Below are 52,605 nucleotides of genomic sequence, written 5' to 3'. Positions count from 1 at the left end.
GGTCGAAGCCGACGTCGAAAGCGAAGCGACGTTGCTGTTGGTGGTCGACAAGCCGGTCGACGTGGAGGTCGACAGAGACGCGACGGAGCTGTTCGCCGAGCTGATGCCCGACGAAGCAGAAGTGGACAGCGAGGTCAGCGAGCTATTGGTGCTGCTGAGACCGCTGGACAGCGAGGCGACGTTGCTGTTGGTGGTGCTGAGGCCGGTGGACAGCGAGCCGATGCCCGTGGAAGTCGACGTGGACAGCGAGGCAGCATTGCTGTTGGTGGTGCTCAGGCCAGTCGACAACGAGCCGATGCCGGTCGACGTCGAAGTCGAGAGCGAAGCGATCGAGCTATTGGCCGAGCTGAGGCCGGTCGAAGCCGACGTCGAAAGCGATGCGACATTGCTGTTGGTGGTCGACAGCCCGGTGGAAAGCGAGTTGACGCCGCTTTGCGCGGTGCTGATGCCCGACGAAGCGGAAGTGGACAGCGAGGTCAGCGAGCTATTCGTCGTGCTCAGGCCGGTCGACAACGAGCCGATGCCGGTCGACGTGGAGGTCGAGAGCGAAGCGATCGAGCTATTCGCGGAGCTGAGGCCGGTCGAAGCCGACGTCGAAAGCGATGCGACATTGCTGTTGGTGGTCGACAGCCCGGTGGAAAGCGAGTTGACGCCGCTCTGCGCGGTGCTGATGCCCGACGAAGCGGAAGTGGACAGCGAGGTCAGCGAGCTATTAGTGCTGCTCAGGCCGCTGGACAGCGAGGCAACGTTGCTATTGGTCGTCGAGAGTCCCGTCGACAGCGAGCCGATGCCGGTCGACGTCGAAGTCGAAAGCGACGCGATCGAGCTGTTGGCCGACGAAAGCCCGCTCGACGCGGAAGTCGACAACGAAGTCAGGCTGCTATTTGTAGACGACAGCCCGGACGACAGCGAGGCGACGTTGCTGTTGGTGGTGCTCAGCCCGCTCGAAAGCGAAGTGATCGAGCTATTGGCCGACGACAAGCCCGTCGACGTCGAAGTCGACAACGAAGCGACGCTGCTGTTCGTCGACGACAGCCCCGTCGACAGCGACGAGATCGAGCTGTTGAACGTCGACATGCTGCTCGACAGCGAGCTGATGCCCGTCGAGGCCGACGTCGACAGCGAATAGAGCTGGCTGCCGTTGATCGCCTGCGAGCTCGTCGCCGTGACGGCGCCCGCCGCGACGCCCGACAGCAGCACGCCGCCCGTCGGGCCCGCGCCCGCGACGTTGCTCATCGTCAGCGTGTTGCCGTTCGTGCCGCCCGTGCGGAAGTAGATGTTGCCGGTGCTGCCGTTCAGGACGACTTGCGTGTCGTCGGCCGACAGGCCGATCCAGTCGGTCGTCGAGCCGGGCGTGACGCCGCCCGCCCACGACCCGATGCCGGTCGTGCAGGGCGACGTCAGCGAGGCGCTCGCGCCGTAGCCGGTATACGTCGGAAGAACGCCGTTGTTGTAGTTCGCGCACATCACCGAGTTCGATTGCGCGAATGCGGCGGGCGATGCGACGAGGCTCAGGCCGAATGCCGCCAGCGCCGCGACGGAGATGCCGCGCAGCCGCGTCCAGATCGGGCGGGCGGAGGCGGTCGCGACGGCGGTCGCGCCGCCGCGACGCCCGTTCGTGTGCTCCGATACCGCAACCCAGCTCCGCGTGGTCTCGCACCAGATGGTTTTGTAGATCTTGTTCATCTCCGCCCTTTTTGCAATCGAACCGACTAAGAAAGTGACCGCACTTTGTTCCGTCTGAAGATCTCGGTCGGTCGACTGGGCGCCGGAGTTTTTCGGCCGCTTTTAAACACGCTTCGATCATCGAACTGTTGTTTGCAGCCGCGATTCTATTTATGTGTTGGTTAGCGGACTGACAAGAACTGTAAAAAGGAATTGAATTTATTGTTAATAATCGTCAATCCGTCTTTTTAATTTGATCGGCCAGTTCGATTCGATTCGCCGGGATTCGTTGAATAAACGTATGACGATTCCGGGGTGAATGGCTCTGGCCTTGATGCGCGGGGCTTAGGGGGGGAAGTGAGAGGCGGCTGCGGATTTTGTCCGGGTTGTAAATTATTTAAATGAAATCGCCGGGCGGCAATCGTCATTTCATTTCAATTTGCTTTCTGATTTATAAATATTGGTTTTCGTTTACGGGTGGCTGGTGGTAATGAATTTTAATATTCGATGCTGGATTTAGAGTTGAGATTCTATTTGGTTTGGGCGCGCGAGGCATTTGTCCGATTTTTAACGGGAAATCCCGAATTGCGTTTTGCCGCCGTGCGCCGGCATCGCGACTGCCGCGCGCGGCGATCTTGCTGCGCGTCTGGTATTTCCCGATAGTGCCGGCACGCGCGGCGCGATGGCGACGAAGCGCGCGACGGTGCCCGCCGCGCGACCGCCGGACGCATGCGACGGCTTTCCGGACAACGGGGCGCCCGGCGAAAGGCGGGCGCACGGCATCGTTCTACGGCGACCGGGCGCGGATCGCGGTTTCGTCGGAACGCGTGCGCGCGCCACCGCGTGCGTCACGGCAAGCGGCGCGAGGGCTGCGCGAGCATCGATGCGCTTGCCGCCCGACCGCCCGACTGTCCGACCGCCCGCCCGACTGTCCGACTGTCCGACTGTCCGACCGCGCCGACCGACTGACCGACTGACCGCGCGTGCCGGCCGCGCTACGCATTCGTCCCGCGCGATGCATTGCGCTTTCGCCGCGACGCGCGGCACGAGCGCGGCTGTCCGTCCGCGGCCGCCAGCGCGGCCAGATCGTCGCGCACCCGGTCGAGCGCCGCCGTCCAATCGCGATACCGGGTTTGCCGATATAGCCGGATCGAGCGATACCACGGGCTGTCGTCGCGATCGATCGACCAGACCCAGTGCGGATTCACGTCGAGCAGCAGCCAGGTCGGCCGCCCGAGCGCGCCCGCGAGGTGCGCAACCGACGTGCAGACGGTCACGACGAGATCCAGATTCGCCAGATAGGCGGCCGTATCGTCGAAGGTCGGCAACCCGGCCGTGTGATCGATTACGTCGAGCCCCGCCGCGCGCATCGTTTCGACGTCGCGCGCGCCGTCGACCTGAAGGCTGTGGAACGCGACGCCGGCGATGTCGCGCCATGCGCGCGCGCAAGCGCTCGGATCGAGCGCGCGCAGCGGGTTGCGCTGGTGCGTCCGGCTGCCGCTCCAGACGAGCCCGACGCGCAGCCGGCCGTCGGCGGGCAGCCGCGCCGCCCATCGCGCGGCGCGCGCCCGATCCGCGAACAGGTAGCCGTGCGCCGACGGAATCGTGTCGGGCCGCACGCCGAGCACGAGCGGCGCGCTGCCGACGGGCAGATGGCGGTCGAACGCCGGCAGCCGGCGCGCGTCGTGCGGCGCGATGCGCATCGGCGCGCCGGCGAAGCTGCGCGCGAGGAGCGTCTCGAGGCCGGCGAAGCATGCGAAGACGACGCGGCCGCCCGCGCGTGCGGCCCGCTCGGCGACGACCGGCGCGAAGCGCGCGAACTGCAGCGCGTCGCCGAATCCCTGCTCGCCCCATAGCATCAATGTCTTGCCCGCAAGCGGCTCGCCCTGCCATTGCAGCTCGGCAGACGGGCGCGGACGATCGCCGAGCTCGCGCGCGCCGCGCCAGCGCGCCTCGTGATTGAGCCAGCCGTTCGCGTAGTCGCCGTGCAGCAATTGCAGCATCGCGAGCGACCATTGCATGACCGGATCGTCGGGCGCGCCTCGGTGCGCCTGCGTCGCCGCGGCGAGCGCGTCCGGCCAGCGCTGCCATTCCTTCAGCGCATTCGCGCGCGCGAGTTGCGCAATTGAGTAGCCCGGGCCGAGCGCGCACGCACGCTCGGCCGCGATCAGCGCGCGGGCCGGCTCGTGCAGCGCGAGCCACGCGTTCGAGCAGTTGCACCATGCCATCTGACTGTCCGGGTCCGCGCGGATCGCGGCTTCGGCCTGCGCGAGCGCATCCCGATGCTTGCCGGTCTGATAACGGAGGGCGGCGAGATTGTTGCGCAGCATCGGGGGCGCGGGATCGAGCGCGTCCGCGCGGCCGTACGCGTCGGCCGCAGCCGCGTATTCGCCCGCGTAGTGATGCGTGAGGCCGAGCAGGAACCACGACCGCGCGTCGGCGGGCGCGCGCTCGCACAGCGCCTGCGCGACCGTGCGGGCGAGCGCGTGTCGGCGAAGCTCGTGCAGCAGCGCGATCCATTCGGGCAGCCCGCTCGTCGCGGCCGGATCGGCGCGATGCGCGGCGTCGAACGCGAGCTGCGCGCGCTCGGGCTGCCCGGCGAGCCGAGCGAGGCGCGCGCGTTCGAGCCACGCGGCCACGCAAGGCGGCGTCGCGGCGAGCGCCGGTTCCAGCGCGATGGCCGCTTCGTCGAAGCGGCCGAGCAGGCGCAGCCAGTGCGCGCGGCATGCGATCGCATCGGCGCAGGCTGGGGCGGCCGCGCGCCACGCGCCGATCGCGTCGGCGGCGGCGATCAGTTCGCCGCGCTGCAATTGCGCTTGGATGTCGGCGAAACGGTTCGGGTCGGCGGGCATGACGTTCGCTCGAAAGGCCGGCGCGGCTCGATTCGCCGCCGATTACGGCGATGGTCGAGGGCCGCGGGCGGCTCAAGGTCCGAACGATATCCGATTTTGGGGCGGCTCGAAGGCGCCGCCGGGCCGGGCGAAAGCCGGCCGCGAGGCGCGCATCGCCCGACGGGCGATGCAAGGATGCGTTCGCGCATCGATCGGCGCGCGCGGCGAGGTCGTCGACCGGGGTGCGGTCGTGCGCGGCGTCGCGCCGCGCGGATCGCGCCGGCTTATTGATCCGCCGGCGGCATGACGTTCGGCGTCGACGCGCAGTCGAACGTGAGGCTCGACGGCTTGCCGCGCCGATCGTCGCCGTGGAAGTCGGCGTCGCGCTCGAGCGTTTGCACGGCGCGCTCGCCGCATACGCGCGCGGCGACCTTCGTGCACGTTTCGAATTTCCCGAACGCGCCGCCGCATGCGACGCGGTAGGCGAGCGGATGGCCGGGCAGGCTCGCCTGCGTCACCGAGTAGGTCGGCCCGCTCGACGCGCTGCATCCCGCGAGCGCGGCGAGCGTCAATCCCATCCATGCGATGTGCTTCATCATCGTGTTTCTCCTGGCTGATGCGCAAACGAAGCGCGGCCGGGCGCGTTCGTCGTTCCGGCCGGGCGCGCCCGATGCCGGGCCGCGGCCGGGGCGGCGTGCGCCGGCCGCGATGCCGGGCGCCGTCCGTTGCCCGTTGCCGCGCCGGCCCGTCGTTACTTCCACTGATAGAGCATGCCCGCGCCGATCACCTTCTGATTGCCGCTGAAGCCGCCGTTCACCGACGCCTTCAGGTTCTCGGTGATCCGCGCCTGCATGCCAACCGCCATCGCCTTCTGGCCGAGGAACGACGCGGTGCCGATCCCCATCGCGAAGTTCGAGTCGCGATCCATGTGCGGAATCGACGCCATCGCCGCGACCGCCGCGATGCCCTGGCGGGCCATCGAGTCGGTCTGCTGCAGTTGCTGTTGCGTCTGGTTCAGTTGCGCGCCCAGATTGTTGATCTGCGTCTGCTGCGTGGACAGCGATTGCGTCAGCGTCGTCGACACCGCATTGAGCTGATTGACGTTGACCGCGTCGGTGCCCTCCGTGCCGGCGGCGACGTTCGTGACCTGACGCTGCTGCGTGTCGCTGCCGACCGACACGACGTTCGAGCGGCCACCGTCGGTCGAGCCCGCGCCGATCGCGACCGAGTTCGAGCCGGCCGTGACGGACGGCGTCGTCGCCTTCGGCGAGCTCATGTCGGCGGCGATGCCCGTGCTCGCGGGCAGCGACCGGATCACGTTGTCCGTGATCGACGTCGACAGCGACGTGAGCTGCGTGTTGATGTTGGTCACGCTCGTCGACAGCGACGCGACGTTGCTGTTGGTCGACGACAGGCCCGTGGACAGCGAGCCGATGCCGGTCGAGGCCGACGTGGAGAGCGACGCGAGGTTGCTGTTGGTCGACGACAGGCCCGTGGACAGCGAGCTGATGCCGGTCGAGGCCGACGTGGAGAGCGACGCGAGGTTGCTGTTGGTCGACGACAAGCCCGTGGACAGCGAGCCGATCGCGGTCGAGGTCGACGTGGAGAGCGACGCGAGATTGCTGTTCGTCGCGTTCAGGCCGGTCGACAGCGACGCGACGTTGCTGTTGGTCGCATAGAGCTGGCTGCCGTTGACGGCGTCGGTGCTGGTCGCGGAGATGCGGCCGGCGGCGACGTTCGTGACCTGACGCTCGGCGCCCGGCGCCCCCACGCTGAACACGCCGACCGGTGCGCTTCCGGCGAAGCCGCCGAACGTGAGGCCGCCGACGGTCGCGGACGCGACGGGCACGGCCGCCGACGTCGTCGCGCCGTTGCCGATCGCGACCGAGTTGTCGATGTTCGCGACGGCGTTCGGTCCGATGGCGACGCTGTTCGCGCCCGTCGCGACGCTGTCCGGATCGGTCGAGTTCGCGTGGAAGTACTTGATGCCGTTCGCGTTGATGCTGTCGATCGCTGCGCCGACGCTGCTGTTCGTCGTGGTCGTGCCGTTGGCGTTGTACGTCGTGTACGACGGCGCGGAGATCGTGCCCGTTGCCGGATCGTACGTCGCGCCGCCGCCGAGCGCGGCCGCGGTGCTGCTGCCGAGGTTGGTCGTGTTCGACGTGATCGAGCTGATGCTCGTCGACAGCGAGCCGATGCCGGTCGAGGTCGACGTGGACAGCGACGTGAGGCTGCTGTTGGTCGACGAGAGGCCGGTGGACAGCGAACCGATGCCGGTCGAGGCGGAGGTCGACAGCGAGGCGATCGAGCTGGTGGCCGAGCTCAGGCCCGTGGAGGTCGACGTGGAGAGCGACGTGAGGCTGCTGTTGGTCGACGAGAGGCCGGTGGACAGCGAACCGATGCCGGTCGAGGCGGAGGTCGACAGCGAGGCGATCGAGCTGGTGGCCGAGCTCAGGCCCGTGGAGGTCGACGTGGAGAGCGACGCGAGGCTGCTGTTGGTCGACGAGAGGCCGGTGGACAGTGAACCGATGCCGGTCGAGGTCGACGTCGACAGCGAGGCGACCGTGCTGTTCGTGCTGCTGAGGCCCGTCGACAGCGAACCGATGCCGCTTTGCGCCGAGCTGAGGCCCGACGACGTCGAGGTCGACAGCGACGCGAGCGAGCTGGTGGTGCTGCTCAGGCCGGTCGACAGCGACGCGACGTTGCTGTTCGTGGTCGACAAGCCGGTGGACAGCGAATCGATGCCGCTCTGTGCGGTACTGATGCCGGACGACGTGGAAGTCGACAGCGAGGCGGTGGAGCTGTTCGCCGAGCTCAGGCCGGTCGATGTCGACGTGGAGAGCGAAGCGACGGTGCTGTCGGTGGTCGAGAGGCCGGTGGACAACGAGCCGATGCCGGTCGACGTGGAGGTCGACAGCGAGGCGATCGAGCTGGTGGCCGAGCTCAAGCCGGTCGACGTCGACGTGGAGAGCGACGCGACGGTGCTGTCGGTGGTCGAGAGACCGGTGGACAGCGAGCCGATGCCGGTCGACGTGGAAGTCGACAGCGAGGCGATCGAGCTATTCGCGGAGCTCAAGCCGGTCGACGTCGACGTGGAGAGCGAAGTGACGGTGCTGTCGGTGGTCGAGAGGCCGGTGGACAGCGAGCCGATACCCGTCGACGTGGAGGTCGACAGCGAAGCGATCGAGCTGTTCGCGGAGCTGAGGCCCGTCGAGGTCGACGTGGAGAGCGAAGTGACGGTGCTATCGGTGGTCGACAGGCCGGTGGACAGCGAGCCGATACCGGTCGACGTGGAGGTCGAGAGCGAAGCGATCGAGCTATTCGCGGAGCTCAAGCCGGTCGACGTCGACGTGGAGAGCGAAGTGACGGTGCTGTCGGTGGTCGAGAGGCCGGTGGACAGCGAGCCGATACCCGTCGACGTGGAGGTCGACAGCGAAGCGATCGAGCTGTTCGCGGAGCTGAGGCCCGTCGAGGTCGACGTGGAGAGCGAAGTGACGGTGCTGTCGGTGGTCGACAGGCCGGTGGACAGCGAGCCGATACCGGTCGACGTGGAGGTCGAGAGCGAAGCGATCGAGCTATTCGCGGAGCTCAAGCCGGTCGACGTCGACGTGGAGAGCGAAGCGACGGTGCTGTCGGTGGTCGAGAGACCGGTGGACAACGAGCCGATACCGGTCGACGTGGAGGTCGACAGCGAGGCGATCGAGCTGTTCGCGGAGCTCAAGCCCGTCGAGGTCGAGGTGGAGAGCGAAGCGACGTTGCTGTCGGTGGTCGAGAGGCCGGTGGACAGCGAACCGATGCCGGTCGACGTGGAGGTCGACAGCGAAGCGATCGAGCTATTCGCGGAGCTCAAGCCGGTCGACGTCGACGTGGAGAGCGACGCGACGGTGCTATCGGTGGTCGACAGACCGGTGGACAGCGAGCCGATACCGGTCGACGTGGAGGTCGACAGCGAAGCGATCGAGCTATTCGCGGAGCTCAGGCCCGTCGACGTCGAAGTCGAGAGCGAAGCGACGTTGCTGTCGGTCGTCGACAACCCCGTCGACAGCGACGCGATCGAGCTCGAAGCCGAATCGAGTTTCGATGCGACGGCGTAGAGCTGGCTGCCGTTGATCGCATCGGTGCTGGTCGCCGTGACCTGGCCGGCGGCGACGTTCGTGATCTGGCGCTCCGCGCCCGGTGCGCCGACGCTCACGACGCCCACCGGCGCGCTGCCGGCGAACGTGCCGAGCGTGGTCGAGCCGACCGTCGCGCTGCTGGTGGGGGTGGCCGCGGCCGTCACCGAATTCGCGCCGAGCGCGACCGAGTTCGCCGTGGCGGCCGTCGCGCCCGTGCCGATCGCGACGGCGTCGGCGCCTGTCGCGACGCTGTCCGGCCCCGTCGAGTTCGCGTGAAAATACTTGATGCCGTTCGCGTTGATGCTGTCGATCGCCGAACCGACGCTGTTGTTCGTCGTGGTCGTGCCGTTGGCGTTGTACGTCGTGTACGACGGCGCGGAGATCGTGCCCGTCGCCGAGTTGTAAGTCGCGCCGCCGCCGAGCGCGGCCGCGGTGCTGTTGCCGAGATTGTTGGTCGTGGTCGTGACCGTCGACAGGCCCGTCGACAGCGAACCGATGCCGGTCGACGTGGAGGTCGACAGCGAGGTCAGCGAGCTGTTGGTGGTGCTCAGGCCGCTGGACAGCGAAGCGACGTTGCTGTTCGTCGTGCTCAGGCCAGTCGACAACGAGCCGATGCCCGTGGAAGTCGACGTGGACAGTGAGGCGACCGTGCTGTTGGTGGTCGACAGTCCGGTGGAAAGGGAGTTGACGCCGCTTTGCGCGGTGCTGATGCCCGACGAGGCGGAAGTCGACAGCGAGGTCAGCGAGCTATTGGTGGTGCTGAGGCCCGTTGACAACGAGCCGATGCCGGTCGACGTGGAGGTCGACAGCGAAGCGACGGAGCTGTTCGCCGAGCTGATACCCGACGAAGCGGAAGTGGACAGCGAGGTCAGTGAGCTGTTGGTGGTGCTGAGGCCGCTGGACAGCGACGCGACGTTGCTGTTCGTCGTGCTCAGGCCAGTCGACAACGAGCCGATGCCGGTCGAAGCCGAGGTCGAAAGCGAAGCGACAGTGCTGTTGGTGGTCGACAGCCCGGTGGAAAGCGAGTTGACGCCGCTTTGCGCGGTGCTGATGCCCGACGAGGCGGAAGTCGACAGCGAGGTCAGCGAGCTGTTCGTGGTGCTGAGGCCGGTGGACAGCGAGCCGATGCCGGTCGACGTGGAGGTCGACAGCGAAGCGATCGAGCTATTGGCCGAGCTGAGGCCGGTCGAAGTCGACGTCGAAAGCGAAGCGACATTGCTGTTGGTGGTCGACAAGCCGGTCGACGCAGAGGTCGAGAGCGAAGCGACGGAGCTATTCGCCGAGCTGATGCCCGACGAGGCGGAAGTGGACAGCGAGGTCAGCGAGCTGTTCGTCGTGCTCAGGCCCGTCGACAACGAGCCAATGCCGGTCGAAGCCGACGTCGAAAGCGAAGCAACATTGCTGTTGGTGGTCGACAAGCCGGTTGACGCAGAGGTCGAAAGCGAAGCGACGGAGCTATTCGCCGAGCTGATGCCCGACGAAGCGGAAGTCGACAGCGAGGTCAGCGAGCTGTTCGTGCTGCTGAGCCCCGTCGACAACGAGCCGATGCCCGTCGACGCCGACGTCGACAGGCTTGCGATGCTGCTCGCCGTCGTGCTCATGCCGGTGCTCAGCTGCGAAACCGTCACCGCGTCCTGCGGCGCGGAGCCGTCGGCGACGTTCGTGATGCGGCGAAGGGCGGTCGCGCTGCCGACCGATACTTCGGACAGCGGCGCCGCGGTACCCGTCAGGTAGCCGGTGCCGGTCGGCGCCGACGCGCCGGTCACGCTGCCCGCGCCGATCGCGACGCTGTTCGTGTACGCGGCCGAGCTGTTGTTGCCGATCGCGACCGAGCCGGTGCCGGCCGCTGTTGCGCCGGTGCCCGCCGCGACCGAGTTGTCGCCCGTCGCGACCGCCTGCGTGCCGAGCGCCGACGCCGCGGAGCCGCTCGCGAGCGCGCCGTTGCCGAGCGCCGATGCGTTGGTATTGGTGGCCGAGGCCAGATTGCCGATGGCGAGCGCCGGGTTCGAGGTGGTGTTGGTCGCGAGCGCGCCGTTACCGATCGCGATGCCGTTGATCGTTGACACCGTCGAGCTCGTGCCCATCGCGATGCCGCCCGTCGCCGCCGCCGTCGTGTTCGCTGACCGGCCGATCGCGATCGAGTTGTTGCCGAGCGCGGCCGACCCGCCCGTGCCGCTGCCGTTGCCGCCGCCGATCGCGATCGCGCTCGTGCCGGACGCCGTCGCGTCGTTGCCGACCGCGGTCGCGCCCGTGTTGAGCGCCTTCGAGCCCGAGCCGATGCCGATCGCGCTGTTGCCCGTCGCGGTCGACGCCTGGCCGAAAGCCTGAGAGTAGTTGCCCGAGGCTGTCGCGTTCGCGCCGATCGCGATCGCGGTCGAACCCGATGCGGTCGTGGTGCTGCCGGCGCCGCCGCCGATCGCGATCGCCTGAGCGCCCGTCGCGCAAACCGACAGGCTGCAGCTGGTCGTCGATACACCGCCGACCGCGTATTGCGCTTGCGCGGCGTCGATGCCGCCGCCCGCGACCAGCACGGCGGCGACGATCGCTTTCGCGACGGCCGACTTGTTCGGCTTGCCTCGGGCGGACGAGATTTCCGAAGCGGCGACCCACGCGCCAAGCGCTTCATTCCAGATTGAGCGATACGAGCGATTCATACGAAAGTAGCCTCCGAGGGCTGGCGCAACACGGCAGAGTGATTCGTCTGACCAGGGAGTCCGTGCTCGCGCTATTTGAGTTTGGTGGCCGGAGTCTATTTGATCGGCGTATTTACAACTTAAAAGGATTGCAAAGTTAGGTTTGAAAATAGTTAAAGAACGTTTGATGCGCGTGCGCCTTGGGTGGTCGGTTTGCGTCGATTGAAAAAGTAATACGAATGTGTATGGCGCTTGGGGCGATGCTCGCCTTGTCCAGATGGGGCAAGGGATGCCCGGGATCGATGGTTCGAAATGCGCTGCCGGGGGCGAGCGTAAAGATACGGCGGTCTCGCGCAAAACGTTTGCGCCTGACATTTGTCTTTCTATTTGTAATGATGTTTTAAATATGTCTTTGGGGTCGGCGTTTTGAATCTGGTTAATTGATTAATTAAATTGTCTATTCTGGAAATCATTGTTGATTTAATTCGGCCTCGTATCCCGATATTCAATGAAGTTCGTTTGTCCGTTGGTGCGCCGGATCGTGCGCTGTCACGTCGGGCGGGCGTCTGCGGGGTGTAGGGGGCGAGGCGATCAATTGCTCGTCTTGTGCACAAATTGTCCGAGAAATGTCGGCGATGCTTCCAAGTCTCTTGCTCACAATTACGCGTCGCCGGTGTAATTGCCGGGCATCGTTACCTGTCTGATACGCTTTGTCACAATGCTTTCGTATTGCTTGTGCACCCGCGGATTGTCGAGCAGCTAGCGATAGATGCGAAAAACGGCTCGTAATCGAGCAAGAACGTGGACGAATGCCGAACGCTTGCGCGCAACGCTGCGACGCCGCCTGCCGCTTCCGGTGCGGTATTTTTTGCCGAGCGTGACGTGGGGCGCGGCGGTTTTTAATCGTGTGATCAGGCGTTCGTAATGTATCGTTTTCGCGACGATCGACCGTGGCGTGCGCGGCATTCGCTCGCACGCTCGGCGGCGGACGACAGGTGCGCGGCGCACGCCGACGAAGCCGGAGTAACGGAAAGCGCAGGCGCGCGAACGCCGATCGATCGGCGTGCTCCGTCGACGGGGCATGGCAGGGCGGCGTCGCGCTCGCCCATGGCGCTGCGAGCCGCGTGGCGACGCCGCCCGCAAACGAGGGCTATTTCTTGATGAAGCGCAGCGCGAGGCGCGCGAGCCGCGGCACGATCATCGGCCGCAGCAGCCGCTTGTCGTAGCCCGCCATGCGCCGTTCGTTCTCGGCGAGACACAGCGCGATCAACTCGCGCGGGTTCAGCGCGTCGCCGACCGTCGTCGCCGTGTTGGCCGGAAAGTTCGCGTCCCGCGCGACGCCGTCGGCGTCGATGCCGCGCGCAATGCCGATGCGTTCCCAGATCAGGAGCGCCCACACCGCCGCGACTCGCGCGAAGAGCCACGGCCTGCGCCACCACGGCATGTTGCGCCCGTACCATGCGAACCAGTTCACGAAGAACAGGATGTGCCGGCCTTCTTCCTGAATCACCGGCTCGAACGTCTCGACGAGCGCTTCCGGAAAATAGCCCGAGCGCTGCGCGGAGCGGAACAGCCCGAACGCGAAGAAGCTGTCGATGCACTCGCTGAAGCCCGTGACCATCCACGCCCATTCGGCGTCCTTCGGCGCCGGATACGCGGGCTCGGGCGCAAGCCGGATGCCGTACGCCTCGACGAGCTTCGACAGCACGGCCTTGTGGCGCGCTTCCTCGGCCGCGTCCATGTCGAGCGCCTGGCGCAGCAGCGGATCGCGCACGGTCGACGCGAACGTCGCGACGCGAATCGACGCGCGACCTTCGGTCTGCACGGCGATGTCCCAGATGGGCAGCGACGTCAGGCGCTGAAGTTCTTCGGGGCTGAGGGGCGGCCAGCCGATGACGGCCGGCTTGTACGGGTTGTGGGTATCGAGCAGCATCCGGCAGAACATCTGCTTGTGCGTGTCGGAACCGATCTGCACCGGGCCGCGACTCTCATGGACCCAGTTGCGCATAGCGTGATCCGCCGCCGCTTGCTCTTGTCGCAGCGTGTCAGACATGGCCTGATTGGTATCGTGATTTCGGGAGCTGACGATTCTTACATAGCTCGACGAATCACGTATTTTGGCGGCCGGCCCCGCAAGCGCCGAGGGCGCGGGCGGGCACGCCGGCCGGGGCCCGCGCCGGCGTCAACAGTGCGAATCGACCCAGAGGCGTCCCCAGCGGAACGCATAGGCGAGCGCGTGCTCTTCGTCGAAGAAGAAATCGATGGCGTCGAACGAGTAGGCGCGCGCGGGCGCGGGGCCGGCCTTCTCGATCGTGAGGTTCGCGGCGAACAGGCCGTTCGGCAAGCGCGCCGCGGCGGGCGCAACCTCATAACCCTTGTAGCGGATCGAACGATTCATGGCTTTCGCGAAGGGATGGAACGTGCGTGCAGCGTAAGCAATCGCCTCGCGCGCGTGAACCAATCTTTAAACGTAAGCAAATCACTCGGCGCGGGCGAATGGTCATGACCCAGGCATCTTCGTCGCATATGCGGCGCGCGACGGGGGGGCGCCGCACGCCGTGTCGCGAGCATGGACGGCCCCGCGTTCGACCGTGCGACAAACCCGGGCGATCGAGCGGGGAGGCGACGAGGCGATGCGTTGCCCGATGGCGGGGCGGCTTGCGCTCGCGATCGGGCAGTGAATGAGCGGGACCGACGATGAAGGAGACGAATCGGCGCGGCGACGTGCAGGCGCCGCGAGCGATCGACGGACGGACGAAGCGCTCGCCGCGCTGCGCCGCGTATGCGTTCAGCTCGTCGCGGCTTCCAGCGCCGGCGCAAGCGCGCCGCCGCCGGCGACGCGGGTCGCCGCGCGGTGCAATGCGAACGCGAGCGCGAATTCGGCGGCTTGCGCGCCGACGGTTTCGAGCTGCGCCGCGACCTTCGTGTCGGAGCAACTGTCGGCCGTTTCGAAGCGTGTCTCGAGCGTGTTGACCGCGGCGCCGAACGGCGTCGGCCAGCCGCGCAGCGCGTGGACGATCGCGCGCAGCGACGTCAGCACCGTGCCCGCCGCCTGCCAGCCATAGGCGGTGACGATGCAGCCGACCGCGCGCCCGTCGAGATAGGGACGCTCGTCGGCGCGCAGTTCCTCGAGCGTGTCGAGCGCATTCTTCACGAGGCCGGACACGCCGCCGTGGTAGCCGGGCGTCGCGATGACGATCGCATCGGCCGCGCGCACCGCGTCGATCAGCTCGTGCTGCGCGTCGGTGAGCGCGCGCCGCTCGGGCGCGTAGTGCGGCAGCGTGTGCAGGAACGGGCCGTCGAACAGGCGGGTGCGGGCGCCCGCGGCCTGCGCGCCGCGCAGCGCGAAGCCGAGCGCGCGCTCGGTCGACGAGGCCGCGCGGGTCGTGCCGCCGATGCCGACGATGAACGGCCGGCGATGTTGGTCGAATGCGGTCAAAGTGCGCTCCATGAGGGTGCGGCGCCTGGCTGAATCAGGCGGAGAGTTGCATGTTAGCGACCCAATCGGCGCCCGGGAAACGACTTTTCGTTCTATCGATATGCCCGGCGGCCGCCGGGCCGGCGTCGCGCGCGGCGCAATTGGATAGCAGAAATGCTTGGTTGGGATGCAGCGGACGGGCCGATATGATCGCTTCCGTCTCCTCCATGAAATCTTCTCTGACATGGGTTGGCCCCGCCGGTGGGAATGTCGGCGGGGCTTTTTTTCGTGTCCGCGCGCGGCGGATGCGGTGGCGGGTGCGCGCCCGGGCGAGCGGCGCGATGCCGTTGCCCGATTGTCGCCGCGTTCGAATCCGTTGCAGTGCTGCGGCGTGCCGCGCGCCTCGGATCGACGGCGAAGAGGGCGCTGCGGGCCGGTTCGTGTGATATCGCGCCATCTTATGGCCATGGCGCAAATCAAGAATCGCGATTGGATCGATATCCGCCGAGCGACGATCAGGCGAAACGCGCCGCGATTCAGGGGGGCGCTCGTGCGGCGCCTAGCCCGTTTCGCCTCGTCCATCGAGGATAGGCATCCAGGAGCGACATCGTATGGCCCGCGCGCTTCTTGTCGGGCACGACCGGCAACCGCGTATCCAACGAGGCCGTCGTGCAGGGCCTCGCCGCCGCCGACGTGTGGCCGCACCTCAACGACACGTCGGCGTGGCCGGGCTGTTACGAGGACGTATCCGACATACGCTTTCACGACGGCTTGGGTCCGACGCCGCGGCTCGGCGCGCGATTCAGGTTCATGACGTTCGGCTTCTCCGTCGAGGCGGGGGCGAGTACGAGCCCCCGCCCTCGGCCGGCCGGCGCGGATCGCATGGCACGGTCGGGGCGACGGTGCGAGCGACACGGCGCTCGACGTGCATCGCGCGTGGCTCTTCGAGGATTTGCCGGGCGGCCGCGTGCGCATCCTCACGCAGGAGACGCAGATCGGCCAGCCGGCGCGGGAGCTCGCCGCGACGAAGCCGAATTCGATGGTGAACGCGGGTCGGGCGTGGATCGACGGGCTCGCGGCGACGGCCGCGGCCGTCGCCGCGAAGGTTCGCGCGTAGCGTTGATGTTGCGCGCCGGGGTGTGTGCGCGGTTCGACGCGGTCGAGCGCGCCGCGTGCGGAGCGGCGACGCATCGCGCGCAGGCACGCGGTTCACGTCATGGAATGATCGGTTGCGTTGCGTTGCCTTGCAATTGCGGGCGAAGGCGAAGGTTGCGATGTCGACGCATACACGATGCGTCGACAAAGGGCTGCATAGTCGACAATGCCGACGCCGACGCCGACGCCGACGCCGACGCCGACGCCGACGCCGACGCCGACACCGACACCGACACCGACGCCGACACCGACACCGACACCGACACCGACACCGACACCGACACCGACACCGACACAAACGTACATGTGAATGCACATGCACATCGGACACGAGCATCGCACATCGCACATCGCACCGACGCGGACACGCTCGCATACGCCCATGCCCATTCACGTCCACGCACTCATGCAAACGGAAATGCCGACGCACTATACATGCATGCACATGCAAATGCGGCAAGGCACGCGCATGCATCCCGCCGCGTTGCAACGGCAAAGTCCAAACCAAAGCCGCTAGCCCACGCGCTTCCTCCGCGCGGCCGGCTTGCCCTTCGCGCCGCATGTCTGGAGCAGCCGCGCGTGCGCCGGATCGCGAAGGGCGCGTTCGTGCCGGACGGCGACCTTGTCGAATCCGGGAATCGCGAGCGGCGGGGCGCAGCATTGCGTCGATCTCGCCGAGCACGCGCGCGCTTGACGGAGCCCGCGAGCTCGAGCGCGCGCAGCGTCGGCACGACGCACGCGTTGCATGCGCACGAAGCGGGGCGCGGAACTTTCTAGGAGCCGGGTCGCCATGCCGCTCACCGCCGGCTGCGTCAGCGCGAACCGGGCGGCCGCGCGCGTCACGTTGCGTTCGTCGAGCGGCGCATCGAACGCCTTCAGCAGGTTGAAGTCGAGCATTCTGATATCGATCGCGATCGTCGACCGGAGTTGGCGGGCGGAGCGCGGCTCATGTCTCGATGGCGTCGCCGGCTCGAGCGCGCGACGGGCGAATCAACGGCGAACAGCGATGAACCGACACGAATCAGTCTGCGGAATTGCGCCGGGCGCGGATGCCCGCCGCATCGCCGCGCGCGCGGCGGAAAACGACAAATGCGCGGCGGCGAAAGCCCGCCCGGATGGGCCGCGGCGCTCGTTCGAGCCCCGATTGCGCATCGCGCAAATGCGCGTCGCGGCCCACGCGCGCGGCATGGGCCCGCGCGGCCGCGCGGGCCGCCCGCCGGGGCCGCGCCGCGCGCTGCGGCGCATCATCCGGATTGGCGGCCGCTTTCGTCCGCGCGCCGAAACGCTCGCTCGCATCACTTGTACAAACGTGTCGCATTTGCGCAAGCGTTTGTCGTAATTCGTCGGCTGCACGGGGTTTTTTCTGGCAACCATGTAGGCACGCTGTGACGGCGTATTTCCCCGCTCAACGAGGAGACGTTGCAATGGATGCCCCGAAGGTCGTAGTCGAAGGTCTGTGCAAGGTGTTTGGAAGCAATCCGCGGCAAGCGCTCGACATGCTCGCCGCGGGCGCGACGAAGGATGAAGTGTTCGCGCGCACGGGCCAGGTGGTCGGCGTGCACAACGTGTCGTTCGACGTGCGGGAAGGCGAGATTTTCGTGTTGATGGGCCTGTCCGGCTCCGGCAAGTCGACGCTGATCCGGCTCGTCAACCGGCTCGTCGAGCCGAGCGCCGGCAAGGTGATGATCGACGGGCGCGACGTCGCCGCGGTGCGCCGCGCGGAGCTGACCGCGCTGCGCCGCACGGACATGAGCATGGTGTTCCAGTCGTTCGCGCTGATGCCGCAGCGCACGGTGCTGTCGAACGCCGCGTTCGGGCTCGAAGTCGCCGGCATGAGCCGCAAGGACCGCGAGCGGCGCGCGATGGACGTGCTCGAGCAGGTGGGCCTCGCGCAGTTCGCGCACAAGCTGCCCGCCGAGCTTTCGGGCGGCATGCAGCAGCGCGTCGGCCTCGCGCGCGCGCTCGCCGTCAACCCGTCGCTGATGATCATGGACGAGGCATTCTCCGCGCTCGATCCGCTCAAGCGCAAGGAAATGCAGAACGTGCTGCTGCAGCTTCAGAAGGAGCAGCGCCGCACGATCATGTTCGTGTCGCACGATCTCGAGGAGGCGCTGCGCATCGGCAGCCGCATCGCGATCATGGAAGGCGGCCGGCTCGTGCAGGTCGGCACGCCGCAGGAGATCATCGCGAACCCCGCCGACGACTACGTGCGCGCGTTCTTCGAAGGCATCGACACGAGCCGCTACCTGACGGCGGGCGACCTGATGCTGACGGGCGCGGTGCCGCTCGTGTCGAAGCTCGATGCGACGCATGTCGCCGCGTCGCTGAACGGCAGCGCCGAATACGCGTTCGTGCTCGACGAGGCGCGCAAGATTCGCGGCTTCGTCACGCGCGACGCGCTGAACGGCGCGACGCCGAACGTGCGCCAGGTCGAAAGCATCCGGCGCGACGCGACGCTCGAGCACGTCGTCGAGCGCGTCGTCGCGCATTCGCACGCGCTGCCCGTCGTCGACGACGACGGCCGCTACTGCGGCTCGGTCGATCGGGCCGTGCTCCTGAAAGCCATTACGCGTTCGCGAGGTTCCCATGTCTGAACTCATTCCGCTCGGCAGCTGGGTCGACCAGACGGTTCACTATCTGCTCGACCACGACGCGAAGACGTTCGACGCGATCGGCCGCGCAATCGAAGGGCTCGCCGCGCTCGTCGAGCACGGGCTGCAGGCCGTGCCGATGTGGCTGATGATGGCGATCTTCATCGGCGTGGGGCTCTGGCGCGTCGGCTGGCGCTTCGCGATCTTCACCGCGGCGTCGCTGCTCCTGATCTTCGCGACGGGCTTCTGGGACCAGACGGTCGTCACGCTCGGGCTCACGCTGTCGTCGACGATCGTGAGCCTCGTGCTCGGCATTCCGCTCGGCATCTGGGCCGCGAAGAGCAAGTGGGTCGCCGCGATCGTGCGGCCGATCCTCGACCTGATGCAGACGATGCCCGCGTTCGTCTATCTGATTCCGGCCGCGATGCTGTTCGGCCTCGGCCGCGTGCCGGGCATCCTGTCGACGGTGATCTTCGCGATGCCGCCCGCGGTGCGCCTGACGAGCCTCGGCATCCGCCACGTGAACCGCGAGATCGTCGAGGCGGGGCAGGCGTTCGGATGCACGCCGTGGCAGCTGCTCTACAAGGTGCAGTTTCCGAACGCGTTGCCGTCGATCATGCAGGGCGTGAACCAGACGATCATGATGGCGCTGTCGATGGTGATCATCGCGTCGATGGTCGGCGCGGGCGGCCTCGGCAACGACGTGCTCGCGAGCATCCAGCGCCTCGACATCGGCCTCGGCTTCGAAAGCGGCCTGTCGGTCGTGCTGCTCGCGATCATTCTCGATCGCATCACCGAGAGCTTCGGCCGCGCGCCGGGCACGGCGAAGGCGCCGCTTTTCTCGGGCCTGCGGCAATGGCTCGGTCCGCGTTCGCGCTCGCCGGTCGCGCAGGCCTGACGCGTCCCGCACTCCCTCGCCTCTTCGTTTCGCCGATCCGGTCGTCTCCGGCGGGCCGTCCGCCGCCGGAGCGGCTTCGTGCAATCCGTTCGCTGGAGAACGATGTGACGTCCGCCGCCGCTGCCGCACCCGCCGACTGCGCCGAGCCGGTTTCCTCGGTCGCGCATTTCGGGTTCCTGACGTTGCCGAATTTCTCGATGATCGCGTTCACGAGCGCGGTCGAAGTGCTGCGCATGGCGAACTACGTCGCGCGCGCCGACCACTACCGCTGGTCGATCTTCTCGCTCGACGGCGCGCCCGTGCGCGCGAGCAACGGGATCGCGGTGCGGCCGACACAGCCGCTCGACCTCGACGATCCGCCCGACGCGATGATCGTCTGCGGCGGCATCCGGATTCGCGAGGCGGTCGATGAGCCGGTGCGCGGCGCGCTCGCGGCGCTCGCCGCGCGCGGCGTGCCGCTCGGCGGCATCTGCACGGGCGCGTACGCGCTGATGGCGTGCGGGCTGCTCGACGGCTACCGGTGCGCGGTGCATTGGGAGAACCTGTCGGCGCTGTATGCGGAGTTTCCGCAGGTGCGCTTCGCCGACGAGCTGTTCGTCGTCGATCGCGACCGCCTGACCTGCACCGGCGGCACCGCGCCGCTCGACCTGATGCTGAACCTCGTCGGCGCGCGGCTCGGGCCGCCGCTCGCCGCGCAGGTCTCCGAGCAGTTCATTCTCGAGCGCATTCGCGGCGCGACCGATCCGCAGCCGATTCCGGTCGACGCGCGCGTCGGCTTCTCACGCGCGGAGCTGATCGAAGTCGTGCGGCTGATGGAGGCGAACATCGAGGAGCCGCTGTCGCTCGAGGAGCTCGCGCGGCTCGTGCGGCTGTCGCAGCGCCATGTGCAACGGATGTTCAAGGTCTATCTGAACGTGTCGCCGACACATTACTACCTGACGCTGCGCCTGAAGCGCGCGCGCGATCTGCTGCGCACCACCGACGCGTCGATCGCGCGCGTGACGACGATCTGCGGCTTTCATTCGCCGTGCCATTTCAGCAAGGCGTACCGCGCGCAGTTCGGCCATGCGCCGAGCCACGAGCGGCGCGTGCCGGCGCGCTGAGCGCATCGAACGAAACGCGCGGCCGCCGGGATCGCGGCGCGCGTTCAAGCCACGAATCGATCCCATGTTGACGACATCTTTGTAGATGAGGAGAAGCACGATGAAGCGAAATCTGATCGCGGCGGCCTGCGGGCTCGCCATCGCGGCCGCGCCGCTCGCGAGCGCCCGGGCGGGCGATCCGCCGACCTGCAAGGCCGTGCGCTTTGCGGACGTCGGCTGGACCGACATCGCCGCGACGACGGGGCTCGCGTCGACGATGCTCGCCGGGCTCGGTTATGCGCCGACGAAGACGATCGCGTCGGTGCCGATCACGTTCGCCGGGATCAAGAGCAAGCAGATCGACGTGTTTCTCGGCTACTGGTCGCCGACGATGGACCCGATGATTGCGCCGTTCACGAAGGCAGGCACGATCAAGGTGCTCGCCGCGCCGAACCTGACGGGCGCGAAGTACACGCTCGCGGTGCCCGACTACGTGTACCAGGGCGGCCTGAAGTCGTTCGCCGACATCCAGAAGTACGCGGACAAGCTGAACGGCAAGATCTACGGGATCGAGCCCGGCAACGACGGCAACGCGCTCATCAAGAAGATGGTCGACGGCAACCAGTTCGGCCTCGGCAAGTTCAAGCTCGTCGAGTCGAGCGAGGCGGGGATGCTCGTCGAAGTGAACCGCGCGATCCGCGACAAGCAGTGGATCGTGTTCCTCGGCTGGGAGCCGCATCCGATGAACGTGCAGATGAAGATCGATTACCTGAGCGGCGGCGACGACGTGTTCGGCCCGAATTACGGCGAAGCGAAGGTGCTGACCGCGACGCCGCCCGATTACGCGGCGCGCTGCCCGAACGTCGCGAAGTTCGTGTCGAATCTGCAGTTCACGACGTCGATCGAGAATCACGTGATGCTGCCGATCATGAACAAGGAAGAGCCGAACAAGGCGGCGGCCGAATGGCTGAAGGCGAACCCGCAGTCGCTCGACAAGTGGCTCGCCGGCGTGACGACGTTCGACGGCAAGCCGGGCCTGCCCGCCGTCAAGCATTACCTCGGCATCCAGTAACGCCGGGTTCGCCGCGCGAGGCGGGCACAGCCCCGCGTCGCGCGGCCGTCGGCCGCTTGGTCGTCGGCGCGCGTCGCCGAAGCGGGCGGTCGCCTTCCTTCCCCTGAAACCTTCCGGCCATCGGCGCCCGTCGCGCGCCGTGCTCCCCGGACGCCTCCAAAAAGCAGAAAGCTGAAAGTTTTCTTAGAGCCCGTTTGGAAATGCAAATTTCCGCCCTCGTAGCCACGCTGATGTAGCGCGCTGCTTTGCAAGTAGCCCGTCGGCAAGGAGTGCAGGCGTGGACCAGATGAGCTGGAATTCGCCATTTCATCAATTTTCAAACGGGCTCTTGGAATTTCCCGCATACGCTGTAACGGGGGCAAAAGAAATGCGCCGGGCCGTTCTGTTCATCTTCGTCGCGTGCGCGGCGTTCACGCATCGACGCGGAAAGGTGCGTCACGGGTTCTTCCGCCAACTGCCCGATCACTCGACGTTTACCGCTCCGCTCAATTGTTTCGCTTACGCGTTCTCCACCGTGCCGAATACGCCGTATTCGACGAGTCGCATTTTCCGGAGTTCGCGATCCTCAGGCGCGAGTGGAACACGTTCCGCGACGAGGCGCTCGCGTTGCGCGACGACAGCCGGATCAAGGCGTCGGGCGAGTACGACGACATCGGCTTCAATTCGTTCTTCCGCAAGGGCTGGAAGCGGTTCTGCCTGAAGTGGTACGACCGTCCGCATCCGTCGGCGCTCGCGCATCGTCCGCGCTCGCTCGCGATCCTGTCGAAGATTCCGTCGGTAAAGGCGGCGATGCTCGCGCAGCTGCCGCCGGGGGGCAAGCTCGGGCTGCATCGCGATCCGTACGCCGGGTCGCTGCGCGATCACCTCGGGCTCGCGACGCCGAACGACGCCGAACGACGACGAATGCGCGATCGTCGTCGACGGCGATCCGTACGCGTGGCGCGACGGCGAGGCGGTGATGTTCGACGAAACCTATCTGCATTGGGCCGAGAGCCGCACCGATCAGGACCGCATCATTCTGTTCCGCGACATCGAGCGGCCGATGCGATACCGCTGGGCGCAGGCGGTGAACGGCGCGATCGGCGGCGCTCGGATGCGCGCGGCGGCGTCGCCGAACGAAACGGGTGACCGCACGGGAGGCCTGAACCGGCTGTTCCGCTATCTATACGCGATCCGGCGCGTCGGCAAGCGGATGAAGGCGTGGAATCGCACCGCCTATTACGTCGTCAAGTGGGCGCTGTTCGGCCGGCTACTCGTCGCGATACCGTGGCGGTGAGCGTTCGCTCGCGCGCGCCGTTTCGCTTCCGGCGTCGCCGGCGCGGCGTTGGCTGCCGGATCAGAAGAAATCGAGCGCGCCGAACACCTTGTTCGCCTTTCGCTTCGCGTCGCTCGCCAGGTTGCTGTCCTCGACCGCCTGCTTCGCGACCTGCGTGCCGACGTTCTTGACGACGCTCAACACCGCCGACACCGGATTGAAGCGGCCCTTCGTGACGATGTCGACGACCGCCCTGCCGATGCCCTTGAACACCGCGACGATATATTTGCCGGCCTGCTCGAAGCCCCATTGGAGATTGTCCTTGTTGGTGCCGTCGAGCCGTACGTGCGTGTCGCTCGTCTGGTCGAGCTGGTGACCGGTTTCGCGCAGATGCTGCCAGCCGCCGCCCACGACGTCCTGCAGCAGGCCCGCTTCGGTGCCGTGCCGCGCGTCGCCGTCCTTCGTGAACCCGTCGATCTTGCCGTCGCCGACGACGTCGTTCGGCCGCTCGCCGCCTTCGCGGTTCTTCGCGCTCTTCACGTACGTGAGCAGCGCCGCGGCCTTGTATGCCTGATCGGGATCGTTGTACATGTCGCCGCCGACGAACTGGTTCAGCTTGTCGCGGATGCCGCTCTGGTTGCCGAGGTGCTTGAGGAGCGGATTGTCGTCGATGATCCGCTGCGCGGTGCGGTTGTCGCCGGGCGGGCGTTTCGTCTGCGCGTCCGGCATTTGCGCCGCAAAGCGCGCCATCGACGGATCGGGCGATGCGACGCAGCGCGCGGGCGGCGCATCGTTCGGCGCATCGTTCGGCGATTCGACGAGCGACAGCGGGGCGTCGGCATCGGCCGCAGACGTCATCGCGAACCGCAGCGGCGGCTGCGACGAATGCGGCGTTCGCTGCGAATCGGGCCCGCCGCATTCGCGGATCGCTTGTCGAACCAGTCGTTTCAATTGTTGCCGGACATTGGCGTCGATGTCGGCGTCGATCGAGGACGGCAACCGCTCGTCGCCGAACGAGGCTGCAAGGTTCGTGGCGAGCGGGGCGCCGACGATGTTGCCGGGAATTCGGATCATGGGCGTGCGGGTGGAGGCGGCCGACAGCGGCCGATGCCCGCAATCTTATGAGCGGGGCGGCGCGCCGCACGCGCGCGGCGCGAAGGGCGAGCGCGGAAAGCGAAGCGTTGTGTGGCGAAGCGGTGCGGCGCGCGTTGTCGCGATTCCCGAGATTTCCGAGATTCCCGAGATTCCCGAGATTCCCGAGATTCCCGAGATTCCCGAGATTCCCGTGATTCCCGTGATTGCCGCGTGCGCGGCGCGCGGCTGGCCGTGGGGCGACGCGAGCGGCGCGGCCGGCGCAAGCCCGCCGTCGGCGTGAGCGGGCCCTAGACCGGAATCGCGCCGCCGCGCAGCCGGATCGCGACGCGCACGATCCGGATCAGCGCGCCCGACAGCAGCGCGAGCGCGGTCGGCAGGTCGCGGCGGCGGATGTCGAGCAGCAGCACGATCCGCACGTCGTCGCTCTCGTTCCAGACTTCGTGCTCGAACGTGTCGTCCCATAGCAGGAACTGGCCGTCGTCGAGGCGGTAGTCGCGGCCGTCGATCTTCAGGACGGCGGCGGGCGCGCCGTCAGCGCGCCTGGGCATCGACAGCACCAGATAGCCGCGCAGGATGCCGCGAAACGGCCCGCGGTGCGGCGGGATGTGCTTGCCCGGCGCGAGAAACGAGAACGACGCGGACAGCACGTCGGGCGACGCCGCGACGATCGACGCGAGCGTCGGGCAGCGCCCGAGGTTCTGCGGGAAGCGCACGCCGTATGCCTGCATGATGAACATGCGCCAGTCGCGCGCGTCGTTCGCGGAGATCGCCGCCTGCTCGCGCATGATCTCGTGGAAGCGCGGAATCCGGCTCAGGTCGCGCGACACCGCGAGCGCTTCGTCGCGGATCGCGCGCCACGCGCCCGTGAAGCGCGCGGCGTCCGGAAACAGCGCGGCCGCGTCCAGCTCGGCGCCGCAATGGATTCGTCGATCGTAGAGGTCGCGCAGCTTGCGCGCGCCGAAATCGTAGATGGCAGCCATATCCAGGCGTTCGTCGGGCAGACGCGTCGGGCGCGGCCGGCCGGTCGGTCGTCCGGCGGCGCGCCGCGTGAAATCAAGGACCGGGTTCTTATAACGATAGTCGCAAACGCGGCGCGTTGCGCGTTCGCCGGCCGCCGCGCCGCGTTTCGTCGGGTTTCGTCGCGTTTCATTTCGTTTCATCACGCCCCGGTGGTGGTCCGCGTCGGTCGCCCGAGTAGCGTAGCGCCCCGCGTGCGAGGCGCGCATGCGTTTGTCGCGTGGAAGCGAACGATCGGCGAAACGTAAGCGGGTTCGCGGCGGCGCGGAGAAAGGGAACGCCGGCCGAGCGCGGCGCGCGGCTGGTGGCGACGTGTCGGGGCAGGCGGGGGAGGCGCGTCGGGCGTATCCGCGCGGTGCGGGCGGCCGCACCGCGCGGCGCGGCGGGCGAATCGCACGCTCGAATCGTCGGCTTGAATCGTCGGCTCGAATCGCGGGCTCAAATCGCAGACTCAAATCCCAAGCCCGAATCCCAAGCCCGAATGGAACCGATTCGGCGCGCCCGCCCGCCGCGCAGCGCGGGCGGCGCGGTTTAGCGCCGATCGTCGTCGACGTAGTTGCGGATCACGTCGACGAAGCTCGCATCGCCCTTCAGGCCGAGCGCTTCGGCGCGCGACGTGTCCCATCGCCCCGGCCAGCTGCCGACGATCTTCACGACGCGCTCGTCCTCGGCGCGGCGGATCAGCTTCACCGCGTCGATGCCGGCGACTTCGCGCAGCGCGTCGATCATTTCGTCAACCGTCACCGAGATTCCCGGCAGGTTGATCACGCGCCGGTTGCCGAGCTTCGCGCCGTCGAGCTCGCAGCCGGCGACGAGCGCGTCGATCGCGCGGCGCGGCGACAGCAGCCAAAGCCGCGTGCCGCCCGGCACCGGGCACACCGCTTCCTCGCCGTTCAGCGGCTCGCGAATGATCCCGCTCGCGAACGACGAGGCCGCCGCGTTCGGCCGGCCCGGCCGCACGCTGATCGTCGGCAGCCGCAGCACGCGGCCGTCGACGAAGCCGCGGCGCGTATAGTCCGACAGCAGCAGCTCGGCGATCGCCTTCTGCACGCCGTACGACGACTGCGGATCGAGCGCGGTGTCGTCCTCGACGAGCTCGGGCAGCGCGCCGCCGTACACCGCGACCGAACTCGTGAACACGATGCGCGGCCGGTGCCCGCGCGCGCGGCACACGTCGAGCAACAGGCGCGACGCGTCGAGGTTGATGCGCATCCCGAGGTCGAAATCGGCTTCCGCCTGGCCGCTGACGATCGCGGCGAGATGGAAGATCGCGTGCGTGCGCGCGTCGATCGCGGCGTCGAGCACGGCGCGCTCGCCGATGTCGCCGACGATCGCGCTCACGCGCGGATCGCCGAAGTCGCCGCCCTTGACGACGTCGAGCAGCACGAGCTCGTCGATCCGCCGCGGCGCGCCGTCCGGGCCGGCCAGTTCGCCGCGCGCGAGCAGCTGTTTCGCGAGACGCTGGCCGAGAAAGCCGGCGCCGCCAGTGATCAGAACCTTCATCGCAATGTGCCTCGTGAGAATGCGGGATTACAGGTAGGGTGCGAGCCAGCCGAGGCCCTCGGACGTGCCGGCCCTCGGCCGATACTCGCAGCCGATCCAGCCGTCGTAGCCGAGCGCGTCGATCAGCTGGAACAGATACGGATAGTGGATTTCGCCGACGTCGGGCTCGTGCCGCTCGGGCACGCCGGCGATCTGGATGTGGCCGATGCCCGCGATGTCGCGCGTCAATTTCGTCGCCAGATCGCCTTCGACGATCTGGCAGTGATAGCAGTCGAACTGCACCTTCAGGTTTGGCGCGCCGACTTCGCGGCAGATCGCCTGCGCGTCGTCCTGGCGGTTCAGGAAGAAGCCCGGCATGTCGCGCGGGTTGATCGGCTCGATGACGATCGTCGCGTTCTGCGCGCGCGCCGCTTCGGCCGCGTGCGCGAGATTGCGCAGGTACGTGTCGCGGTGCTTCGCGCGATCCTGCTCCGGTGCGATCAGGCCCGCCATCACGTGGATCTTGTCGTTGCCGATCACGCGCGCGTAGCCGAGCGCGGTGTCGATCGCGCGCTTGAACTCGTCCTCGCGGCCCGGCAGCGACGCGATGCCGCGCTCGCCCGCCGCCCAGTCGCCGGGCGGCGCGTTGAAGAGCGCCTGCACGAGGCCGTTCGCGTCGAGGCGCGATTTCAGCTCGGCGGCGGGGAAGTCGTACGGAAACAGGTACTCGACCGCCTTGAAGCCGTCGCGTGCCGCGGCGGCGAAGCGCTCGAGGAACGCGTGCTCGTTGTACATCATCGTGAGGTTGGCGGCGAAGCGTGGCATGGCGTCGGTTCCAGGTCCGGAGGTTGAAAGGCGGGCGGCACGGCGCGCATTCCGGCGTGCGCCGCGCCGCCGACGATCGATTATCGGTTGACGAGCTTCGCCGGCGTGAGCCACACGGCGATCGCGCCGATCACGAGCATCGCGGCGAGCACGTACATGCCGGCGGACGTGCTGCTCGTCGCGTCCTTCAGATAGCCGATCAGATAGGGGCTCGCGAAGCCGGCGAGGTTGCCGATCGAGTTGATGATCGCGATGCCGGCCGCGGCGCCCGTGCCCGCGAGGAACGCGGTCGGCAGCGACCAGAAGAGCGGCGCGCAGGTGAGCACGCCGCCCGCGGCGATCGACAGGAACAGGATCGACACGGTGGTGTTGTGCGAGTACGCGGCGGCCACCGAGAAGCCGGCGGTGCCCATCAGCGCGGGCACGATCAGGTGCCAGCGGCGCTCGCGGCGCTTGTCCGCGCTGTGGCCGAAGAGATTCATCGCGACGATCGCGAACGCGAACGGAATCGCGCTCAGCAGGCCGATCTGCAGCGTATCGGTGATGCCCGTCGATTTGACGAGCGTCGGCATCCAGAACGTGAGCCCGTACTGGCCGGTGACGAACGTGAAATAGATCAGCGACATCCACCACATGCGCGGATCGCGCAGCACGCTCGCGAGCGAGTGCGCGTGCTTGTCGCGCTCGTGCGGCTGCGCGTCGATCGCGTCGGTCAGCAGCTTTTTCTCGCGCTCGGTGAGCCACTTCGCGCCGCGGATGCTGTTGTCGAGATAGAGGATCGTCGCGATGCCGATCGCGATCGCGGGCACCGCCTCGATCACGAACATCCATTGCCAGCCCTGAAAGCCCGAGCCGCCGTGGAAGCGCTCCATGATCCAGCCGGACAGCGGATTGCCGAAGATGCCCGACACCGGAATCGCCGACATGAACACCGCGATGATCTTCGCGCGGCGGTGCGTCGGGAACCAGTACGTGAGGTACAGGATCACGCCCGGATAGAAGCCCGCTTCCGCGAGGCCGAGCAGGAAGCGCAGCACGTAGAACTGCGTCGGCGTCTTCACGAACGCGAAGAGCGCGGACAGCAGGCCCCAGGTGATCATGATCCGCGCGATCCAGATGCGCGCGCCGATCCGGTGCATCAGCATGTTGCTCGGGAGCTCGAACAGGAAATAGCCGAGAAAGAAGATGCCCGCGCCGAGGCCGAACACGGTCTCGCTGAACGCGAGATCCTGCGACATCTGCAGCTTCGCGAAGCCGACGTTCACGCGGTCCAGGTACGCGACCACGTAGCAGAGCATCAGGAACGGCACGATGCGCCAGAACACTTTCTTGTAGGTCAGATCGAGCTCGGCCTGTCCGGCCGCCTCGAGCGGCCGGGCCGCGGCTGCTTGGCTGGGAATCATTTCCGCTGTCTCCATGAGTTGTCGACGCCGGCCGCGTGCGCGGCCGGTGCGTTTTGTCGTGTGCTGGTGGATGGGCCCGCGCACACGGCGGGCTGAACTGCGTTACCAGCGCGCGCCGAACGCATCGCGCAGTTCGGCGAGCGCGGCGTCGTCGAGCGGCTCGGGTTTCGGATGCGTCATCAGCCACAGGCGCGCGGTTTCCTCGAGCTCCTCGAGCGCGTACGACGCGTGCGCGACCGACGGCCCCCAGACGACCGGGCCGAGCCGCTCGAGCAGCACGCCGCGCACGCGATCGGCGAGCGCCGCGACTTCGGCGGCCACCGCGGGGTCGCCCGGCCGGCGATAACGAATGAGCGGAACGTGGCCGACCTTCATCACGTAGTACGGCGTGATCGGCGGCAGCACGTCGGCCTCGCTCCAGACGCCCGTGAGCGTGAGCGCGACGAGGTGCGTCGAATGCGTGTGGACGATGCCGCGCGCTTGCGCGTTGCGCGCGTAGATGCCGCGATGCAGCGCGAGCGTCTTCGACGGCTTGCCGCCCGACACCGCGTGGCCCGCGAGATCGACCTTCGCGATGCCGGCGGGGTCGAGCCGGCCGAGGCACGCGTCGGTCGGCGTGATCAGCCAGCCGTCGTCGAGCTTCGCGCTGATGTTGCCCGCGCTGCCGACCGCATGGCCGCGCGCGTAGAGGCTCGCGCCGATCTCGCAGATCTCGTCGCGCAGCTTCGCTTCGGCGGTGCTCATGCCGTGCCCTCCAGCGCGCGCAGCGCCTTGTCGAAGAAATCGGTCGCGCCGAAGTTGCCGGATTTGAGCGCGAGGCCGAGCGGCTCGGCGTCGAGCGTCGCGCGGGGGCCTGCTCCGGTCGTCCCACGGGGGCCTGCTCCGGTCGTCGCGGTGGCGGGCACGCCGGGATCGATCTGCGCGCCGATCTGCAGCGCCTTCACGTCGAGCGCCTGCACGACCGCGCCGGACGTTTCGCCGCCCGCGACGACGAACTTGCGCACGCCCATCTCGCGCAGCCCGCGCGCGATCGCGGCGAGCGTCGCCTCGACGAGATGGCCGGCCGCCTCGACGCCGAGCGCCTGTTGCACCCGTTTCACTTCGTCGGGCGAGGCGCTCGCGTAGATCAGCACGGGCTGCGGCAGATGCGCGCGCGCGAACGCGAGCGCCTGCTCGACGACGGGCTCGCCGCGCGCGGCCGCGAGCGGATCGATCCGGAACGCCGGACGCTCGGCGCGCCACGCGGCGACTTGCGCGTTGGTCGCCTTCGACGCGCTGCCGGCGAGCACCGCCGATGCGCCGTCGATCCTCGGCAGCGCGGCCGCGTCGCGGCGCTCGGGCAAGAGCCCGCCGAGCCGGAAGTTCGCGGGCAGGCCGAGCGCGACGCCCGAGCCGCCCGTGACGAGGGGCAGGTCCGCGCACGCTTCGCCGAGCACGTGCAGATCGCGGTCGGTCAGCGCGTCTGCGATCGCAATCCGCACGCCGTCGCGGCGCAGCGCGTCGATCGTCTCGCGCACGGCGCACGCGCCGAGCGCGATCGCGTCGCGGCGGATCAGGCCGACCTTCGATGCCGTCTGCCGCTGCAGCACGCGCACGAGGTTCGCGTCCTTCATCGGCGTGAGCGGATGGTTTTCCATCCCGGATTCGTTGAGCAGCGCATCGCCGACGAACAGATGGCCGCGATAGACCGTGCGGCCGTTCTCCGGAAACGCGGGGCACGCGATCGTGAACGCGCGCTCGCCGCCGAGCGCGTCGAGCAGCGCATCGGCGACGGGGCCGATGTTGCCCGCGTCGGTCGAATCGAACGTCGAGCAGTATTTGAAGAAGAACTGGCGGCAGCCCTGCGCGCGCAGCCAGTCGAGCGCGGCGAGCGATTGCGCGACCGCGTCGGCGGCGCAGAGCGTGCGCGATTTCAGCGCGACGACGATCGCATCGGCTTGCACGGGCGCGCCGTCGGCCGGCACGCCGATCGTCTGCACGGTGCGCATGCCGCTCTTGACGAGCATGTTCGCGAGATCGGTCGCGCCGGTGAAATCGTCGGCGATGCAGCCGAGCAGGGGGCGAGAGGCGTGATCGGTGTTCATGGCGACGGGAGGCTCCGGAGAATCAGCCGCGCGCCGGCAGCGTGATGCCGGGGAACGTCTTGATGACGGCCGAGTCGTCCTCGCCGCCGTGGCCCGCGCTCGACGCGCTCAGGAACATCTGGTGCGCGGCGGCCGACAGCGGCAGCGGGAATTTGGCGCGGCGCGCGGTGTCGAGCACGAGGCCGAGATCCTTCACGAAGATGTCGACGGCCGACAGCGGCGTGTAGTCGCCGTTCAGGATGTGCGGCACGCGGTTCTCGAACATCCACGAATTGCCGGCGCTGTGCGTGATCACGTCGTAGAGCGCGTCGGGATCGACGCCTTCGCGCAGGCCGAGCGCCATCGCCTCGGCCGCCGCCGCGATGTGCACGCCCGCGAGCAGCTGATTGATGATCTTTACCTTCGAGCCCGCGCCGTGCGCGCCGCCGAGCCGGTAGACCTTGCCCGCGATCGCGGCGAGCACGTCGTCGCACGTTTCGTACGCGGCGGCGGGGCCCGACGTCATCATCGTCATTTCGCCCGCCGCCGCGCGCGCGGCGCCGCCCGATACGGGCGCATCGAGCATCAGCACGCCCGCCGCCGCGAGCCGCGCGCCGAGCTCGGCCGCGAACTCAGGCGCGACCGTCGCGCTCGAGATCACGACGCCGCCGGGCTGCATCGCGGCCGCCGCGCCGTGCTCGCCGAACAGCACGGCGTCGGTTTGCTCCGCGTTGACGACGAGCGTGATCACGACGTCGCACCGCGCGCCGAGCTCGGCGGGCGTCGCGCAGCGCAAGCCGCCTTCGGCGGCGAACGCGGCGAGCACGTTCTCGCGCACGTCGCACGCATGCACCCGAAAGCCCGCGCGCAACAGCGAGCGCGCGACACCCAGGCCCATCGCGCCCAGTCCGATGACTCCAACATTCCGTGACATGGTCAAACTTCTTCCTGATTCGATTAGATTCGTTCGTGGGCGCTCCGCGCGCGCCGTGCGGCCGCTCGCGAAGCGCGGCTCAGCAAATGCCGGCTTGCTCGAGACGGCGAGCCGCGTTGTACATGTGCGCGCGGGCCGCGTTGCGGGCCGCGGACGGATCGCGCGCGCGGATCGCGTCGGCGATCGCCGCGTGCTCCTCGCGCACCTGCCGCGAGAAGTCCTCGCGGGTGGCCTCGTTGCCGCGCGTGACCTTCACGCCCGCTTCGAGGTACTGATTCAGGAAGCTCAGCGTCTTCAGGAAGTACGGATTGCCGGTGACGCTCGCGATCGTCCGGTGGAACGCGACGTCCTCCGCGACGCCGTCGCGGCCTTCGGCGACCGCATCGTCGATCTTCGCGAGCGCGGCGTCGATGTCGTCCATGTCCTCGTCGGTGCGGCAGAGCGCGGCTTCGGCGGCGACCTCGGCCTCGATCGCGCGACGCACCGCGAGCAGATGCGGCAGCGAGCTCGCCTCGACCGCCTCCGCGTAATCGATCCGCAGCGGGCGGATCGCCGCGTGCCGCGCGATGTAGACGCCGCTGCCCTGACGCGGCTCGACGACGCCCTCGTTCTTCAGACGCGAGATCGCCTCGCGAATCACCGTGCGGCTCACGCCGAATTCCTGCGCGAGCACGGCTTCGGTCGGCAGCTTGCCGGTGCCGGCGAAGCTGCCGATCTCGATCTGCTTCAGAAGCTGCTGGGCGACCGTGTCGCTCATCGCCCGGGTCGGAATTTTCTCGAACATGGCGTTCATTTTGTAAGGTGATGTGGTCATCATACAACTTTGATTTGACGTGGGCATTCGGGATAACCCTTGGGAGATGGGTTTTGGCGAAACCGCGCCGGGGCGACCAGAATAGAAGTTTTCCGCTGCCCGGAACCCGCCGCCCGCCGGCGGCGCGGCGCTTCCGGGCGCTCCACGCGAGGCCGACCGCATGACGCCGCCGATCAAGCTGGTCCTGTTCGATATGGAGGGCGTATTGTCGGACTACGACCGCGCCGCACGCACCGCGCGCCTGGCCGACCTGACGGGGCGGCCGCCCGACGCGGTGCGCCATGCGATCTGGGAGTCGGGGCTCGAAGCGCGCGCCGACGCGGGGCTCATCGGCGTCGACCGATACCTGAGCGAGCTGGCCGAGCTGCTCGGCGCGCCGGTGAGCCGCGACGACTGGCTGATCGCGCGCAAGGCGTCGATCACGCCGAACCTGGACGTCGTCGCGCTCGCCGAGCGCGTCGCGCAGCGCAGCCGGATCGCGGTGCTGACGAACAACTGCCGGCTCGTGACCGATTACATCGATTATCTGAATCCGCCCGTTGCGCGCGTGTTCGGCGCGGACGTCTATCCGTCGGCGACGTTCGGCGCGGCGAAGCCGGATGCGCAGGCTTATCTGGGATGCGTCGGATGGCTCGGCGCGACGGCGCAAGAGACGCTGTTCATCGACGATGCGGATTCGAACGTCGAGGGCGCGGTGAAGGCGGGGTTGCTGGGATGCAAGTTCGTGAGCGCCCAGGCGCTGGCGGACGAACTGGAGCGGCGGCGGTTGATCTAGGTGCGGCGCGGCCGGCGGGCGCGGTCTGGGCGAGTCGAATCGAATCGTGCTTTCGCTTGCGTTCGAGATCGCGCCCGTGCTTGGCTTGGCTTGGCTTGGCTTGGCGCTCGCGCTTCATTGCGTTGCGTCGCGCGGTGCCCTGGTTGCGATTGTTTTACTCACATCAAACTTGTCCCCATTGGAGCGAGCTCAATCATGCCGAACACCCCTCCGGAATTGCTGAAAGCCGCCGATATCGAAGCGATGGACGTAGTGCGTTCGGTCCATACGCTGAACGAGAACGCGGTGCGCTTGAAGAAGCCGCTGAGCGACAAGACCGGGATCACGCAGTTCGGGTTTCTGATCATCACGATCATGCCGGGGCACGAATCGTCCGAGTACCACCGGCATCTTTACGAAGAGGAGTGCGTGTACATCCTGTCCGGGTACGGCGAGGCGACGATCGGCGAACGGACGTTTCCGGTTGGGCCGGGCGATTTTCTGGGGTTCGCGCAGCGCGGGCCGGCGCATGTGCTGAAGAACTCGGGGGATGTGCCCCTCGTATTCATCGCGGCGGGGCAGCGGTTGGAGCAGGATGTCTGTGATTATCCGCGGTTGGGGAAGCGGTTGTTTGTGGCGGGGGAGGTGGAGGGGTATGTGGAGTTGGAGGGCGACGGTGCGGCGTGAATTCGACGGAGGCTACGTACGGCAACGGCGGATTTTGGGCGCTTTGGGAATTGGCATGCCGTTGTCGCGTCGATTGATTGGCGGTTGCGATTGATTCCTTGGCATCTGGCTGTCATGGGGGGCTATCCGCCATTTTCCGGCTCCGGCGGCATTCGGCCGGCAGCGGAGGTAGTGTCCCCAGTTCCCGGTGCGCGGCGCGGGCGTCTAAAGCCTTCGCCACGGCAATCTGGGCAGTTTGCCTCGATCTCGAATGCCGCCTATAATTGAGCGCGTACTCACTCTTGTTCGATTCGAACCACGATGGCGCGCCCTCTGAGCCCGGAAAAACGCAATGCCCTTTTGTTGTCGGCGACGCAGGCGGTTGCCGACCAAGGCGTGCTGGCGAGCACGGCGAGCATCGCCCGCGGCGCGGGAGTCGCGGAAGGAACGCTGTTCACCTACTTCGAGAACAAGGAAGTCCTGTTCCAGGAACTGTACCTGCACCTCAAAAACGAGCTGGCCGATTATGTCATGCCAGACTATCCGGATAACGCGAGCTACCGGCTTCGCATGGAACACATCTTCCAGCGTTACGTGGGCTGGGGGCTGGCCAATGCGGCCGGGCGCCTTGCGCTTTCGAAGCTGTCGGCTTCGGGAGTGCTGCAGGAAGGAACGCGGGCACGAGGCATGGAGCCGTTCCTGGCCGTGTCCCGGATGATGGAGGACGCGGTGCAGAACGGCGTGCTTGCCGATGCGCCGATTGCGTTTCTTTACGCCGTGATCGAGCGCATTGCCGACATCACGATCGAGTACGTCGACAGGGAACCCGAGGGTGCCGAACGTCATCGGCAACTGGGGTTTCGTGCCGCGTGGCGAGCTGTCACGGAGTAATTTTTTTACATTTTAAGTGAGCGCGTACGCGCTCAATGTTGGAGGGGGCAATCATCATGCGCAGTCAGAAGTGGTTCATTACCGGAGCATCCGGCGGGCTCGGTTTGGCCCTCACCGAAAAAGTGCTCGCCGACGGGCATCGTGTGGTTGCCGCGGTGCGACGAGTCGCAGCGCTGCAGGCGCTGAAGGAAGCCTGGCCCGATGCGCTCGAAGTGGAGTCGGTCGACGTGACCCGTCCTGAGCAGGTGCAGGCCGTCGCGGCGCGCCATCCCGATGTCGATGTGGTCGTCAACAACGCGGGTGGCGCCGTCATCGGCGCAATGGAGGAAATGACCGAAGCCGACATCGAGCAGCAGATCGCGCTCAATCTGCTCGCGCCCATCCACATCACGCGCGCCTTCCTCGGCGCGATGCGCGCGCGAAAGCACGGCACGTTCGTCCATGTCACCAGTGTCGGAGGACGCGCCGCCTTCCCGAGCGGCTCGCTCTATCACGCTGCGAAATACGGCCTCGAGGGCTTTGCGGAAGCGGTGAGCCAGGAAGTGGCCGAATTCGGCATCAAGACCCTCATCGTCGAACCGGGCTCCATCAAGACGGGCTTCGTGGCCAACATTCGCTGGACCGACGAACTCGCCTGCTACAAGGACGGCGTGGTCGGCAAGCTGCGCCAGCAGATCAAGGCGGTCGGCGATGAATACGCATCGGGCGATCCCGTGAAAATGGCCGGCGCCATCTATGCGATCAGCCAGTTGCCGGAGCCGCCGCTGCGCACCGTCCTCGGCGGGGACGCCTACGCGGTGCTCGAAGCCGCTTATAGCCGGAGCCTCGCCGCGCTGCAGGCCCAAAAGGACCTCGCCGGTTCGGTGATGTTCGAAGGCAAGGCGGGATTCAATCCCCAGTAACCATTGCCGCGGCGCCGGCCGCGGCCCGCCCGAAAGATCGCCGCACGCCACGAGCGCGGCAGCGGTCGGGCCCGGCAGACGCCTGATTGCATGGGCGAGGCACGGCGCTTCTCCATTCATGCCATTTCATTTTCATCGCGCGGATGTCGGCGCATAACGGAGGTTCTACGATCATGTCAAAAGTCTGGTTGATTACCGGCGCGTCCCGAGGGCTCGGCCGCGCCATTCTCGAGGCCGCCTTGCAGGACGACGGCATGGTTCTGGCCACCGCGCGCGACACTTCGCGGTTCGCCGATTTGCAGGCGCGTCACGGCGAGCGTCTGGCGACGTTCGAGCTGGACGTGACCAACGAGGAGCGGGCAAAGCGCGCCGTAGCCGAAGCGGTGCGCCGGTTCGGGCGTCTGGACGCACTCGTCAACAACGCCGGTTACGGCCATGTCCAGCCATTCGAGTACACGTCTTCGGACGATTTCCGCGCACAGTTCGAAACCAATCTTTTTGGAGTGGTCAACCTCACGCGCGCAGTCATTCCGGTGATGCGCTCGCAGGGCAGCGGCCACATCTTTCAGATTTCATCGGCGGGCGGCCGCATCAGCAGCCCGGGACTCTCCGCTTACCAGTCGGCGAAATGGGCCGTCGGCGGATTCAGCGATGTCGTCGGCAAGGAACTCGCACCGTTCGGCATCCGCGTCTGCACGCTGGAACCAGGCGGCATGCGCACCGAATGGGGATACGAGGCGCGTTCGACACTGCAAGACCTTCCCGAGGACTATCAGCAATCGATGGCCGGGTTCAAGGCGCTGATCGACGCGTACGTGGGCCATGAAGTGGGAGATCCCGAGCGCGTCGCTAAACTGATCGTCATGCTGGCTTCGCGTGAATTCGTGCCGGCGCGGCTGGTGCTTGGCTCGGATGCCTGGCAGGTCGTCGAAGCCGAGGAGGACGTCCGCCGCGAGACCGGGCAAAACTGGAAGGCCGTGACGCTTGCAGCCGATTTCGGCGCGGCACCGCTCGAATGGCCCGCGGAGTGAACGCATGCGCGTCGTACTGATCGGCGCGACCGGCATGGTCGGCCAGGGTGTATTGCGTGCCTGCCTCGCAGCGGAGGACGTCGCCGAAATCATCGTCATCGGCCGGCGCGCGCTGGAGGGGGGCGTGGACCCGCGGGTCAAGGTATTCACCTTGCCCGACCTCGCAAGTTTTCGGGCCATGGACGACACGTTCGCCGGTGTCGACGCCTGCTTTTTCTGCGCAGGGGTGTCGTCTTTCGGCTTGTCCGAGGCCGCCTATCGCGCGGTAACCTACGACCTCACGCTCAATGTCGCCCGGGAACTGCTTCGCGTGAGCCCTGCCATGACGATGGTTTATGTATCCGGCGCCGGCGCCGACAGCAGTGAACAAGGCCGAAGCATGTGGGCTCGCGTTCGCGGCCAAATCGAGAATGCGCTGCAGCGACTGCCATTCCGGCAAGTGGTCATTTTCCGCCCATCCGCGATCCTGCCTGAGAACGGCATTCAGTCGCGCACGGCTTCGTATCGCTGGATGTACGTCGCACTCAAACCGCTGCTGCTGTTGCTTCGGCGAATTTCACCCGCCAGCGTCCTGACCACCCGGGCCGTTGGCGATGCGATGCTCAACGCGGCGCGCCACGGGGTGCCCCAGCGCGTTCTGACGCCGGCCGCGATCCATCGTCTGGCCAGCGCACGGGCGTAACGCGAACGGCCGGTGTGCTCGGGAAACAGCCATCGTCAGGATGCCATCCCGAAGGGTCGCTCAGGGTTGAATTGGTACATCGATTTCAACGACGAGCAGTGGTGCGGCTATGTGTCCGATGGCCAATGCCGGCGCGGCTGGAGCGCCGCCGCCGCACGCAAGACCTGCCTCGTCGTCGGCATGCTGCTGTCGCCGACGATCGCGCTGCCCGCGATCGTCGAGCGCGCGCGGGCATGCTTCGCGCGCTTCGCGCTCGCGTATGCGGGCGCGGCGGCGGATCGCGGGTGCCGTTTGCCCGGGCCTTCCGAACGCCGCGGCCGGCGCGGCCGCCGCGTCATGACTACGTCGGCCGCGGTTTGCGCCTAGACTGTCGTTTTCCGTTTGCGGGGCGAGCCGCGATGCTCGGCCGCGAAATTCGAAGCCGAGTGCCGGTTCGAACGTCTTTCACGCAACGAAAGGGAGGCAGCATGCGCTACGAGCTTTACTACTGGCCGGACATCCAGGGGCGCGGCGAATTCGTGCGGCTCGCGCTCGAGGCGGCCGAAGCCGAATACGTGGACGTCGCGCGCGAATCGCCGCGCAAGGGCCTGGGCGTGTCGGCGATGATGGGGCTCCTGGAGAGCGATTCGCTGGAATGCCTGCCGTTCGCGCCGCCGTTCCTCAAGGCGGGCGAGCAGATCATCGGGCAAACGGCCAACATCCTGCTGTTCCTCGGCGCGCGGCATCACCTCGCGCCGCGCGACGACGCAGGGCGGCTGTGGACGCATCAATTGCAGCTGACGGTGTCCGATTTCGTCGTCGAGGTTCACGACAGTCACCATCCGATCGCAAGCGGCCTGTATTACGAGGACCAGAAAGCGCAAGCCGCGATGCGGGCGGAGGATTTCATCAAGCATCGGCTGCCGAAGTTCCTCGGCTATTTCGGCAAGGTGCTCGCGCGCAATCCGCACAAGAGCGGCTACATGGCGGGCGGCGGCCTGACGTATGTGGATCTGTCGATGTTCCAGCTGATCGAGGGCTTGCGCTACGCGTTTCCGAAGGCGATGGCGCGTATCGAGAAGAAGCATGCCGGGCTGGTCGAGCTGCACGACAGGATCGCGCAGCATCCGCCGATCGCGCGCTATCTGGCGTCCGGTCGGCGCATTCCGTTCAACGAGCAGGGGATCTTCCGGCATTACGCCGAGCTGGATCGATGAGCGGCGGCGCGTCGATCGGCATGCCGTGCTCGCCGATCGTCGGCGCGTGTCGGGCGGGGCGGCGCGAGCCATGACGAATTCCGCATCGCCGTTCGTCGCGCATCCGGAAGGAAGCGGCCGATTCGGCCGCGATGCATCGCCCGGATTCGGCGTTCGTCGTCCGACGCCGCGAGATCCGGGCCGCCGGCGCGAATCCTTGCCGCCGGCGGCCCGCTGCGGCCGAGCCTTCGGAATCAGTTGCCTTTGTCTTGACGCAGCGTCCAGACGGTCGCCGTGTTCGTGTTGTCGTCGACGGCCGCGAATTGCGGCTGCCCGCCGCCGCTCGCCCCGAACGCGAGTCCGAACGCCGCCCCCGGCACCGAGTCGACCTGCATTTGCGCGATGAAGCGCCCCTCGGGCGTGAACTCGACGATTTCGCTCGGCTGATTCGGATCGGCATTGACGGCGTCGCCGTTCGCGGTGACGAGGTGGCCGTTCGGCGCGAGCGCCAGCGCGAGCGGGCCGTGCAGGTGCATGTTGTCGAAATAGATCATGCGCCCGACGCCGTTGTTGCGCGTCGTCGACGCGGCGCCGTGAATCGCGAACACCGCGTTGTCGCCCGTCGACGCGACGTACAGCACGTCGCGGGTCGAATCGTATGCGAGGCCCGTCGGCCCGACGACGAGCGCCGCCGGATCGCTTCGATGCAGATAGCCCGACGCGATGACGAGCGAGCTCGGCAGCACCGTGACGCCGTTCTCGCCGATCGTCATGTCGAGCCGCGCCACCGTGCCGTTCAGCACGTTCGACACGAACGCCGTGATGCGTTGCCCCCGGTCGATCACCGCGAGATCCCACGGCCCGTCGAGCAGCGCGGGGCTGGTCAGTTCCTTGACGAGCGTGCCTTGCGGATTGACGACGAGCAGCGAGCCGGACGACGCGAGCGTCGTGCCGTCCTTCGTCGGCAGGTTGCCGACGAGCACGAAGCCGCTGTGGAGCACCGCGAGCGCGGTGGTGAGGCCGACGTTGCCGCCCTGGAAGAAGACCACGGGATCGCCGTTCGGCACGAGCTTCACGATCGTCGTGCCGGTGCCCTGCAGGTTCGCTTTGTTGTTGAAGTTCGAGACGACGACGTCGCCCGGCTTCAGCGTGCTCCATGAGGGCACGCCGCTCGGCACGAATGCGATGCCGTACGGATTGAGATCGCCGTTCGCGGGGACCGTTGACGCGGTCATCGCCGATGGCGGAAGAATCGTCTCGTTGCCGCTCGCCCACGCGAAGCCGGACGATAGCGCGACGATGCCGGCGCCGCAGACGGCGTTGCGCAGGCCGCGCGCGAGCGTTCGCAAGCGGGCGGCGGGAGTGACGCGGGCGGGCGGGTCGGGGGATGAAACATGACGTAGAGCTTTCATGGCTTGACTCCATTTTCGAAACGTCGAACAGCAGCCGATTGCCGGACGGCACAAATGAGACGGGCGCGCGGCCGCCCCGCGGCCAAACGCCGCGCGCGTGGCCGCTCGGCGTAAACGTGCGGCGTCGCGCCGTTATTCCATGCCGATGCGAGCGGATGCGCGCGCGTGCCGGGCGCGGCGCCGCATTGCTGTGTTGCGGCCGACGAGCCACGTATCCGCTTAACGCGTTCGCGGGCGGCTGCCGCCGCGGCGGCCATGATCGCGCCTCGTCGCGATCGCGCGGCGCGCAAGCGGGTATTACCCGAAGCGTCGAGCCCGGCTATCATTTGATTCGGTTCGCCTGCCGGGATCGTCCTGCAGCCGAAAGATCCTGTTTGATCCTGTTTCAACACCAGCACAGCCCGCAGCGACGTCACTATGAATTCCACTCCCGATGCATCCCAACGCCCCGCCATTCGCGCCCTCACGCCGCTCGAAGCGCGCGTGCTCGGCGTATTGATCGAGAAGCAGCACACGGTTCCGGATACCTATCCGCTGTCGCTCAACGCGCTGACGGCCGGCTGCAATCAGAAGACCGCCCGATCGCCGGTGATGAACGTGTCGGAGGCCGAGGTGCTCACGGCGATCGACGGCCTGAAGCGTCTGAGCCTCGCGTCGGAGGGCAGCAGCAGCCGCGTGCCGCGCTTCGAGCACAACATGAACCGCGTGCTCGGCATTCCGAGCCAGGCGGCCGCGTTGCTGACGATGCTGCTGCTGCGCGGTCCGCAGACGGGCGCGGAGCTGCGCCTGAACACCGCGCGCCTGCACGGCTTCGCCGACATCTCGTCGGTCGAGGCGTTCCTCGACGAGCTCGCCGCGCGCACGCCGCCGCTCGTCGTCAAGCTCGCGCGCGCGCCGGGCGAGCGCGAGAGCCGGTGGATGCATCTGCTGTGCGGCGACATCGCGCCGGACGAAGCGCCCGCGCGCGGCGCGCAGGACGACGCGGTGCCGCCGTCGGAGTTCGAAGCGCTGAAGGCCGAGCAGAAGGCGCTGACGGCGGAGCTCGCGCAACTGCGCGCGTTCGTCGAGCACATGGCGAACGAGCTCGGCATCGACGTCGGCAAGTTTTCGCGCGGGGGCTGATCTTCGCGCGCGAGCGGTCGTGGCTTGCGGCATGCGCGCCGGCGTCAGCCTTGTTCGACGCGTCTGAGTCCGATGCCGCGCGGCCTGCTCGCCCGACGCCGACGCCGACGCGTGCGCCGAAGCGGCATGCGCCGCGCGAATCCCGGCGCCCGCCATGGCGCAAACGGCGTATCGATTGGCTTTGATGCCGCAGTCTCGCTGCGCCGGGCCATCTACAGTGGAGCTTCGTCACCACCACACCGGAGTCCGCGATGAAAGCAGAAGGCATCCTTCCCGATCACGTCAACCGCGTCGAGATCGACGGCGTATCGATTCGCAAAGGGACGGTCGCCGCGTTTCTCGCCAACGCGCGCGTCTGGAGCGACGCGCACGCGTCGGCGCAGGCGCACGCGCAGGCCGAGCGCGACTTGCTCGACACGCTACCGTCGCTGCGCGCGCTCGGATTGTTCGACGTGCTGGAGATTCGCGACGCGCGGCTGCGGGCGTTCGTCGGCGCGCATTCCGCTGCCGGTTGAATCGGCATCGGCATCAGCATCGGCATCGGCAGCGCTAGCGACGTCGGCGTCATGCCCCCAATTCGCTGTTCCAATCCGCGTCCGGATCGGCCGGCGCATCGCCCGCCGCGCCCGCGATCGCCGCCGCCTCCCCCGCGCCGCCCGCCGCGCCGCCTTTCTCGCGGTAAGCCGCGGGCGGCGCGCCGAACTGCTTGCGGAACTCGCGCCCGAGGTGCGACGCGTCCGCGAACCCGCAGCTCGATGCGATGTCGGCGACGGTGCGGTCCGAGCTCGTCAGGAGCCACGCGGCCGTGCGCAGCCGCACCTGCTTCGCGAACGCCTGCGGGCTCCTGCCGGTCTGCGCCTTGAACAGCCGCTCGAGCTGCCGCGTCGACAGATCGAGCTTGCACGCGAGCTCGTCGAGCGGCAGCGCGCGCCCGACATGCTGCTCCATCAGCAGGATCGCGCGCTTGACCTTCGGATGCGTCGCGGGCTCGAGCCCCGGCGGGTGCGGCTGCGGCGCGTTGCCCTTCTGCATCTCGCCGACGAGCAGGATTCGGAGCGCCTTCTGCACCGTTGCGTGATCGAAGTGGCGCAGCAGGATCGCCGCGGCGACGTCGATCGACGCGCGCCCGCCCGAGCACGTGATCCGCCGCCGGTCGATCACGAACAGGCGATCGGCGATCAGCAGATCCGGATCGGCGTTCGGGAAGCGCTCGACGAAATCCCAATAATGGAACCAGCTCACGCACACGCGGTGCCCGTCGAGCACGCCCGCGCGCATCAGCGCGAACGCGCCCGTGCAGATCCCGACGAGGTTCGCGCCCGCCGCCGCCGCGCGGCGGACGAACTGCAGCGTCTGCGGCCCCGCCTGCGGCCCCGAATGCAGCAGGCCGCCCACGACGACCACGTAGTCGAACGCGTCGGCGTCGTCGAACGTCTGCCACGGCGTCACCTGAATCCCGCAGCTCGCGCGCACGGGCGCGAGCGTGTCGCCGATCACGGTCCACGAGCAGCGCACGGGCTTGCTGTGGTCGCCGTCGTCGGCGGACAGCCGCAGCATGTCGACGAACCCCGAGAACGCGGTCAGCGTGAAATTCGGCAGCAGCACGATTGCGAAGCGCAGGCGCGGCTGGGCGGAATCGGCGGCAAGGGGCGAAGCGGGTACGTCGGCGGTCATGTCTGCAAAATCTTCGGTTGGCCGGGGCGCGGCCCGGCGTGTCTCCAGTCTACGGGCGCCCGACGCCCGGGCAGCCGCGCAGACCGTACTGCGAGCGTCGCCGATCGGGCCGCGCGGGACTTGTGTTTTTTCGCCGCGAACCATCGCCGAAACGCACGGAATGCCTGTCACGCGCGGCGGTTGGCGGCGGCGTCCCACGCCGATGCCGTTTTTGTTCTATCGGCGGATTTTACGCTTTGATGTACTGACGCCCAACGTCAACCAAGCATCGTTACGCAAGGGCAGCCAGATGAACGTCAGCGTTTTCGATCTGTTCAAGATCGGCATCGGTCCGTCGAGCTCGCACACCGTCGGGCCGATGATCGCCGCGTGCCGGTTCGCGTCGCACGTCGAGGATGCGAACCTGCTCGGCTTCGTGCGCCGCGTGCGGATCGGGCTGTACGGCTCGCTCGGCGCGACGGGCAAGGGCCACGGCACCGACAAGGCGGTGCTGCTCGGCCTCGAGGGCCATCTGCCGGACGCGATCGATCCCGACCTGATCGAGCCCCGCTTGAACGCGATTCGCGCGGAAAAATCGCTCGCGCTGCTCGGCAAGCGCGGCATCCGCTTCGACGAGAAGGAGGACATCGGCTTCTACCGCAAGCTGATGAGCGGCACGAGCGTCGTGCATCCGAACGGCATGCGTTTCCAGGCGTTCGACGAGCACGGCCAACTGCTCGTCGAGAAGGAATATTACTCGGTGGGCGGCGGCTTCGTCGTCAATCGCGACGGCGACCGCGTGAACGGCGTGCGCGCGGCGGCGGATGTGCCGCATCCGTTCCGCACCGGCGACGACCTGATGCGCGCGTGCCGCGCGAGCGGCCTGTCGATCGCCGAGCTCACGTTTCGCAACGAATGCGCGCTGCGCCCCGCCGACGAAGTGCGCGCGGGCCTCGTCGCGATCTGGAAGACGATGGCCGCATGCGTCGAGCGCGGCTGCAAGGTCGACGGCGAGCTGCCCGGCCCGATGCGCGTGAAGCGCCGCGCGGCCGAGCTCCACACGCGGCTGCGCAATCGATCGGAGGAATCGCTGCGCGATCCGCTGTCGATGCTCGACTGGGTGAACCTCTACGCGATGGCGGTCAACGAGGAGAACGCGGCGGGCGGGCGCGTCGTCACCGCGCCGACGAACGGCGCGGCGGGCGTGATCCCGGCCGTCCTCCATTACTACGTGAAATTCGTACCGGGCTCGAACGAGCAGGGCATCGTCGATTTTCTGCTCACCGCCGCGGCGATCGGGATCATCTACAAGGAAACCGCGTCGATCTCCGGCGCGGAGGTCGGCTGCCAGGGCGAGGTCGGCGTCGCGTGCTCGATGGCCGCCGCCGCGCTCGCGGCGGTGATGGGCGGCACGCCCGGGCAGGTCGAGAACGCGGCCGAGATCGGCATGGAGCACAACCTCGGGATGACGTGCGATCCCGTCGGCGGCCTCGTGCAGATTCCGTGCATCGAGCGCAACGCGATGGGCGCGATCAAGGCGCTCAACGCGTCGCGGATCGCGCTGAAGGGCGACGGCCAGCACTACGTGTCGCTCGATTCCGTCATCAAGACGATGCGCGAGACGGGCGCCGACATGAAGACGAAATACAAGGAAACGTCGCGCGGCGGCCTCGCCGTGAACGTCATCGAATGCTAACGAAGGGTCCATCAACATGAGCCGCTACTCGATATTCAGCCTGTTTCGCAACGGCCTGTCGTATCACGAGAACTGGGAAAAGCAGTGGAAGAGCCCGGAGCCGAAGCGCGAGTACGACGTCGTGATCGTCGGCGGCGGCGGGCACGGCCTCGCGACCGCGTACTACCTCGCGAAGGAGCACGGCGTGACCAACGTCGCGGTGCTCGAGAAGGGCTGGATCGGCGGCGGCAACACCGCGCGCAACACGACGATCGTGCGCTCGAACTACCTGTGGGACGAATCCGCCGCGCTCTACGAGAAGGCGATGAAGCTGTGGGAAGGGCTCGCGCAGGACCTGAATTACAACGTGATGTTCAGCCAGCGCGGCGTGATGAACCTCGCGCACACGCTGCAGGACGTGCGCGACACCGAGCGGCGCGTGAACGCGAACCGCCTGAACGGCGTCGATGCCGAGTTCCTGACGCCCGCGCAGATCAAGGAGATCGAGCCGACGATCAACCTGAACAGCCGCTATCCGGTGCTCGGCGCGTCGATCCAGCGGCGCGGCGGCGTCGCGCGGCACGACGCGGTGGCCTGGGGCTTCGCGCGCGGCGCGGACCGCGCGGGCGTCGACATCATCCAGAACTGCCAGGTGACGGGCATCCGCCGCGAAGGCGGCGCGGTGGTCGGCGTCGACACGGTGAAGGGCTTCATCAAGGCGAAGAAGGTCGCGGTGGTCGCGGCCGGCAACACGACGACGCTCGCCGACATGGCCGGCGTGCGGCTGCCGCTCGAAAGCCATCCGCTGCAGGCGCTCGTGTCGGAGCCGATCAAGCCCGTCGTGAACACGGTCGTGATGTCGAACGCGGTGCATGCGTACATCAGCCAGTCCGACAAGGGCGATCTCGTGATCGGCGCGGGCATCGATCAATACGCGGGCTTCGGCCAGCGCGGCAGCTTCCAGATCATCGAAGGCACGCTGCAGGCGATCGTCGAGATGTTCCCGGTGTTCTCTCGCGTGCGGATGAACCGCCAGTGGGGCGGTATCGTCGACGTGTCGCCGGACGCGTGCCCGATCATCAGCAAGACCGACGTGAAGGGCCTGTACTTCAACTGCGGCTGGGGCACGGGCGGCTTCAAGGCGACGCCGGGCTCGGGCTGGGTGTTCGCGCACACGATCGCGCGCGACGAGCCGCATCCGCTCAATGCGCCGTTCGCGCTCGAGCGCTTCTACAACGGCCACCTGATCGACGAGCACGGCGCGGCCGCCGTCGCGCACTGACCGAACCACCGCGCACTACGTGCATGGGACCAGAGTAAGCGCTAAAGCGCTAACTCTGGTCGACAGAGGAGAACGAAACATGTTGCTGATCGAATGTCCGTGGTGCGGCCCGCGCGCCGAATCCGAATTCAGTTGCGGCGGCGAAGCCGATATCGCGCGCCCGCTCGACACGGACAAGCTGTCCGACCGCGAATGGGGCGACTACCTGTTCATGCGCAAGAATCCGCGCGGCGCGCACCGCGAGCAATGGCTGCATGCGCAGGGCTGCCGCCGCTGGTTCGTCGCGCAGCGCGATACCGTCACTTACGAGTTTCAGGGCTACGAAACGTTCGGCGCAGCCGCCGCCAACGCAGCAGAGGACACGAGCAAATGAGCCAGAAAGACCGACTCGGCGCAGGCGGGCGCATCAACCGCGCACAGCCGCTCACCTTCACGTTCAACGGCCGCACGTATCAGGGCTTCCAGGGCGACACGCTCGCGTCCGCGCTGCTCGCGAACGGCGTGCACTTCGTCGCGCGCAGCTTCAAGTATCACCGGCCGCGCGGGATCGTGACGGCGGGCGTCGACGAGCCGAACGCCGTCGTGCAGCTCGAAACCGGCGCGTACACGGTGCCGAACGCGCGCGCGACCGAGATCGAGCTGTACCAGGGGCTCGTCGCGACGAGCGTGAACGCGAAGCCGTCCATCGAGCACGACCGGATGGCCGTGATGCAGAAGTTCTCGCGCTTCCTGCCGGCGGGCTTCTACTACAAGACGTTCATGTGGCCGCGCAACCTTTGGCCGAAGTACGAAGAGAAGATCCGCGAAGCGGCGGGCCTCGGCAAGGCGCCCGATACGCTCGACGCCGACCGCTACGACAAGCGCTACGCGCACTGCGACGTGCTCGTCGTCGGCGGCGGCCCGACGGGGCTCGCGGCCGCGCACGCGGCGGCCGTCAACGGTGCGCGCGTGATGCTCGTCGACGATCAGCGCGAGCTCGGCGGCAGCCTGCTCGCGAGCCGCGCGGAGATCGACGGCAAGCCCGCGCTGCAATGGGTCGAGAAGATCGAAGCGGAGCTCGCGAAGCTGCCCGACGTGACGATCCTCGCGCGCAGCACCGCGTTCGGCTATCAGGATCACAACCTCGTGACCGTCGTGCAGCGGCTCACCGACCATCTTCCGGTGTCGATGCGCAAGGGCACGCGCGAGCTGATCTGGAAGGTGCGCGCGAAGCGCGTGATCCTTGCCGCGGGCGCGCACGAGCGGCCGCTCGTGTTCGGCAACAACGACCTGCCGGGCGTGATGACCGCGTCGGCCGTGTCGACGTACATTCATCGCTACGGCGTGCTGCCGGGGCGCGTCGCGGTCGTCGCGACGAACAACGATCGCGGCTATCAGTGCGCGCTCGATCTCAAGGCGTGCGGCGCGAAAGTGACGGTCGTCGATGCGCGCTCGTCGACGCGCGGCGCGTTGCCCGCGGTCGCGAAGCGCAACGGCATCGCCGTGATGAGCGGCGCGGTCGTGTCGAGCGCGGCGGGCAAGCTGCGCGTCGCGTCGGTGGACGTCGCGTCGTACGCGAATGGCCGCTCGGGCGGCAAGATCGCGACGCTGCCGTGCGAGCTCGTCGCGATGTCGGGCGGCTTCAGCCCGGTGCTGCACCTGTTCGCGCAATCGGGCGGCAAGGCGCACTGGAACGACGACAAGACCTGCTTCGTGCCCGGCAAGCCGATGCAGGCGGAAGCGAGCGTCGGCGCGGCGGCCGGCGAGTTCGAGTTGTCGCGCGCGCTGCGGCTCGCGGTCGACGCGGGCGTGGCCGCGGCGAAGTCGACGGGTCTTGCCGCCGAGCGGCCGCCCGTGCCGAAGGTCGCCGAAGCTGTGGAGGACGCGCTGCTGCCGTTATGGCTCGCGAGCGGCGCGGACGCGGCGGTTCGCGGTCCGAAGCAGTTCGTCGATTTCCAGAACGACGTCGGCGCGGCCGACATCCTGCTTGCCGCGCGCGAAGGCTTCGAATCGGTCGAGCACGTGAAGCGCTACACGGCGATGGGCTTCGGCACCGATCAGGGCAAGCTCGGCAACATCAACGGGATGGCGATTCTCGCGCAGGCGCTCGGCAAGTCGATTCCGGAGACGGGCACGACGACGTTTCGCCCGAACTACACGCCGGTGTCGTTCGGCGCGTTCGCGGGCCGCGAGCTCGGCGATTTCCTCGATCCGGTGCGCAAGACCTGCATCCACGAATGGCACGTCGAGCACGGCGCGCTGTTCGAGGACGTCGGCAACTGGAAGCGGCCGTGGTATTTCCCGAAGAGCGGCGAGGATCTGCACGCCGCCGTGAAGCGCGAATGCCTTGCGGTGCGCAACGGCGTCGGCATGCTCGACGCATCGACGCTCGGCAAGATCGACATCCAGGGGCCGGACGCGGTGAAGCTCTTGAACTGGATGTACACGAACCCGTGGAACAAGCTCGAAGTCGGCAAGTGCCGCTACGGGCTGATGCTCGACGAGAACGGCATGGTGTTCGACGACGGCGTGACCGTGCGTCTCGGCGAACAGCATTTCATGATGACGACGACGACGGGCGGCGCGGCGCGCGTGCTCACGTGGCTCGAACGCTGGCTGCAGACGGAATGGCCGGACATGAAAGTGCGGCTCGCGTCCGTCACCGATCACTGGGCGACGTTCGCGGTGGTCGGGCCGAAGAGCCGCAAGGTCGTGCAGAAGGTGTGCAAGGACATCGATTTCGCGAACGATGCGTTCCCGTTCATGAGCTATCGCGACGGCACAGTCGCGGGCGCGAAGGCGCGCGTGATGCGCATCAGCTTCTCGGGCGAGCTCGCGTACGAAGTGAACGTGCCGGCGAACGCGGGCCGCGCGGTGTGGGAAGCGCTGATGGAAGCGGGCGCGGAATTCGACATCACGCCGTACGGCACCGAGACGATGCACGTGCTGCGCGCGGAGAAGGGTTACATCATCGTCGGTCAGGACACCGACGGATCGATCACGCCGTTCGATCTCGGGATGGGCGGGCTCGTCGCGAAGTCGAAGGATTTTCTCGGCCGCCGCTCGCTCACGCGCGCCGATACCGCGAAGAGCGGCCGCAAGCAGTTCGTCGGCCTGCTGACCGAGGACGCGCAGTACGTGCTGCCGGAAGGCGGGCAGATCGTCGAGGCCGACGCGGCCGCGCGCGCCGACGGCACGATCGAGATGCTCGGCCACGTCACGTCGAGCTATTACAGCCCGATTCTGAAGCGCTCGATCGCGCTCGCGGTGGTGAAGGGCGGCCTGAGCAGGATGGGCGAGCGCGTCGCGGTTTCGCTCGCCAACGGCCGGCGCGTGGTCGCGACGATCTCGAGCCCGGTTTTCTACGACACCGAAGGGGTACGTCAGCATGTGGAATGAAACGAGAAACGAGGCTTCGGCGGCGGCGCACGCGCAGGGCGGCGTGCGGCTCGAATCGCCGCTCGTCGGCGCGGGCGACGCGTTGAAGGCGCACGACGCGCGCGCGTCGAAGAAATTCCTGTTCCGCGAACGGCCGTTCCTCGACCTCGTCAACGTGCGCGGCGAGCCGGGCGATCCCGCCTTCGTGCGCGCGTTCGAGCAGGCCGTCGGCTGCCGGCCGCCGGTGAAGCCGAACACGGTCGCGCGCAGCGCCGACTATGACGTGCTGTGGCTCGGCCCCGACGAATGGCTCGTGCGCTCGAACGGCGCGGTCGCGGCGGGCGCGCTCGCCGCGACGCTCGCGGAGGCGATGCAGGGGCTCTATGCGGCGGCCGTCGACGTCGGCAGCGGCTACACGATCGTCGAAGTGAGCGGCGCGCGCGCGCGCGACGTGCTCGCGCGCGGCTGCCCGCTCGATCTGCATCCGCGCGCGTTCGGCGTCGGGCAGTGTGCGCAGAGCCATTACTTCAAGGCGTCGATCACGCTCGTGCCGACCGGCGACGATTCGTTCGACATCGTCGTGCGGCGCAGTTTCGCCGATTACTTCTGCCGCATCATGCTCGACGCGGCGACGCCGCTCGCCTGATGAAACCCGTCGAGGCGCCGTTCGCGACGCTCGATCCGGCGTGCGCGCGCGGGCGCGGCTGGAGCGTGTTCGTCGACGCGCTGAAGGTGCCGGCGCGCATCGGCATTCATCCGCACGAGCACGCGGCGCCGCAGCCCGTCGTGCTCGACGCGCGGCTGGCCTATCGCCGCGAGCCGTCGGAGGCGAGCGGCGACGGCTGGATCGACTACGACGCGTATTGCGCGCGGATCGCGTCGTTCCTCGCGCACAAGCCGCACACGCGGTTGCTCGAGACGCTCGCGCTCGAGATCGCCGTGCTGTCGTTCGACGAATGGCCGGCGCTCGACGCGCTGACGCTCGCGCTGCACAAGCCGAAGATCCGGCCGGGGACGAAGCGGGTCGGCGTCGAGCTAGACTGGACGCGCGCGGACCATGCGGCGTGGCGCGCGGCCGCGCGCGAGGCAGCCGCGCGCGGCTGAGCGAACCGGCGCGCGCGGCCGGGTTGTCGCTTCGCGCGGCTTCGTGGTGTCGTGGCGGCGTGGCAGCGCAGCGCCGTCATCGCGCCGCTTCGTCATCGCGCATGTCGCGCGCATCGTCGTCGTGACGTGCAATGCGCGCCACGCTGCGTTGTGCGCCCGCTGCGCCCGCTGCGCCCGATGCGCCCGATGCGCCCGATGCGCCCGATGCGCCCGATGCGCCCGATGCGCCCGATGCGCCCGATGCGCCCGGCGAGGCCGGCGCGCGCTGCGCACGCGCGCCGGCCTCGCCGGGCCGTGCATCACGAGCAGGCCTTGCCGTGCGACGCGTGGAAGCCCTTCGCTTTCGCGGCCGCTTCCGACAGGTATTCGCCGTGCTTGGTCTTGCCGTAGTACTTGTCGGTCGCGCAGTGGTACACCTTCGTGTCGGTGTTCACCCACACCTGACCGGGCGCGCCGGCGCTCGCCGCGCTCTTCGTCGCGGCGGTCGCGCCCGGCGTGCCCGAGGCGGCGGCCGGAGCCGACGCCGCGGCGGCCGGCGCCGTCGCGGCCGATGCGCCGCTCGCCGCCGCGGCCTTCGATGCGCCGTACCACGTCTTCAAGCCCTTATGGCCCGAGCATGCGCCTTTCTTCGACGCGCCGGAGTAGAGCGTGCCGTCCTTGCAAAGGCCGGTCGTGCCGGCGGGCGCGCTTGCCGGAGCTTGCGCGAAGCTGCTGATCGAGATGCACAGGCCGGCGGCGAGTGCCGAGAGAAGGGCGGTCTTTTTCATTTCTACTCCTGACGATGTGGGGTTGGCGCGCGTCCACTTGCGTGAGCGTGTGTGCGCACGTTGCGACACGCGCGCAGCCCTGACGCAAAAGCATGCGCCAGTACCGACATTAACTCCCGGGTTCCGCGCCCGGTTGACACGCGAGCGCGCGAACGGCTCGGCAAAAGTGCAACCATGCGTGACAGGGTGTAACAGGCCGGCGCACGCGCGACAGGGCGGGCGGCGCGATCGTGAGATACTCGCCACCCTGCCGCGCTGCGGCCGTACATCGACGGGAGTCGCCGTGTTTGCGAGTTTTGAACCGACCCACACCGGATTTGTCGCGGAGATCGACGGCTGCCGATGCAGCATCGAGGGCGCGCCGTCGCCGATCGCCGATCGGATCGACTGGCGCTGGACCATCGCGCAGCCGGAGCCGGACAATCTCGACGGCTCCGATCCTTTCAAATACGAAGTGCTGGCGACGGGCGAAACCGTGACGCCGCTGCAGGCCGAGCAGCAGATCGTCGCGTGGCTCGAAGCGCATCCGCCCGAGGACGCGTGATCCGGCGCGCGGCCGCGCGCGTCGACGCTCAGGCCATCACGACATAGACCTTGCGCAGCGTCTCGCTGATTTCCCAGACGCCGGCGGTATCGGCCGGAAAGAACAGCGTGTCGCCCGCGCGGATCTCCACCGGCTCGCCGCCCGCCGGCGTGAACGTGCAGACGCCCGACAGGACGTGCATCACCTCGGCGTTCGCGAGCTGCCGCTCGAAGCGGCCCGGCGAGCATTCCCACAGCCCGGTCTGATTGTCGCCCGCGCCTTCGAGCGGAATGTCGAGGCAGCGGGTGCGCGCGACGGTCGCGCCGAGCGGGCGCGCGACCGCGCCGGCATCGTCGAGCCCGGCGGCGCGGGCCGATTGCGATATGACGGTGATGGGCATCTGGCGAATTCCGTGTGGTTCGTGTCGACGGGGAATTGAAAGGATTGCGCGGCGGCGCGCCGGTCAGCGGCCGGCATCGACCGCGTCCGCGAGCTCGGCGAGCGAGCGGAAGTGATAGTCGGGGCGGGTGATTTCGGATTCGATCGTGCCGCCCGAGCCCTGCTGAGCGTGCCGGCGCTCGATCCAGCACGTCGCGATGCCGAGCCGCATCGACACGCCGATGTCGTGATACTGACTCTGCGCGACGTGCAGGTTGTCCTCCTGCCGATAGCCCCACGCGCCCTCGAAGCGGCCGCGCGCATACGCGAAGTAGCGCGGATCGGGCTTCTCGCAGAGCGCGTCGTCGCAGCTCAGCTCGAGATCGAACGGATGATCGAGCGTCGCCGCGAAATGTTCGAGCGCCCATCGCTGCGCATTCGTCATCGTCACCAGCTTGAAGTGCCGGCGCAGCCGCTTCAGCGCGTCGACCGAATCGGCGAACGCGGGCCAACGCGCGACCGAGTCGCGAAAACCGCGAGCGGCCGCGTCGCCGCCGGGCAGGCCGAGCGCGGGCGCGACCGCGTGCCAGCAGCGGACGAGATCGTCGGGATACCACGTCGCGTTCGCGTGCTTGCGGGCGGCGCGGTAGGCGCGCAGGAAATCCTCGTCGGCGACGCGCGCGCCGGGCGCGACGTCGCGCACGTAGTCGAGCATGCCGCGCTCGAAATCGATCAACGTGCCGACGACGTCGAAGGTCAGGACTCTGAATCGGGTGAGGCTCATGGTGGATGGTGCTCGCTGGTTCGTAAGCGCTAAATCCGCCACACGTCGTTAGGTGACGTGTTACCGGGTAACATGTTTCGAATCGATAGTTACCGGGTA

The 52,605-nt window shown here is 67.8% G+C and carries 45 protein-coding genes and 4 pseudogenes; 24 read left to right on the top strand and 25 right to left on the bottom strand.

Going from position 1 to position 52,605, the window contains the following annotated elements; all coding sequences use genetic code 11:
• The 9 genes and pseudogenes from WS91_RS35985 to WS91_RS35975 form a co-directional block, all read right to left on the bottom strand.
• Nucleotides 1-1,686 (bottom strand): ESPR domain-containing protein (locus tag WS91_RS35985; protein ID WP_197422247.1); only part of this gene is annotated, 1,686 nt, incomplete at its 3' end.
• Nucleotides 1,687-2,660: 974 nt separating this feature from the next.
• Nucleotides 2,661-4,517: a tetratricopeptide repeat protein gene (locus WS91_RS17350; RefSeq protein ID WP_156432387.1), complete on the bottom strand. Its 1,857-nt coding sequence runs from the start codon at nt 4,515-4,517 to the stop codon at nt 2,661-2,663.
• A 263-nt stretch (nt 4,518-4,780) separates the two neighbouring features.
• The gene (locus WS91_RS17345; RefSeq protein WP_052144998.1) at nt 4,781-5,092 is read right to left on the bottom strand and encodes a hypothetical protein; all 312 of its coding nucleotides are present in this window, start codon (nt 5,090-5,092) and stop codon (nt 4,781-4,783) included.
• Between the two features lie 155 nt (nt 5,093-5,247).
• Nucleotides 5,248-10,920: pseudogene (locus WS91_RS35980) on the bottom strand (YadA-like family protein); the annotation flags it as partial.
• A gap of 36 nt (nt 10,921-10,956) precedes the next feature.
• Nucleotides 10,957-11,265: pseudogene (locus tag WS91_RS38195) on the bottom strand (ESPR domain-containing protein); the annotation flags it as partial.
• Nucleotides 11,266-12,394: 1,129 nt separating this feature from the next.
• Complete coding sequence (locus WS91_RS17315; protein WP_059670680.1) at nt 12,395-13,297, bottom strand: hypothetical protein; 903 nt, start codon at nt 13,295-13,297, stop codon at nt 12,395-12,397.
• A 129-nt stretch (nt 13,298-13,426) separates the two neighbouring features.
• Nucleotides 13,427-13,642 carry a hypothetical protein gene (locus WS91_RS17310; protein WP_004198708.1) on the bottom strand — a complete coding sequence of 72 codons (216 nt, stop codon included), beginning with the start codon at nt 13,640-13,642 and terminating at the stop codon, nt 13,427-13,429.
• A 390-nt stretch (nt 13,643-14,032) separates the two neighbouring features.
• Nucleotides 14,033-14,695 (bottom strand): NADPH-dependent FMN reductase, encoded by a 663-nt coding sequence (locus WS91_RS17305; protein WP_059575914.1) that lies wholly within the window; start codon nt 14,693-14,695, stop codon nt 14,033-14,035.
• A 22-nt stretch (nt 14,696-14,717) separates the two neighbouring features.
• Nucleotides 14,718-14,891 (bottom strand): hypothetical protein, encoded by a 174-nt coding sequence (locus tag WS91_RS35975; protein WP_156432385.1) that lies wholly within the window; start codon nt 14,889-14,891, stop codon nt 14,718-14,720.
• Nucleotides 14,892-15,587: 696 nt separating this feature from the next.
• Here WS91_RS35975 and WS91_RS37970 point away from each other — a divergent pair.
• On the top strand, nt 15,588-15,779 hold the full coding sequence (locus tag WS91_RS37970; protein WP_331458215.1) for a hypothetical protein: 192 nt from the start codon (nt 15,588-15,590) through the stop codon (nt 15,777-15,779).
• A 92-nt stretch (nt 15,780-15,871) separates the two neighbouring features.
• Here WS91_RS37970 and WS91_RS36880 read toward each other — a convergent pair whose 3' ends face one another.
• Complete coding sequence (locus WS91_RS36880; RefSeq protein WP_197422246.1) at nt 15,872-16,135, bottom strand: hypothetical protein; 264 nt, start codon at nt 16,133-16,135, stop codon at nt 15,872-15,874.
• Between the two features lie 821 nt (nt 16,136-16,956).
• Between WS91_RS36880 and WS91_RS17280 the strand changes: the two are divergent.
• The 5 genes and pseudogenes from WS91_RS17280 to WS91_RS17260 form a co-directional block, all read left to right on the top strand.
• Nucleotides 16,957-18,411 (top strand): annotated as a pseudogene (locus WS91_RS17280) (quaternary amine ABC transporter ATP-binding protein); the annotation flags it as partial.
• Nucleotides 18,404-19,306 (top strand): choline ABC transporter permease subunit, encoded by a 903-nt coding sequence (choW, locus tag WS91_RS17275; protein WP_038753230.1) that lies wholly within the window; start codon nt 18,404-18,406, stop codon nt 19,304-19,306. The pseudogene WS91_RS17280 and the gene choW, both read left to right, overlap by 8 nt.
• Nucleotides 19,307-19,410: 104 nt before the next feature.
• Complete coding sequence (locus tag WS91_RS17270) at nt 19,411-20,409, top strand: GlxA family transcriptional regulator (RefSeq protein ID WP_038753232.1); 999 nt, start codon at nt 19,411-19,413, stop codon at nt 20,407-20,409.
• Nucleotides 20,410-20,509: 100 nt separating this feature from the next.
• Nucleotides 20,510-21,460, top strand: coding sequence for a choline ABC transporter substrate-binding protein (locus WS91_RS17265; protein ID WP_059575909.1), 951 nt, complete (start codon nt 20,510-20,512; stop codon nt 21,458-21,460).
• A 367-nt stretch (nt 21,461-21,827) separates the two neighbouring features.
• Nucleotides 21,828-22,736: pseudogene (locus WS91_RS17260) on the top strand (aspartyl/asparaginyl beta-hydroxylase domain-containing protein).
• Between the two features lie 60 nt (nt 22,737-22,796).
• On the opposite strand, the gene WS91_RS17255 reads toward WS91_RS17260, so the two are convergent.
• Nucleotides 22,797-23,789, bottom strand: a complete 993-nt coding sequence (locus tag WS91_RS17255; protein ID WP_059670678.1) for a hypothetical protein — start codon at nt 23,787-23,789, stop codon at nt 22,797-22,799.
• 109 nt (nt 23,790-23,898) lie between these two features.
• On the opposite strand from WS91_RS17255, the gene WS91_RS36875 reads away from it, so the two are divergent.
• Nucleotides 23,899-24,090 carry a hypothetical protein gene (locus tag WS91_RS36875; RefSeq protein ID WP_197422245.1) on the top strand — a complete coding sequence of 64 codons (192 nt, stop codon included), beginning with the start codon at nt 23,899-23,901 and terminating at the stop codon, nt 24,088-24,090.
• 7 nt (nt 24,091-24,097) lie between these two features.
• On the opposite strand, the gene WS91_RS17245 is transcribed toward WS91_RS36875, so the two are convergent.
• The 8 genes from WS91_RS17245 to WS91_RS17210 all read right to left on the bottom strand — a co-directional run bounded on the left by WS91_RS17245 (nt 24,098) and on the right by WS91_RS17210 (nt 32,318).
• Nucleotides 24,098-24,790 (bottom strand): aspartyl/asparaginyl beta-hydroxylase domain-containing protein, encoded by a 693-nt coding sequence (locus tag WS91_RS17245; protein ID WP_059670685.1) that lies wholly within the window; start codon nt 24,788-24,790, stop codon nt 24,098-24,100.
• 568 nt (nt 24,791-25,358) lie between these two features.
• On the bottom strand, nt 25,359-26,330 hold the full coding sequence (gene denD / locus WS91_RS17240) for a D-erythronate dehydrogenase (protein WP_059575904.1): 972 nt from the start codon (nt 26,328-26,330) through the stop codon (nt 25,359-25,361).
• A 27-nt stretch (nt 26,331-26,357) separates the two neighbouring features.
• Nucleotides 26,358-27,134 (bottom strand): 2-oxo-tetronate isomerase, encoded by a 777-nt coding sequence (otnI, locus tag WS91_RS17235; protein ID WP_059670676.1) that lies wholly within the window; start codon nt 27,132-27,134, stop codon nt 26,358-26,360.
• Between the two features lie 80 nt (nt 27,135-27,214).
• Nucleotides 27,215-28,537 (bottom strand): MFS transporter, encoded by a 1,323-nt coding sequence (locus tag WS91_RS17230; protein ID WP_059646978.1) that lies wholly within the window; start codon nt 28,535-28,537, stop codon nt 27,215-27,217.
• Between the two features lie 102 nt (nt 28,538-28,639).
• Entirely contained in the window at nt 28,640-29,281 is a 642-nt protein-coding gene (gene otnC, locus WS91_RS17225; RefSeq protein ID WP_059670675.1) for a 3-oxo-tetronate 4-phosphate decarboxylase, read from the bottom strand.
• On the bottom strand, nt 29,278-30,621 hold the full coding sequence (gene otnK / locus WS91_RS17220; RefSeq protein ID WP_059670674.1) for a 3-oxo-tetronate kinase: 1,344 nt from the start codon (nt 30,619-30,621) through the stop codon (nt 29,278-29,280). The genes otnC and otnK overlap by 4 nt, the downstream gene beginning before the upstream one ends.
• A 22-nt stretch (nt 30,622-30,643) precedes the next feature.
• Entirely contained in the window at nt 30,644-31,534 is an 891-nt protein-coding gene (gene ltnD, locus WS91_RS17215) for an L-threonate dehydrogenase (RefSeq protein WP_038753249.1), read from the bottom strand.
• 79 nt (nt 31,535-31,613) lie between these two features.
• The gene (locus tag WS91_RS17210; protein WP_059670684.1) at nt 31,614-32,318 is read right to left on the bottom strand and encodes a FadR/GntR family transcriptional regulator; all 705 of its coding nucleotides are present in this window, start codon (nt 32,316-32,318) and stop codon (nt 31,614-31,616) included.
• A 190-nt stretch (nt 32,319-32,508) separates the two neighbouring features.
• On the opposite strand from WS91_RS17210, the gene WS91_RS17205 reads away from it, so the two are divergent.
• From WS91_RS17205 to WS91_RS17170, 8 genes are all read left to right on the top strand, one after another.
• Complete coding sequence (locus WS91_RS17205) at nt 32,509-33,123, top strand: HAD family hydrolase (protein ID WP_038753251.1); 615 nt, start codon at nt 32,509-32,511, stop codon at nt 33,121-33,123.
• A gap of 195 nt (nt 33,124-33,318) precedes the next feature.
• Nucleotides 33,319-33,789, top strand: a complete 471-nt coding sequence (locus tag WS91_RS17200) for a cupin domain-containing protein (RefSeq protein ID WP_059670673.1) — start codon at nt 33,319-33,321, stop codon at nt 33,787-33,789.
• A gap of 300 nt (nt 33,790-34,089) precedes the next feature.
• On the top strand, nt 34,090-34,659 hold the full coding sequence (locus WS91_RS17195) for a TetR/AcrR family transcriptional regulator (RefSeq protein WP_038753255.1): 570 nt from the start codon (nt 34,090-34,092) through the stop codon (nt 34,657-34,659).
• 56 nt (nt 34,660-34,715) lie between these two features.
• Nucleotides 34,716-35,561: an SDR family NAD(P)-dependent oxidoreductase gene (locus WS91_RS17190; RefSeq protein WP_038753257.1), complete on the top strand. Its 846-nt coding sequence runs from the start codon at nt 34,716-34,718 to the stop codon at nt 35,559-35,561.
• Between the two features lie 173 nt (nt 35,562-35,734).
• Nucleotides 35,735-36,592: an SDR family NAD(P)-dependent oxidoreductase gene (locus WS91_RS17185; RefSeq protein ID WP_059670672.1), complete on the top strand. Its 858-nt coding sequence runs from the start codon at nt 35,735-35,737 to the stop codon at nt 36,590-36,592.
• 4 nt (nt 36,593-36,596) lie between these two features.
• Complete coding sequence (locus WS91_RS17180) at nt 36,597-37,274, top strand: NAD-dependent epimerase/dehydratase family protein (RefSeq protein ID WP_059583894.1); 678 nt, start codon at nt 36,597-36,599, stop codon at nt 37,272-37,274.
• 66 nt (nt 37,275-37,340) lie between these two features.
• On the top strand, nt 37,341-37,640 hold the full coding sequence (locus WS91_RS38190) for a hypothetical protein (protein WP_059670671.1): 300 nt from the start codon (nt 37,341-37,343) through the stop codon (nt 37,638-37,640).
• Nucleotides 37,641-37,741: 101 nt separating this feature from the next.
• Nucleotides 37,742-38,470 carry a glutathione S-transferase gene (locus tag WS91_RS17170; protein WP_059670670.1) on the top strand — a complete coding sequence of 243 codons (729 nt, stop codon included), beginning with the start codon at nt 37,742-37,744 and terminating at the stop codon, nt 38,468-38,470.
• A gap of 233 nt (nt 38,471-38,703) precedes the next feature.
• Here the strand turns inward: WS91_RS17170 and WS91_RS17165 are convergent, their stop codons facing one another.
• Nucleotides 38,704-39,861 carry a hypothetical protein gene (locus WS91_RS17165; protein WP_082745243.1) on the bottom strand — a complete coding sequence of 386 codons (1,158 nt, stop codon included), beginning with the start codon at nt 39,859-39,861 and terminating at the stop codon, nt 38,704-38,706.
• The gene (locus tag WS91_RS35955; RefSeq protein WP_145986869.1) at nt 39,858-40,289 is read right to left on the bottom strand and encodes a hypothetical protein; all 432 of its coding nucleotides are present in this window, start codon (nt 40,287-40,289) and stop codon (nt 39,858-39,860) included. The genes WS91_RS17165 and WS91_RS35955 overlap by 4 nt, the downstream gene beginning before the upstream one ends.
• Here WS91_RS35955 and WS91_RS17160 point away from each other — a divergent pair.
• Both WS91_RS17160 and WS91_RS17155 read left to right on the top strand, forming a co-directional pair.
• Nucleotides 40,279-40,983 (top strand): YceH family protein, encoded by a 705-nt coding sequence (locus WS91_RS17160; protein WP_038752892.1) that lies wholly within the window; start codon nt 40,279-40,281, stop codon nt 40,981-40,983. The two genes, WS91_RS35955 and WS91_RS17160, sit on opposite strands and share 11 nt — an antisense overlap.
• 251 nt (nt 40,984-41,234) lie before the next feature.
• Nucleotides 41,235-41,498, top strand: a complete 264-nt coding sequence (locus WS91_RS17155; protein WP_059583889.1) for a hypothetical protein — start codon at nt 41,235-41,237, stop codon at nt 41,496-41,498.
• A 49-nt stretch (nt 41,499-41,547) separates the two neighbouring features.
• On the opposite strand, the gene WS91_RS17150 is transcribed toward WS91_RS17155, so the two are convergent.
• Complete coding sequence (locus WS91_RS17150) at nt 41,548-42,657, bottom strand: GlxA family transcriptional regulator (protein WP_059670669.1); 1,110 nt, start codon at nt 42,655-42,657, stop codon at nt 41,548-41,550.
• 289 nt (nt 42,658-42,946) lie between these two features.
• Here WS91_RS17150 and WS91_RS17145 point away from each other — a divergent pair, with 289 nt between their 5' ends.
• From WS91_RS17145 to WS91_RS17120, 6 genes are all read left to right on the top strand, one after another.
• Nucleotides 42,947-44,332 (top strand): L-serine ammonia-lyase, encoded by a 1,386-nt coding sequence (locus WS91_RS17145; RefSeq protein WP_038752888.1) that lies wholly within the window; start codon nt 42,947-42,949, stop codon nt 44,330-44,332.
• Between the two features lie 16 nt (nt 44,333-44,348).
• Nucleotides 44,349-45,593, top strand: a complete 1,245-nt coding sequence (locus WS91_RS17140; RefSeq protein WP_038752886.1) for a sarcosine oxidase subunit beta family protein — start codon at nt 44,349-44,351, stop codon at nt 45,591-45,593.
• A 79-nt stretch (nt 45,594-45,672) separates the two neighbouring features.
• Nucleotides 45,673-45,966 carry a sarcosine oxidase subunit delta gene (locus WS91_RS17135; protein ID WP_038752884.1) on the top strand — a complete coding sequence of 98 codons (294 nt, stop codon included), beginning with the start codon at nt 45,673-45,675 and terminating at the stop codon, nt 45,964-45,966.
• Nucleotides 45,963-48,971, top strand: coding sequence for a sarcosine oxidase subunit alpha family protein (locus WS91_RS17130; RefSeq protein ID WP_059670668.1), 3,009 nt, complete (start codon nt 45,963-45,965; stop codon nt 48,969-48,971). The genes WS91_RS17135 and WS91_RS17130 overlap by 4 nt, the downstream gene beginning before the upstream one ends.
• Complete coding sequence (locus tag WS91_RS17125; protein ID WP_059670667.1) at nt 48,961-49,596, top strand: sarcosine oxidase subunit gamma; 636 nt, start codon at nt 48,961-48,963, stop codon at nt 49,594-49,596. Before WS91_RS17130 ends, WS91_RS17125 begins: the two co-directional genes overlap by 11 nt.
• The gene (locus WS91_RS17120) at nt 49,596-50,054 is read left to right on the top strand and encodes a dihydroneopterin aldolase (protein ID WP_038752878.1); all 459 of its coding nucleotides are present in this window, start codon (nt 49,596-49,598) and stop codon (nt 50,052-50,054) included. Before WS91_RS17125 ends, WS91_RS17120 begins: the two co-directional genes overlap by 1 nt.
• Nucleotides 50,055-50,353: 299 nt before the next feature.
• On the opposite strand, the gene WS91_RS17110 is transcribed toward WS91_RS17120, so the two are convergent.
• Nucleotides 50,354-50,821, bottom strand: a complete 468-nt coding sequence (locus WS91_RS17110) for a DUF3761 domain-containing protein (protein WP_038752875.1) — start codon at nt 50,819-50,821, stop codon at nt 50,354-50,356.
• Nucleotides 50,822-51,104: 283 nt separating this feature from the next.
• On the opposite strand from WS91_RS17110, the gene WS91_RS17105 reads away from it, so the two are divergent.
• Entirely contained in the window at nt 51,105-51,365 is a 261-nt protein-coding gene (locus WS91_RS17105) for a hypothetical protein (RefSeq protein WP_038752873.1), read from the top strand.
• 28 nt (nt 51,366-51,393) lie between these two features.
• Here the strand turns inward: WS91_RS17105 and WS91_RS17100 are convergent, their stop codons facing one another.
• Both WS91_RS17100 and WS91_RS17095 read right to left on the bottom strand, forming a co-directional pair.
• Nucleotides 51,394-51,744: a cupin domain-containing protein gene (locus WS91_RS17100; RefSeq protein ID WP_038752871.1), complete on the bottom strand. Its 351-nt coding sequence runs from the start codon at nt 51,742-51,744 to the stop codon at nt 51,394-51,396.
• A gap of 63 nt (nt 51,745-51,807) precedes the next feature.
• Nucleotides 51,808-52,506 carry an HAD-IA family hydrolase gene (locus WS91_RS17095; RefSeq protein ID WP_059583876.1) on the bottom strand — a complete coding sequence of 233 codons (699 nt, stop codon included), beginning with the start codon at nt 52,504-52,506 and terminating at the stop codon, nt 51,808-51,810.
• Nucleotides 52,507-52,605 lie beyond the last annotated feature (99 nt).

This window comes from Burkholderia sp. MSMB1498, from assembly GCF_001526245.1.
In the GTDB taxonomy this organism is placed as follows: domain Bacteria; phylum Pseudomonadota; class Gammaproteobacteria; order Burkholderiales; family Burkholderiaceae; genus Burkholderia; species Burkholderia savannae.
This window is presented reverse-complemented; position numbering and strand designations above follow the sequence as displayed.

Coding starts and splice junctions, on each gene's coding strand:
- WS91_RS35975 (WP_156432385.1), bottom strand. CDS start 14,891: ATGGAGGAGACGGAAGCGATCATATCGGCCCGTCCGCTGCATCCCAAC.
- WS91_RS17100 (WP_038752871.1), bottom strand. CDS start 51,744: ATGCCCATCACCGTCATATCGCAATCGGCCCGCGCCGCCGGGCTCGAC.
- otnK (WP_059670674.1), bottom strand. CDS start 30,621: ATGAACACCGATCACGCCTCTCGCCCCCTGCTCGGCTGCATCGCCGAC.
- WS91_RS17165 (WP_082745243.1), bottom strand. CDS start 39,861: ATGAAAGCTCTACGTCATGTTTCATCCCCCGACCCGCCCGCCCGCGTC.
- WS91_RS17210 (WP_059670684.1), bottom strand. CDS start 32,318: ATGTTCGAGAAAATTCCGACCCGGGCGATGAGCGACACGGTCGCCCAG.
- WS91_RS17160 (WP_038752892.1), top strand. CDS start 40,279: ATGAATTCCACTCCCGATGCATCCCAACGCCCCGCCATTCGCGCCCTC.
- WS91_RS17135 (WP_038752884.1), top strand. CDS start 45,673: ATGTTGCTGATCGAATGTCCGTGGTGCGGCCCGCGCGCCGAATCCGAA.
- WS91_RS17120 (WP_038752878.1), top strand. CDS start 49,596: ATGAAACCCGTCGAGGCGCCGTTCGCGACGCTCGATCCGGCGTGCGCG.
- WS91_RS17125 (WP_059670667.1), top strand. CDS start 48,961: ATGTGGAATGAAACGAGAAACGAGGCTTCGGCGGCGGCGCACGCGCAG.
- WS91_RS17205 (WP_038753251.1), top strand. CDS start 32,509: ATGACGCCGCCGATCAAGCTGGTCCTGTTCGATATGGAGGGCGTATTG.
- WS91_RS17110 (WP_038752875.1), bottom strand. CDS start 50,821: ATGAAAAAGACCGCCCTTCTCTCGGCACTCGCCGCCGGCCTGTGCATC.
- otnI (WP_059670676.1), bottom strand. CDS start 27,134: ATGCCACGCTTCGCCGCCAACCTCACGATGATGTACAACGAGCACGCG.
- WS91_RS17345 (WP_052144998.1), bottom strand. CDS start 5,092: ATGAAGCACATCGCATGGATGGGATTGACGCTCGCCGCGCTCGCGGGA.
- WS91_RS17305 (WP_059575914.1), bottom strand. CDS start 14,695: ATGGAGCGCACTTTGACCGCATTCGACCAACATCGCCGGCCGTTCATC.
- WS91_RS17185 (WP_059670672.1), top strand. CDS start 35,735: ATGTCAAAAGTCTGGTTGATTACCGGCGCGTCCCGAGGGCTCGGCCGC.
- otnC (WP_059670675.1), bottom strand. CDS start 29,281: ATGAGCACCGCCGAAGCGAAGCTGCGCGACGAGATCTGCGAGATCGGC.
- WS91_RS17195 (WP_038753255.1), top strand. CDS start 34,090: ATGGCGCGCCCTCTGAGCCCGGAAAAACGCAATGCCCTTTTGTTGTCG.
- WS91_RS17245 (WP_059670685.1), bottom strand. CDS start 24,790: ATGGCTGCCATCTACGATTTCGGCGCGCGCAAGCTGCGCGACCTCTAC.
- WS91_RS17180 (WP_059583894.1), top strand. CDS start 36,597: ATGCGCGTCGTACTGATCGGCGCGACCGGCATGGTCGGCCAGGGTGTA.
- WS91_RS17255 (WP_059670678.1), bottom strand. CDS start 23,789: ATGATCCGAATTCCCGGCAACATCGTCGGCGCCCCGCTCGCCACGAAC.
- choW (WP_038753230.1), top strand. CDS start 18,404: ATGTCTGAACTCATTCCGCTCGGCAGCTGGGTCGACCAGACGGTTCAC.
- WS91_RS17140 (WP_038752886.1), top strand. CDS start 44,349: ATGAGCCGCTACTCGATATTCAGCCTGTTTCGCAACGGCCTGTCGTAT.
- WS91_RS17155 (WP_059583889.1), top strand. CDS start 41,235: ATGAAAGCAGAAGGCATCCTTCCCGATCACGTCAACCGCGTCGAGATC.
- WS91_RS36880 (WP_197422246.1), bottom strand. CDS start 16,135: ATGTGCATTCACATGTACGTTTGTGTCGGTGTCGGTGTCGGTGTCGGT.
- WS91_RS17265 (WP_059575909.1), top strand. CDS start 20,510: ATGAAGCGAAATCTGATCGCGGCGGCCTGCGGGCTCGCCATCGCGGCC.
- WS91_RS17310 (WP_004198708.1), bottom strand. CDS start 13,642: ATGAATCGTTCGATCCGCTACAAGGGTTATGAGGTTGCGCCCGCCGCG.
- WS91_RS17200 (WP_059670673.1), top strand. CDS start 33,319: ATGCCGAACACCCCTCCGGAATTGCTGAAAGCCGCCGATATCGAAGCG.
- WS91_RS17190 (WP_038753257.1), top strand. CDS start 34,716: ATGCGCAGTCAGAAGTGGTTCATTACCGGAGCATCCGGCGGGCTCGGT.
- ltnD (WP_038753249.1), bottom strand. CDS start 31,534: ATGTCACGGAATGTTGGAGTCATCGGACTGGGCGCGATGGGCCTGGGT.
- WS91_RS17095 (WP_059583876.1), bottom strand. CDS start 52,506: ATGAGCCTCACCCGATTCAGAGTCCTGACCTTCGACGTCGTCGGCACG.
- WS91_RS17315 (WP_059670680.1), bottom strand. CDS start 13,297: ATGTCTGACACGCTGCGACAAGAGCAAGCGGCGGCGGATCACGCTATG.
- WS91_RS17130 (WP_059670668.1), top strand. CDS start 45,963: ATGAGCCAGAAAGACCGACTCGGCGCAGGCGGGCGCATCAACCGCGCA.
- WS91_RS17150 (WP_059670669.1), bottom strand. CDS start 42,657: ATGACCGCCGACGTACCCGCTTCGCCCCTTGCCGCCGATTCCGCCCAG.
- WS91_RS17350 (WP_156432387.1), bottom strand. CDS start 4,517: ATGCCCGCCGACCCGAACCGTTTCGCCGACATCCAAGCGCAATTGCAG.
- WS91_RS17170 (WP_059670670.1), top strand. CDS start 37,742: ATGCGCTACGAGCTTTACTACTGGCCGGACATCCAGGGGCGCGGCGAA.
- WS91_RS17230 (WP_059646978.1), bottom strand. CDS start 28,537: ATGATTCCCAGCCAAGCAGCCGCGGCCCGGCCGCTCGAGGCGGCCGGA.
- denD (WP_059575904.1), bottom strand. CDS start 26,330: ATGAAGGTTCTGATCACTGGCGGCGCCGGCTTTCTCGGCCAGCGTCTC.
- WS91_RS17145 (WP_038752888.1), top strand. CDS start 42,947: ATGAACGTCAGCGTTTTCGATCTGTTCAAGATCGGCATCGGTCCGTCG.